The organism is Pseudomonas sp. GW821-FHT07G10, assembly GCF_059418545.1.
This window is the reverse complement of record NZ_JBWKQB010000041.1, coordinates 1-47,960: the sequence shown is the minus strand read 5'-3', so window position 1 is coordinate 47,960 and position 47,960 is coordinate 1. Positions and strand designations below refer to the sequence as shown.

At 59.5% G+C, this 47,960-nt stretch carries 40 protein-coding genes, 6 pseudogenes and 2 riboswitches; of the genes and pseudogenes, 22 read left to right on the top strand and 24 right to left on the bottom strand.

Going from position 1 to position 47,960, the window contains the following annotated elements; genetic code table 11:
- Nucleotides 1-71 precede the first annotated feature (71 nt).
- A pseudogene (locus tag AC07O1_RS28410) lies at nucleotides 72-272 on the top strand (LexA family protein); the annotation flags it as partial.
- A gap of 34 nt (nucleotides 273-306) precedes the next feature.
- Nucleotides 307-534 (top strand): hypothetical protein, encoded by a 228-nt coding sequence (locus tag AC07O1_RS28405; RefSeq protein ID WP_494993270.1) that lies wholly within the window; start codon nucleotides 307-309, stop codon nucleotides 532-534.
- 816 nt (nucleotides 535-1,350) lie between these two features.
- On the opposite strand, the gene AC07O1_RS28400 is transcribed toward AC07O1_RS28405, so the two are convergent.
- The gene (locus tag AC07O1_RS28400; protein WP_494993271.1) at nucleotides 1,351-1,785 is read right to left on the bottom strand and encodes an anti-virulence regulator CigR family protein; all 435 of its coding nucleotides are present in this window, start codon (nucleotides 1,783-1,785) and stop codon (nucleotides 1,351-1,353) included.
- A 117-nt stretch (nucleotides 1,786-1,902) separates the two neighbouring features.
- On the opposite strand from AC07O1_RS28400, the gene AC07O1_RS28395 reads away from it, so the two are divergent.
- The 3 genes and pseudogenes from AC07O1_RS28395 to AC07O1_RS28385 form a co-directional block, all read left to right on the top strand.
- Entirely contained in the window at nucleotides 1,903-2,310 is a 408-nt protein-coding gene (locus AC07O1_RS28395; RefSeq protein ID WP_495090933.1) for a hypothetical protein, read from the top strand.
- 447 nt (nucleotides 2,311-2,757) lie between these two features.
- Complete coding sequence (locus tag AC07O1_RS28390; protein ID WP_495090932.1) at nucleotides 2,758-3,087, top strand: hypothetical protein; 330 nt, start codon at nucleotides 2,758-2,760, stop codon at nucleotides 3,085-3,087.
- A 29-nt stretch (nucleotides 3,088-3,116) separates the two neighbouring features.
- A pseudogene (locus AC07O1_RS28385) lies at nucleotides 3,117-3,290 on the top strand (type II toxin-antitoxin system RelE/ParE family toxin); the annotation flags it as partial.
- 211 nt (nucleotides 3,291-3,501) lie between these two features.
- On the opposite strand, the gene AC07O1_RS28380 reads toward AC07O1_RS28385, so the two are convergent.
- The 5 genes and pseudogenes from AC07O1_RS28380 to AC07O1_RS28360 form a co-directional block, all read right to left on the bottom strand.
- Nucleotides 3,502-4,266 (bottom strand): C40 family peptidase, encoded by a 765-nt coding sequence (locus tag AC07O1_RS28380; RefSeq protein WP_495090931.1) that lies wholly within the window; start codon nucleotides 4,264-4,266, stop codon nucleotides 3,502-3,504.
- A 3-nt stretch (nucleotides 4,267-4,269) separates the two neighbouring features.
- Nucleotides 4,270-4,428, bottom strand: a pseudogene (locus AC07O1_RS28375) (phage minor tail protein L); the annotation flags it as partial.
- A gap of 62 nt (nucleotides 4,429-4,490) precedes the next feature.
- Complete coding sequence (locus tag AC07O1_RS28370; protein ID WP_494993374.1) at nucleotides 4,491-4,619, bottom strand: hypothetical protein; 129 nt, start codon at nucleotides 4,617-4,619, stop codon at nucleotides 4,491-4,493.
- Nucleotides 4,620-4,664: 45 nt separating this feature from the next.
- Nucleotides 4,665-4,859: a hypothetical protein gene (locus tag AC07O1_RS28365; RefSeq protein ID WP_494993275.1), complete on the bottom strand. Its 195-nt coding sequence runs from the start codon at nucleotides 4,857-4,859 to the stop codon at nucleotides 4,665-4,667.
- A 34-nt stretch (nucleotides 4,860-4,893) separates the two neighbouring features.
- Nucleotides 4,894-4,977 (bottom strand): annotated as a pseudogene (locus AC07O1_RS28360) (DnaT-like ssDNA-binding protein); the annotation flags it as partial.
- On the opposite strand from AC07O1_RS28360, the gene AC07O1_RS28355 reads away from it, so the two are divergent.
- Nucleotides 4,962-5,360: a phiTE_072 family protein gene (locus AC07O1_RS28355; RefSeq protein ID WP_495090935.1), complete on the top strand. Its 399-nt coding sequence runs from the start codon at nucleotides 4,962-4,964 to the stop codon at nucleotides 5,358-5,360. The pseudogene AC07O1_RS28360 and the gene AC07O1_RS28355 overlap by 16 nt on opposite strands.
- A gap of 998 nt (nucleotides 5,361-6,358) precedes the next feature.
- Here AC07O1_RS28355 and AC07O1_RS28350 read toward each other — a convergent pair.
- The gene (locus tag AC07O1_RS28350; RefSeq protein ID WP_494993276.1) at nucleotides 6,359-6,574 is read right to left on the bottom strand and encodes a hypothetical protein; all 216 of its coding nucleotides are present in this window, start codon (nucleotides 6,572-6,574) and stop codon (nucleotides 6,359-6,361) included.
- Nucleotides 6,575-7,190: 616 nt separating this feature from the next.
- On the opposite strand from AC07O1_RS28350, the gene AC07O1_RS28345 reads away from it, so the two are divergent.
- Nucleotides 7,191-8,780 (top strand): ABC-F family ATPase, encoded by a 1,590-nt coding sequence (locus AC07O1_RS28345; protein ID WP_494993278.1) that lies wholly within the window; start codon nucleotides 7,191-7,193, stop codon nucleotides 8,778-8,780.
- Between the two features lie 70 nt (nucleotides 8,781-8,850).
- Here the strand turns inward: AC07O1_RS28345 and AC07O1_RS28340 are convergent, their stop codons facing one another.
- The 4 genes from AC07O1_RS28340 to cobW all read right to left on the bottom strand — a co-directional run bounded on the left by AC07O1_RS28340 (nucleotide 8,851) and on the right by cobW (nucleotide 15,541).
- Nucleotides 8,851-9,591 carry a vWA domain-containing protein gene (locus tag AC07O1_RS28340; protein ID WP_495090930.1) on the bottom strand — a complete coding sequence of 247 codons (741 nt, stop codon included), beginning with the start codon at nucleotides 9,589-9,591 and terminating at the stop codon, nucleotides 8,851-8,853.
- On the bottom strand, nucleotides 9,516-10,523 hold the full coding sequence (locus AC07O1_RS28335; protein WP_495090929.1) for a magnesium chelatase ATPase subunit I: 1,008 nt from the start codon (nucleotides 10,521-10,523) through the stop codon (nucleotides 9,516-9,518). Before AC07O1_RS28335 ends, AC07O1_RS28340 begins: the two co-directional genes overlap by 76 nt.
- 161 nt (nucleotides 10,524-10,684) lie before the next feature.
- Nucleotides 10,685-14,458, bottom strand: coding sequence for a cobaltochelatase subunit CobN (cobN, locus tag AC07O1_RS28330; protein ID WP_495090928.1), 3,774 nt, complete (start codon nucleotides 14,456-14,458; stop codon nucleotides 10,685-10,687).
- Between the two features lie 3 nt (nucleotides 14,459-14,461).
- A complete protein-coding gene (gene cobW, locus AC07O1_RS28325) occupies nucleotides 14,462-15,541 on the bottom strand; it encodes a cobalamin biosynthesis protein CobW (protein ID WP_495011533.1) in 1,080 nt (359 codons plus the stop codon).
- 94 nt (nucleotides 15,542-15,635) lie between these two features.
- Nucleotides 15,636-15,849: riboswitch (cobalamin riboswitch) on the bottom strand.
- A gap of 189 nt (nucleotides 15,850-16,038) precedes the next feature.
- A riboswitch (cobalamin riboswitch) is annotated at nucleotides 16,039-16,267 on the top strand.
- 100 nt (nucleotides 16,268-16,367) lie between these two features.
- On the opposite strand from cobW, the gene AC07O1_RS28320 reads away from it, so the two are divergent.
- The 4 genes from AC07O1_RS28320 to cobM all read left to right on the top strand — a co-directional run bounded on the left by AC07O1_RS28320 (nucleotide 16,368) and on the right by cobM (nucleotide 18,513).
- Nucleotides 16,368-16,562: a CbtB domain-containing protein gene (locus AC07O1_RS28320; RefSeq protein ID WP_494993282.1), complete on the top strand. Its 195-nt coding sequence runs from the start codon at nucleotides 16,368-16,370 to the stop codon at nucleotides 16,560-16,562.
- An 11-nt stretch (nucleotides 16,563-16,573) separates the two neighbouring features.
- Nucleotides 16,574-17,275: a CbtA family protein gene (locus AC07O1_RS28315; protein WP_494993283.1), complete on the top strand. Its 702-nt coding sequence runs from the start codon at nucleotides 16,574-16,576 to the stop codon at nucleotides 17,273-17,275.
- The gene (locus AC07O1_RS28310) at nucleotides 17,272-17,685 is read left to right on the top strand and encodes a cobalamin biosynthesis protein (RefSeq protein ID WP_494993284.1); all 414 of its coding nucleotides are present in this window, start codon (nucleotides 17,272-17,274) and stop codon (nucleotides 17,683-17,685) included. Before AC07O1_RS28315 ends, AC07O1_RS28310 begins: the two co-directional genes overlap by 4 nt.
- Before the next feature lie 81 nt (nucleotides 17,686-17,766).
- Nucleotides 17,767-18,513, top strand: coding sequence for a precorrin-4 C(11)-methyltransferase (gene cobM / locus AC07O1_RS28305; RefSeq protein WP_495090927.1), 747 nt, complete (start codon nucleotides 17,767-17,769; stop codon nucleotides 18,511-18,513).
- Between the two features lie 203 nt (nucleotides 18,514-18,716).
- Here cobM and nfuA read toward each other — a convergent pair whose 3' ends face one another.
- Nucleotides 18,717-19,301, bottom strand: coding sequence for a Fe-S biogenesis protein NfuA (gene nfuA / locus AC07O1_RS28300; RefSeq protein ID WP_007946504.1), 585 nt, complete (start codon nucleotides 19,299-19,301; stop codon nucleotides 18,717-18,719).
- A 100-nt stretch (nucleotides 19,302-19,401) separates the two neighbouring features.
- Nucleotides 19,402-21,693: a fatty acid cis/trans isomerase gene (locus tag AC07O1_RS28295; RefSeq protein WP_495090926.1), complete on the bottom strand. Its 2,292-nt coding sequence runs from the start codon at nucleotides 21,691-21,693 to the stop codon at nucleotides 19,402-19,404.
- Nucleotides 21,694-21,847: 154 nt separating this feature from the next.
- On the opposite strand from AC07O1_RS28295, the gene metH reads away from it, so the two are divergent.
- Both metH and AC07O1_RS28285 read left to right on the top strand, forming a co-directional pair.
- A complete protein-coding gene (metH, locus tag AC07O1_RS28290; RefSeq protein ID WP_495090925.1) occupies nucleotides 21,848-25,558 on the top strand; it encodes a methionine synthase in 3,711 nt (1,236 codons plus the stop codon).
- Between the two features lie 85 nt (nucleotides 25,559-25,643).
- Nucleotides 25,644-25,862, top strand: a complete 219-nt coding sequence (locus tag AC07O1_RS28285; protein WP_494993288.1) for a DUF2970 domain-containing protein — start codon at nucleotides 25,644-25,646, stop codon at nucleotides 25,860-25,862.
- Between the two features lie 8 nt (nucleotides 25,863-25,870).
- Here AC07O1_RS28285 and AC07O1_RS28280 read toward each other — a convergent pair whose 3' ends face one another.
- Nucleotides 25,871-26,956, bottom strand: a complete 1,086-nt coding sequence (locus AC07O1_RS28280; protein WP_495090934.1) for an ABC transporter substrate-binding protein — start codon at nucleotides 26,954-26,956, stop codon at nucleotides 25,871-25,873.
- A 465-nt stretch (nucleotides 26,957-27,421) separates the two neighbouring features.
- On the opposite strand from AC07O1_RS28280, the gene AC07O1_RS28275 reads away from it, so the two are divergent.
- Both AC07O1_RS28275 and AC07O1_RS28270 read left to right on the top strand, forming a co-directional pair.
- Complete coding sequence (locus AC07O1_RS28275; RefSeq protein ID WP_495011472.1) at nucleotides 27,422-29,080, top strand: nitrite/sulfite reductase; 1,659 nt, start codon at nucleotides 27,422-27,424, stop codon at nucleotides 29,078-29,080.
- Nucleotides 29,064-29,558 carry a DUF934 domain-containing protein gene (locus tag AC07O1_RS28270; RefSeq protein WP_495090924.1) on the top strand — a complete coding sequence of 165 codons (495 nt, stop codon included), beginning with the start codon at nucleotides 29,064-29,066 and terminating at the stop codon, nucleotides 29,556-29,558. The genes AC07O1_RS28275 and AC07O1_RS28270 overlap by 17 nt, the downstream gene beginning before the upstream one ends.
- Before the next feature lie 100 nt (nucleotides 29,559-29,658).
- Here the strand turns inward: AC07O1_RS28270 and sohB are convergent, their stop codons facing one another.
- A complete protein-coding gene (gene sohB, locus AC07O1_RS28265) occupies nucleotides 29,659-30,681 on the bottom strand; it encodes a protease SohB (RefSeq protein WP_495090923.1) in 1,023 nt (340 codons plus the stop codon).
- 205 nt (nucleotides 30,682-30,886) lie between these two features.
- Here sohB and AC07O1_RS28260 point away from each other — a divergent pair, with 205 nt between their 5' ends.
- Together AC07O1_RS28260 and AC07O1_RS28255 are read left to right on the top strand one after the other, a co-directional pair.
- On the top strand, nucleotides 30,887-31,597 hold the full coding sequence (locus tag AC07O1_RS28260; RefSeq protein ID WP_495090922.1) for a histidine phosphatase family protein: 711 nt from the start codon (nucleotides 30,887-30,889) through the stop codon (nucleotides 31,595-31,597).
- 51 nt (nucleotides 31,598-31,648) lie between these two features.
- A complete protein-coding gene (locus AC07O1_RS28255) occupies nucleotides 31,649-31,963 on the top strand; it encodes an SCP2 sterol-binding domain-containing protein (protein ID WP_494993293.1) in 315 nt (104 codons plus the stop codon).
- A gap of 93 nt (nucleotides 31,964-32,056) precedes the next feature.
- Here the strand turns inward: AC07O1_RS28255 and AC07O1_RS28250 are convergent, their stop codons facing one another.
- Nucleotides 32,057-32,944 (bottom strand): LysR family transcriptional regulator, encoded by an 888-nt coding sequence (locus AC07O1_RS28250; RefSeq protein ID WP_495090921.1) that lies wholly within the window; start codon nucleotides 32,942-32,944, stop codon nucleotides 32,057-32,059.
- A gap of 132 nt (nucleotides 32,945-33,076) precedes the next feature.
- On the opposite strand from AC07O1_RS28250, the gene AC07O1_RS28245 reads away from it, so the two are divergent.
- Both AC07O1_RS28245 and AC07O1_RS28240 read left to right on the top strand, forming a co-directional pair.
- Complete coding sequence (locus tag AC07O1_RS28245) at nucleotides 33,077-33,721, top strand: hydrolase (protein ID WP_495090920.1); 645 nt, start codon at nucleotides 33,077-33,079, stop codon at nucleotides 33,719-33,721.
- A 177-nt stretch (nucleotides 33,722-33,898) separates the two neighbouring features.
- Nucleotides 33,899-35,746 (top strand): amidohydrolase, encoded by a 1,848-nt coding sequence (locus AC07O1_RS28240; protein WP_495090919.1) that lies wholly within the window; start codon nucleotides 33,899-33,901, stop codon nucleotides 35,744-35,746.
- Between the two features lie 50 nt (nucleotides 35,747-35,796).
- On the opposite strand, the gene AC07O1_RS28235 is transcribed toward AC07O1_RS28240, so the two are convergent.
- Complete coding sequence (locus tag AC07O1_RS28235; protein WP_495090918.1) at nucleotides 35,797-38,424, bottom strand: MGH1-like glycoside hydrolase domain-containing protein; 2,628 nt, start codon at nucleotides 38,422-38,424, stop codon at nucleotides 35,797-35,799.
- Between the two features lie 229 nt (nucleotides 38,425-38,653).
- Here AC07O1_RS28235 and AC07O1_RS28230 point away from each other — a divergent pair, with 229 nt between their 5' ends.
- The 3 genes and pseudogenes from AC07O1_RS28230 to AC07O1_RS28220 all read left to right on the top strand — a co-directional run bounded on the left by AC07O1_RS28230 (nucleotide 38,654) and on the right by AC07O1_RS28220 (nucleotide 40,765).
- Nucleotides 38,654-39,517, top strand: a complete 864-nt coding sequence (locus tag AC07O1_RS28230) for a LysR family transcriptional regulator (protein ID WP_495090917.1) — start codon at nucleotides 38,654-38,656, stop codon at nucleotides 39,515-39,517.
- Between the two features lie 335 nt (nucleotides 39,518-39,852).
- Nucleotides 39,853-40,515 (top strand): annotated as a pseudogene (locus AC07O1_RS28225) (sterol desaturase family protein); the annotation flags it as partial.
- Nucleotides 40,516-40,615: 100 nt separating this feature from the next.
- Nucleotides 40,616-40,765 carry a hypothetical protein gene (locus tag AC07O1_RS28220; protein WP_495090916.1) on the top strand — a complete coding sequence of 50 codons (150 nt, stop codon included), beginning with the start codon at nucleotides 40,616-40,618 and terminating at the stop codon, nucleotides 40,763-40,765.
- 105 nt (nucleotides 40,766-40,870) lie between these two features.
- Here the strand turns inward: AC07O1_RS28220 and AC07O1_RS28215 are convergent, their stop codons facing one another.
- The 7 genes and pseudogenes from AC07O1_RS28215 to lexA form a co-directional block, all read right to left on the bottom strand.
- Nucleotides 40,871-41,173 carry a hypothetical protein gene (locus tag AC07O1_RS28215; protein WP_495090915.1) on the bottom strand — a complete coding sequence of 101 codons (303 nt, stop codon included), beginning with the start codon at nucleotides 41,171-41,173 and terminating at the stop codon, nucleotides 40,871-40,873.
- Nucleotides 41,174-41,232: 59 nt separating this feature from the next.
- Nucleotides 41,233-41,466 carry a hypothetical protein gene (locus AC07O1_RS28210; protein ID WP_494993299.1) on the bottom strand — a complete coding sequence of 78 codons (234 nt, stop codon included), beginning with the start codon at nucleotides 41,464-41,466 and terminating at the stop codon, nucleotides 41,233-41,235.
- Between the two features lie 168 nt (nucleotides 41,467-41,634).
- Nucleotides 41,635-41,715: pseudogene (locus AC07O1_RS28205) on the bottom strand (GntR family transcriptional regulator); the annotation flags it as partial.
- Between the two features lie 213 nt (nucleotides 41,716-41,928).
- Nucleotides 41,929-45,027, bottom strand: coding sequence for an error-prone DNA polymerase (locus AC07O1_RS28200; RefSeq protein WP_495090914.1), 3,099 nt, complete (start codon nucleotides 45,025-45,027; stop codon nucleotides 41,929-41,931).
- A complete protein-coding gene (locus AC07O1_RS28195; RefSeq protein ID WP_494993301.1) occupies nucleotides 45,003-46,418 on the bottom strand; it encodes a Y-family DNA polymerase in 1,416 nt (471 codons plus the stop codon). Before AC07O1_RS28195 ends, AC07O1_RS28200 begins: the two co-directional genes overlap by 25 nt.
- Nucleotides 46,419-46,425: 7 nt before the next feature.
- The gene (gene imuA, locus AC07O1_RS28190; RefSeq protein ID WP_495090913.1) at nucleotides 46,426-47,043 is read right to left on the bottom strand and encodes a translesion DNA synthesis-associated protein ImuA; all 618 of its coding nucleotides are present in this window, start codon (nucleotides 47,041-47,043) and stop codon (nucleotides 46,426-46,428) included.
- Nucleotides 47,043-47,660, bottom strand: a complete 618-nt coding sequence (gene lexA / locus AC07O1_RS28185; RefSeq protein ID WP_494993303.1) for a transcriptional repressor LexA — start codon at nucleotides 47,658-47,660, stop codon at nucleotides 47,043-47,045. Before lexA ends, imuA begins: the two co-directional genes overlap by 1 nt.
- Between the last annotated feature and the right edge of the window lie 300 nt (nucleotides 47,661-47,960).

Genomic DNA, 47,960 nt, shown 5'->3' with positions numbered 1-47,960 from the left:
ACTCGTCACAGCGCCTTGGCTCTGGGCCGCCGGCATCCGAATTTGAGCTAACGAACTAGCCACACAGGCCACTAGACACCGAAGCTGACGCACAATCCGGGAAGCCCGTGGTCGCGAAACTGGCTGACAGCGACCAGGCCACGTTCAAGAAACTGGTTGATGACGGCGGTCGGCGCTGCTTGAAGCCGCTCAATCACGTCTACCCTATTGAGATGTGTGCGGAAAATTGCCGGATCGTCGGCGTTGTCGTCAGGGCGCTGCAGAAACTCTAGCCATCTGGCGCGACGGGATTTGCAGGAGGTCACCATGTCACTCAACAAACCCAACCAAGAGTTGCACCGCGACTTGAAAGCCGCCGCGTTCGCCCTCGAAGAAGCCGCCCTGGAAATGTTCAGGTTGGCAAAACAACGGGGGGATACAGAGCTTCTGGAGGCAATGGAGACGATCGAAAAGCTGCATGAGCGAGCTAATCGGCTGACTGCTTACGCTGATGAGGTGAAGGCGGGAGCTATCAGCCGCGCCAAGCCTGAGTAGGTGGCGCAGCGGGGATTTGTAGGTATATAAGGGCTTCCATTCCGACTTACACAATCAAAGATCAAGGATCGGCAGATGTTTACAGTGCTTGGTAGCGACTGATGAGTGGACGGAGAACAGTGATTGTCACTTGGGCAACCTGCCTGGAAGCGCCGAAGGCTCTTTAGTGCTGATTGATCACGGCAGGCTATTCAGGCATCCTTCATGGGATCCAAGCAAGCTGACCACAAGCCCGCTGGAGTTGCGTAACTGTAGGCGGCTCGATATTCCGATGCATGGCACACATATTTCATGTGTTTCACACCGTGTGACGGCGTAGGATTGTTTGAAGGGGCACACGCGCCAAAGCGCTGGTCAGGAGATGCTGAAAATGAAGTTAAGCTGCGTCAAAGTTTTCTTGATGGCCGCAACATTGCTTTTGAGTGCATGCTCAGGAACGACACCACGCTCTTGCTTTTCAGATGCTTGCAAGCTCGGAGGCAGTAACACCCAGCTAAATATCGGTGGTGGCGCCTCGCTGGGTAATAGCTACAACGAATACGGATCTACGCTCTTGCACGATTAAAGGGACGCTACAAAACCTGAGCATCTTGAAGGTTGAGCCCTATCAAGCGACCTCCTGAGGCAATTACGGAGCGCATTGCGCAACTGTCTCTCACCGCATCCCGGCCCAGCGCCGGGCTTTTCGGATCTGACCTGTCATGCCTTCGTCACATCCACCAAGCACAATGCGGTCAGCCAAAAGGATTTGGCCCATCTACAAAGAGCCCGGCCCGATGCCGGGCTTTTTCGTTCTGGCGCCTCGCCGCCGGAAATTCAGTCCAATACGTTATGCAGGACCTCGTAAATTAGTCCGGTCGCGATGGTCACCAAAATCAGGTCCGTACCGACTTGCTGCCATTCGTAACCATCGTAATGCGGCAGCCTGCCCTGTATCCGGCCGTCCAGTTTCCTGGCGATTCCCGGTGGTAGCGGCTTTCCTCGAGCAAGCTTCTTTTGAATGCCTGGCGGTAGCGCTGGACCAGGCGACCAATAGTCACGACTGTCACCGATAATCACTCGAACGCCGCCCACGTCGACCTGTGGGCCGCTGTATCCGCCCCCTTGTTCGTAGTTCTGGAATTTGTTGCCTTTGTTCCCGTGATCGCCGTGCGGGTTCCCCTTCCCATTGCCAGGATCTGCGTACAGAGCAGTTGAGCCACACAAAAGCGCGATACTTGTTAAAAAAGCCACAACTGAACGGGTAGTCATATCCATGATCCTCTGCGTGAATCCATGCCGTAGCGCCTTTCATCGGAGGCCTGATAACTATAAACAATGAAGTACGTCCTAGTTCATGTAAACCTACCCTGAACGATGGAAGCAATCATGCTTTTAAAGAAGACTAAACTCGTAGCTGTTATGACATGCGTGATGATGCTGGCTGCAGCGCCTTTACTCCCGATGTCCTCTGCTTATGCAAAAAGCGGTGGTGGCGGTAACGGCGGTGGACAGGGAGTAGGTCATTCTGCCGACGCTGACAGCAATGGCCGTAGCGAAGGCAAAGAAAGCGATCATGACGGGCGAGCGGTCAGGGACCACGGAGTCAATGGCCATCACTACGGGAGTGCTCGCCATGACAGCAAAGGCCATGGTTTGGCTACCTCCGGGATTGCACACTCCAAAACTACACATGGACTGACAAAGGCCACTGCGATCTCAACTACCATGCCAGAAGATCACAGTTCAAAAGGCCTGAGTAAAGCTGCTACTTCGACCACCAAACAAGATCAGTAAACCCAGCCCTTACCGTCGTGCGAGCTTTGCCATATTCTCGTGCAACGCACAAAGCCCGCCATCTGCGCAATGCCGTTCACTTAAGATAAAAAAGCGTCGAAGACGCGGCGGCCACTCCCTCGCCACACATGTCACCGGACTGAAGAATCGGCTTAAGTGAAAAGCATTGCAGCACTAGACTGAGCTTTCGGCTCTGAGCAAGGCGACAGACTGGTTAACGACCAGTGACAACCGTTCGTCCAGGCCCAGGAGCTGTAGCCCATTCCTCGTCTACACCTTTAAACATGGGATCTCTGGTCGCATTTCAATGCACCCCAAATATATACGGAGTGCCATGTATCCATTTCTTTCTATTGGGCGTTACGCCTCGAGTTCGATGGCATACGAAGCGCCATACGGAGCGGCAGTATTTCAAGCTTCGAGCCTCATTTCTCGAGGAATAGAAAAATGACTTTTAACTCAAAAAACTGGCATGCATGGCTGAACACGATGCCGCCGAAACCGGACGACTTTCATGTTGTGGGAGATGTTGAGGTTGCCAATCCGGGGGTCGAGGCCTACCTCACCATGCGATCCCCTCAAGGTACCGTCCCGCAAGCACTCATGCTGGATCTGCACCTGGTCCAGCGGCCAGGGAACTGGATTCAACAAACTAGCTGCGCACAAGGCAGATTCTCCAGAGTAATGGCTCCAAACTCGACTCCCTACACAACGGTTGAAATTTTCTACAATAGTGAGCGAATAGCCTTTATCGACAAGATTCCAACCATCTCCTGACTGATTCGCACGGGATCAGTTAGGACGTAATGCCCGTGGTACACAAGCTGAACACGGGACTCTGGGAGATCAGAATCGATCTCGGAGATACCATCGCACGCGCTCTGTTCACCGTAGTGGGCTCAGACATGGTTCTGCTCCACGGTTTCATCAAGAAAAGCCAAAAAACACCAGCGTCTGACATGGCTACTGCCAAGCTGCGGATTCCACGCGCACTTGGACAGCGATTCCACGCTGACTTGGACACTCATTCCACGGCCACTAGGACAGTGATTCCACGAGCACTTGGCCAGCGTAGAGGTTCGCCTCGTCCCTGGGCACGAAGTGGCTCGCGCATAACCCCAGTCCTTTGCCTGCAAGCCCAAGGACTGGGATTGCGCCAATTTCGGCGCGGACAGGACTCAGGATGCCGCATCATGTGGTTGGTTGCGCATCTTTGTGCCTGAGAATCAGGCGCGTCCGATCATGCCAAGGCCCGCCGAAGACGATCACTTCAGATGGCCGCCCGTACAGGTGATGCAGCAGGAAAGGACCTGGGCCGAACACCTCCGACTCTTCGCCGGGCAGCGCTGGATCGGTGCCAAGGTAGATCCCTGCATGGTTGGGGTGAGCCGTTCGGCCGACCGCCATAACGATCATGTCGCCGCGCTGTGGCTGGTCGACGCGGTAGAAGCCGGCGGCTTCATAACCGGCCTCGTGTAAGCGGGTGTTTTCGGCACTCTCCCACCAGCCATCAGTGTGCTGAAAGGCTTCAAATTCAAGGCCCCATTCACGCTTGTACCAGTCTGCGCAAACCTGCCAGCAGTCCCACGTACCGTGCACAAACGGACGCTTCAACAGCGGCATGTTGCCGGTCGGGGTGATGCTGCGCAGATCCGCCTCGGGCCAGCTCAAGATATGCCAGGGCAAGGCTGTGGCCTCGCACATGGCCAGGTCGTGCGATGACGGTCGGCTGGTGGCGTCCGGATGCGAATGAACGATGCCGATCACCTCGCCTAGATCCTCCGCCGCGGCATAGTCCTCAGGCTCAAGCTGGAACTCTTTGCTCGGCTTGGTTGCGATGTTCCGACAAGGAAAGTACTGCTGCTTTCGGCCGATCGCCAGCAAAAGGCCGCAGCACTCCTTCGGGTACTCGGTGGCCGCATGCGTCTTTATTGCGCTCAGGATGTGCTTGCGCATGAGTCAGCTCCGGGCAATCAGGGAAACGGTCGGGAAACCGCCGTGGTTGAGTTCGTTGTTCTGACCAAAACGCAACTTGCAGGACTTCAGGCCGCCCTTGCACTGATCCTTGCTCGGATCGTGCGTAGGATTATCGTCGTCATCGAACATCGCCGCGCGGGTGTCCCTCGGCGCTTCAGTTCGGGCGGGCGGCGCAGGCAGAGCAGTGATTGTCGGAACGCTCATCAGCGCCTCCCTTGAATTTCGAATATCAGCGGCGCACCGGCGGGGTTCGTGTTTCGCAGCAGAAGGGGCTGGCCGAACTCTGCGATCATCTCCAGAGCCATCACGGCCATTTCGTCGTAGAAGGCCATGGTGGCTCCAGATGTGAAAAGCCCAGCGCGATGGCTGGGCTCCGGTTATTTTCTGCTTTCCATCATCTTGTCGGCGAGAGCGTTGGCCCTTTCAACTAACAGGTTCTGCCTGTCATCGTGATTAGACCCTCCTACAACCGGTGCCGTCAGATTGCTTTCCGCAATCAACGCAGCACAAAAATACTGATCCCAAACGACTCTTTCCCCAGCCGTCCGTTTGTTCATTTGGTCGGCGTTCATTTGCGGCTCCTTTTAGTGAGGTAGCCCTGCTATTTTACGCCCGAACCGCAAACAACCCGCGTCGTAACAGATAATCAGCAAACTGCGTTGCGTTCGGCCGATATGGCGCTGCGGGTAACGAAGCTGGTCATCTCCGGCGCAAAGCGGCTCGACCCAGTGACGGTGTCCGCCGAGGACCTGGGCTCTCGATCAATCCCGCAGCCGGACAATTCGGAGTACGTGACTCGCCAAGGCAAGATCCCCCTCGAACGTTACGGCGAGTCATGGTTGGCCTACTGGGGAGGCATGGGGTCTCGCACTGTCGCCGAGTTTTTCTGCGGCTGCGATGAGCAGTATCTGGCTGGTTGCCTGGTGCGAGGCACCGAGCTGCACGCAACGCAGTTCAGCGGTCAGGCACTGCAAAAGATGGTTCGCAAGATCGTCATTGAACGCCGGCGTGGCCGGAGCCTCGATTACGACAACCTGGACAAGGACGAAGCCCGGGAACTGCAGATGTTTTGAGCAATGTCGGGAGTCTCGCAGGCTGCCCAGACAGCTTGATGTCCTCGATCTTCGGTGAAGAGTGGTGGTACGCCGCTGACCGGGCCCTAACCCACGTTATCAGTATCTGTACCGGATCATCGCCGCGGTGCAGCAGGCACTGCGCCAAATCGAAGTGAAAAACGCCTCAATAAGCGGAAATGGTTAGGGCTCTGACGCCCAGATAACGTTCGAGCTATTTATAACAGGACACCGGTCAGGGTTGATCTCACGCTCGCGATGAAGCCAGAGCTTAGTTTGCTCAACATCAAATTTTCGCTCGCTTCTCTCCTTCATTACGATGCCAGATACGCCAAAATGCCCGCACTCTGGGCAGATCAGTTCAACGCCATCCATTCCGGATTCAATCCTTCGCGCATCTTCCGAGCAGTTCAAGCACAACATGAGCCACTCCTAAGGGCCTGTCAGTTCTCACGGCCAAGTAATCTGGATGCCAACTCAATACCGCACTGTCGAGCATCACCAAATGTACTCCAGGCGCCTGACTCTAAGCCAACCCTCACGTAGCTTGCGCATTCATTGAGCCAGATGATAATGACCCTCGGCGTCGAACTGTTTGCCCCCCCCAAATGAAGTCGATCGTTGCTTTCCCCCCATTCGGATGAACGTAATTCACGGGATACGGCCTTTCGGATGCTAAGCCCATTTCGGTCTCCGGTCGGGTGCAAGTGATCAACTAATAGCCCACTTCCAACAGTCACGCCAATCAGCGAAGTATCCCCATACCCACAGCCCCCCCGAAGCAGCAGCGCGCGGCATCGAGATAGATCATGTTCAGAGTTAAACAAGAAACCGAGGTGGATTATGGCGAGTGAGCAGAAACAGGCCGTTGCCCTCGAAGCGGACAAGGTGTCGGAGGCGAGAATGGCTGAGCTTTCAGGGACGACAAGCCAGAACACTACAGTCACCGTAGAGCTGAAGGTGGCGCCGGAAGCCGCCTAACCCACCCTCACCTATTTTTAAACAGCCTTAAATGGCATCTTGTAAGTAAAGAATCCTTTCAGGTCATCGCGCAGGCGTTCTGAAATGAGAGGGTCATCAAATATACCGGGGTCAAAGTAGATGAGCCACGTACCATCAGGCCTTAGCTCCGAGTCGGCAAAGTAGGCTCCTACTTCATTCTCTGTAAGCCCAGTGGCTTCAGCAATTTCCTTGATCGTAGGCTTGCTTTTCATCCGCGGCCTCCTTGGTTCGGCGGCATGCCGAATCTTCAACAAATAGCCCAAAAACTCGAATCTTGCCAGCGTATAGCTGCCGAGCGACCTATAACAGGAACGCGACCACCGTCGTAGGCTCTGCCAATGAGGTATCCCCATGCCCACAGAAAACCAAATCACCTAGCCGCTGAGCGTCGAACGCTCGATGGCAACGAAATCACTTATCGAGGTGTCTGGTATTAGTTGACCACTGCACAGTACGCCGGGCGTCGGAAAAAGGGGTTGGAAAGATCCAGGAATTTGCTTACGTGTTCCCTCCGTCCAGGAATAGCGAGCACGTGAAATAGACCTCAGACCTGCATAAACGACAGGAGCCGGCGCTGGAGGTGTTGAAAATCCGTCAACGGCCGCCGTACAACTGCCCTCACACATATGCGACAATGCGCCCCAAATTCCAACATGAACCCCGCATTTATTGCTCAGCAACCTGGCCACCGCGTCCAAATGTTGCTGTTGACGTATGCCTGCTGGCTCAAATCAAGCTATGACTGAACCGGACTGGGAAGACTCCAGATGGGTACAAATCGGTTTCAGCAGACATAAGCCAGCTCTAAACCACTGATAGGTAAGGTAATTGATCTCCACAGCTAACATCACGATGCAGTTCGGCGCCAAGCCGTTATTCGAGAACGTTTCGGTCAAATTTGGCGCCGGTAACCGTTACGGCCTGATCGGCGCCAACGGTTGCGGCAAATCGACCTTCATGAAAATCCTCGGTGGCGACCTGGAGTCTTCCGGTGGCCAGGTGATGCTGGAGCCGAACGTACGTCTGGGTAAGCTGCGCCAGGACCAGTTCGCCTACGAAGAATTTACCGTGATCGACACCGTGATCATGGGTCACGAAGAGTTGTGGAAGGTCAAGGCCGAGCGCGATCGCATCTACTCGCTGCCGGAAATGACCGAAGAAGACGGCATGGCCGTGGCCGAGCTGGAAACCGAGTTCGCCGAGATGGACGGCTACACCGCTGAATCCCGTGCCGGTGAGCTGCTGTTGGGCCTGGGCATTGGCATCGAGCAGCACAATGGCCCGATGAGCGAAGTATCGCCGGGCTGGAAACTGCGGGTGTTGCTGGCTCAGGCGTTGTTCTCCGACCCTGAAGTGCTGTTGCTCGACGAACCGACCAACCACCTGGACATCAACACCATCCGCTGGCTGGAAAACGTTCTGACCCAGCGTAACAGCCTCATGATCATCATTTCCCACGATAGACACTTCCTTAACAGTGTCTGCACCCACATGGCCGACCTGGATTACGGCGAGCTGCGCCTGTTCCCGGGCAACTATGACGAGTACATGACCGTGGCCACCCAGTCCCGCGAGCAACTGCTCTCGGACAACGCCAAGAAGAAGGCGCAGATCTCGGAACTGCAATCGTTCGTCAGCCGCTTCTCGGCCAACGCCTCGAAAGCCAAGCAGGCCACTTCCCGCGCCAAGCAGATCGACAAGATCCAGCTGGCCGAAGTCAAGCCGTCGAGCCGGGTCAGCCCGTTCATTCGTTTCGAGCAGACCAAGAAGCTCCATCGCCAGGCGGTCATCGTCGAGCGTATGGCCAAAGGCTTTGATGGCAAGACACTGTTCAAGGACTTCAGCTTCACCGTTGAGGCCGGCGAGCGCGTGGCGATCATCGGCCCGAACGGGATCGGTAAAACCACCCTGCTGCGTACCCTGGTCAACGACCTGAGCCCGGATGCCGGTAGCGTGAAATGGACCGACGCCGCGGAAATCGGCTACTACGCACAGGACCACGCTTCGGACTTCGAAGACGAATCCAGCCTGTTCGACTGGATGGGTCGCTGGACTCAAGGTGGCGAGCAGCTGGTACGTGGCACCCTGGGCCGCATGCTGTTTTCCAACGACGAGATCCTCAAGTCGGTCAAGGTGATTTCCGGTGGTGAGCAAGGCCGCATGCTGTTCGGCAAGCTGATCCTGCAAAAGCCGAACGTACTGGTGATGGACGAACCGACCAACCACCTGGACATGGAATCCATCGAAGCGCTGAACCTGGCGCTGGAAAACTACCCGGGCACGCTGATCTTCGTCAGCCACGACCGTGAGTTCGTATCGTCCCTGGCGACCCGCATCATCGAGCTGAGCCCGAGCGGTGTGATCGACTTCAGCGGCACCTACGACGACTACCTGCGCAGCCAGGGCGTGGTGTTCTGATTTAGTTTGCCGCTTTAAGCAAAAGCCCCGTCCTTGTGACGGGGCTTTTGTGTTTCAGGGCATGGAGATTTCAACCCGGCAGCAAATCATCAATATGCCGATAATCCGCCTGCAACTGCGTCGCCAGCTCCCTGGCCCGCCCAAGCCGAATCGGACCTCTCTCGATGTCCACCAACAATCCTGAACAATTGAGCATCGGCAGCGCCGGCCAGTTCTTCAAGCGGCCGTCAGTCAACAGCAACAGCCGCTGCTGCTCCGCCGCAAAGCGCTTTTGCCGGAGTGCCAGCCACTCGCTCGCTTGCTCCAGAGCCGCCAGCAACGGCGTGCCACCACCCGCCCCCAACGCATCAAGCCAGCCTCGCAGACCGCTCGAAGCTTTCAGGCCTTGCACCTGCCATTTCGGCGAGTGGCCACTGGCAGTCAGCAACGCCAGGCGCGCCCGGTGCCGGTAGGCGTCATCGAACAGCTGCGCCAACAATCCTTTGGCGTCGCTCAGGGCCTGATGACGGCGAGTCGAGGCCGAGGCGTCGACGATCACCAGCCACAGCTCATGGGGCGAACGGCTGCGCAGACGGTAAAGCAAATCCTCACGCTGGTTCGGACGGCCATTGAGCAAGGTGCCGGGCCAATTGATTGAACCGTTGCGCGCCGCACGACTCTTGCCCTGCCTGCCATTGTCCAGCCGTCCCGCACGGGGCCTGGCATCCGCCCCCGCATCAGATCGAGGGCGAATGCCTAGGGCTTTTTTGGCCAGCTCGGGACTTCTCGTCGAGCGCCGACCGGCAACGCAGGTGCAGGCATTTCGCCCCATTGGCCCTGGCCTTCGGTCGGGTTGGGATTCTGTGCAGATTGAGACTGTGGCGCGTTGGCCTGGCTTGGCGCAGGCGGCGAATGCTCGCGGCGACGATGGCGCAAGGCAAACTCGGCCACCGCGTCGATATCTTCTTCGGTAATCGCCTGCACGCCTCGCCAAGCGGCATGGGCGCGAGCCGCGCGCAGCCAGACCAGATCGGCACGCAGCCCATCGACACCAGCGGCAAAGCAGCGCTCGGTAATGTGTGCCAAGGCCTGATCATCGAGGGGAATGCTGGCCAAGGCCGAGCGCGCCTGCTGGCAGCGTTCGCGCAGCGCATGTTGCTGGCTTTCCCACTGCGCACAAAACGCCTGCGGATCGCTGTCGAAGTCCAGCCGACGACGGATGATCTGGCCACGTTCAGTCGGCGCCGTCTGCCCGCTCAAGGCGACGTTCAAGCCAAAACGGTCGAGCAACTGCGGGCGCAATTCGCCTTCTTCCGGGTTCATGGTGCCGATCAGCACGAACCGCGCCGAATGCCGATGGGAAATCCCGTCACGCTCAATCAGGTTGATGCCGCTGGCGGCCACGTCCAGCAGCAAGTCCACCAGATGGTCGGGCAACAGATTCACTTCATCGACATACAACACCCCGCCGTCGGCCTTGGCCAGCACGCCGGGAGAAAACTGCGCCCGGCCTTCGCCAAGGGCCGCGTCCAGATCCAGCGTACCCACCAGGCGTTCTTCAGTGGCACCCAACGGCAAGGTGACAAATTGCCCGCTGGCCAACAGGTCCGCCAGACCACGGGCCAGGGTCGACTTGGCCATGCCACGCGGGCCTTCGATCAGCACGCCGCCAATCTTCGGATCGATAGCCGTCAAGCACAGTGCCAGCTTCAAGGCATCAGCACCGACCACGGCGCAGAGTGGAAAATGTGGGGTGTCACTCATGTTGGGGTCTCAATTGGGTCGGGTTCTTTTGTTGTGATCGTTCCCACGCTCTGCGTGGGAATGCCTCAACGGACGCTCCGCGTTCGGCGCTTGATGTGACGCAGAGCGTCACGGGCTGCATTCCCACGCAGAGCGTGGGAACAATCGGTGCTCACTCCAGGTCAGGTGTCTTCTTCTATATCCAGCAGCAAGTTCTCCAGCGCCTCACGATACTCACCCGGGTCGCTCCACATTCCGCGCTGCTGGGCTTCGAGCATGCGTTCGGTCATGTCGCGCAGGGCATGCGGGTTGTGCTGCCGGACAAAATCACGGGTCGCGGGATCGAGCAAATAGGCATCGGCCAGCAAGGCGTACTGATGATCGTCGATCAACTGCGTGGTGGCGTCGAACGCGAACAGATTATCCACGGTCGCCGCCAGTTCGAAAGCCCCTTTATAGCCGTGACGCTTGACCCCTTCGATCCACTTCGGGTTCGCCGCCCGGGAACGGATCACCCGGTTCAGCTCTTCCTTCAAGGTGCGGATCTTCGGCAGATCGGGCTGGCTGTGGTCGCCATGGTAGCTTGCGACCGGCTCACCGCCGAGGCTTTCCACGGCGGCGAGCATGCCGCCCTGAAATTGGTAATAGTCATTGGAATCGAGCAAGTCATGCTCGCGGTTGTCCTGGTTTTGCAGCACTGCCTGAACCTGACTCAAACGCTGAGCGAATTGCTCGCGCGCCGCGGTGCCTTCATCGGAACCGCCATAGGCGTAGCCGCCCCAATTCAGATAGACCTCAGCCAGGTCTTCGCGGCTTTGCCACAAGCGACCGTCGATGGCGCCCTGTACGCCCGCGCCATAGGCGCCGGGTTTGGCGCCGAATATTCGCCAGCCGGCCTGACGCGTTGCGGCGTCCTCATCCAGCCCGGACTGCAACAGTGCTTCACGATCACTGCGGACCTTGGCCGCCAGCGGATTCATGTCATCCGGCTCCTCCAGCGCGGCAACGGCCTGCACCGCCGCATCGAACAAACGGATCAGGTTGGCGAAGGCGTCGCGGAAGAACCCGGAAACCCGCAAGGTGACATCAACCCGCGGCCGGTCCAGCAGGCTCAGAGGCAGGATTTCGAAATCGTCGACCCGCTGACTGCCCGTGGCCCACACCGGACGCACACCCATCAACGCCATGGCCTGGGCGATATCGTCACCGCCGGTACGCATGGTCGCCGTGCCCCAGACCGAAAGCCCAAGCTGACGCAGGTGGTCGCCGTGATCCTGCAAATGCCGCTCAAGAATCAGGTTCGCCGACTGAAAGCCGATACGCCAGGCAGTGGTGGTCGGCAGGTTACGCACGTCCACCGAGAAAAAGTTACGCCCGGTGGGCAATACATCCAGCCGCCCGCGGCTCGGCGCACCGCTGGGGCCCGCCGGAACGAAACGTCCGCTCAGGGCATCCAGCAGACCGCGCATTTCTGCCGGGCCACAGGCGTCCAGACGCGGCGCAACGACTTCGCGCAGGCTATCGATGATTGCCTTCACCTCGGCCCAGCCCGGTTCGTTCAACGTGTCGACATCAGCGCTTAACACCCGCTCGATCAACTGCGCGGCAAACAGCTCGAGGCGCTCACGGCTATCGCCGGTGGTGCGCCAAAGCTCATTGCTCAGCGTTTGCAGTTCAACCGGTCGCGGTCCGGTCCAGGGATCAGCCAACACACAGTCCAGCGGATCGAAACCCAGTTCGAAGGCCTTGGCCAAGGCTCGCAACAAACTCGACTGCGCACCGCGTCCATCGCCACGGGGAATACGCAGTAACGCCAACAGGGTATCGATGCGCAAGCGGCCGGTTGGCGACTCGCCGAACACATGCAAGCCATCGCGGATCTGCGACTCCTTCAAGTCGCACAAATAGGTGTCCAGACGCGGCAGCCAGATCGCCGCGTCAGCGTCGCTGTCGAGCTTTTCGTCCAGTTGCAGTTCGCGGTCGATCCGGGTTTCGCGCACCAGTTTCAGAATGTCGCGCTGCAACTCCCGGGCTCGGCGTGGATCAAGCAACTGCGCTTCGTAATACTCGTCGGCCAGCAACTCGAGATCGCGCAGCGGGCCGTAGGTTTCAGCGCGGGTCAACGGCGGCATCAGGTGATCGATGATTACCGCCTGGGTGCGACGCTTGGCCTGGGCGCCCTCACCCGGGTCATTGACGATAAACGGATAGATGTTCGGCAATGGCCCCAGCAGCGCATCCGGCCAGCAGTTTTCCGAAAGACCAACGCCCTTGCCCGGCAACCACTCGAGGTTGCCGTGCTTGCCGACGTGAATTACCCCGTGGACGCCGTAGGTTTGTCGCAACCAGAAATAGAACGCCAGATAGCCATGAGGCGGCACCAGGTCGGGGTCGTGATAGACCGCGCTCGGGTCGACCTGATAGCCCCGCGCCGGTTGAATGCCAACGAAAGTCAGGCCAAAACGCAGACCTGCGATCATCATCCGCCCGCCGCGGAACATCGGATCGCTTTCAGGCGCGCCCCAGCGCTCAAGCACCGCGTTGCGATTGGCTTCGGGCAAGGCGTTGAACATCGAAAAATAGTCGTCCAGTGCCAGGCTTTGCTGGCATGGCCGCTGGTCGATGCTCTCCAGATCATTGCTGACCCCGCCGAGCAATTGCTGAATCAGCGCTGTGCCACTTTCAGGCAGTTGCGCCGGCAGCGGATAGCCCTCAGCGTGCAGCGCCCGCAGAATATTCAGCGCAGCGGCCGGGGTGTCGAGGCCCACGCCGTTGCCGATCCGACCATCGCGGGTCGGGTAGTTGGCAAGAATCAGCGCGATACGCTTTTCGCCGTTCGGTACCCGCGCCAGATCAATCCAGCGCCGCGCCAGTTCGGCGACAAAATCCATACGCGCAGGCGCAGGTCGGTAGCAGACCACATCGGACTGACTGCGCTCGCTGCGCCAGGCCAGGTCCTTGAAGCTGATGGGCCGACTGATGATGCGCCCGTCCAGCTCCGGCAAAGCGATATGCATGGCCAGGTCTCGCGGCCCGAGGCCCTGCTCGCTGGCGCGCCAACTCGGCTCGTTGTCCTGGGCGCAGATCGCCTGTATCACCGGGATATTACGCCGGAAAGGCCGCAGATGCGGCGCTTCAGGGCTGGACTGGGCAAAACCGGTGGTGTTCAGAATCACCCCAGCCTCGACCTCGTCCAGCCAGTCCTCGACCACCGCCAGGCAGCCAGGCTCTTTCAAACTGGCCAGCGCAATCGGCAACGGGTTAAGCCCCGCCGCCTGCAAGCGCTGGCAGAAAACATCGATGAAACCGGTGTTCGCCGCCTGCAGGTGCGAGCGATAGAACAACACCGCCGCCACGGGCTGATCGGCGTGCCAGTCGGCTCGCCAATCGCTGAGCGTGGCGCTGCTTTTGCGCGGATGGTAAATCGCCGTACGCGGCAGGATTTGTGGTTCGGCCCATGGGTAATCGCGATCCAGCCAGCGACTGGCCAGGCAGCGATACAGCTCCAGCGCGTTGCCCAAACCACCTTGACGCAGGAAGTGCCAAAGCCGATCGCGGTCTTCGGCGACCACCGTGCTCAGGTCGCTCAGTTCCGGGTCGGGACGATCGTCGCCGGGCACCAGAATCAGTTGCACGCCCTTCTCGGCCAGCTGCACCAGACGCTCGATGCCGTAACGCCAATAACCGATCCCGCCGTGCAGCGAGATCAGAATGACTTTGGCGTGACGCAAGACTTCGTCGACGTACAGGTCGACCGAGGCGTGGTTCTGTACCTGCATCGGGTTGGCCAGACGCAGGCTCGGGTAGTCGTCCGGCAATTGCTGCGCGGCTTCGGCGAGCAGCGCCAGGCTGGAATCGCCGCTGCACAGGATCACCAGCTCGGCGGGGGTTTGTCCAAGGTCGGCAATGTTGTCATCCGACACGAAACCGCCGGGCTGGGTCCTGAGCAGGTGCATGGCTCAGGCGCCGAGTGCGGCGCGCAATTGCGCTTCGATCAGAGCGGCATCCAGTTCCTGGCCAATCAGCACCAGGCGCGTTGCACGCGGCTCATCGGCGCGCCAGGCACGGTCGAAATGTCTGTCGAAGCGCGTGCCCACGCCCTGGATCAGCAAGCGCATCGGCTTGTTCGCAACCGCCGCGAAGCCTTTGACCCGCAGAATGCCGTGCTGAACCACCAGCTGGGTCAGGGCATCCAGCAGCAGGCTTTCGTCGGCCTGGGGCAGCTCGATGGAAATGGAATCGAAGGCGTCGTGGTCATGGTCATCATGCCCTTCACTATCGGCATCACCGTCGTGGTGATGGTCGTGGTGGCTGTGACGGCTGTCGATATGCTCTTCGGAACCGGCGCCCAGACCAATCAAAACCTCCAGAGGCAAGCGACCGCTGCTGGCTTCGATGATTTTTACTGCTGGCGGCAGTTCTTCGGCGACTTCCAGGCGCACTTTGGCCAGGTCTTCAGGGCTGATCAGGTCGGCTTTGTTGAGGATCACCAGGTCGGCACTGGCCAGCTGGTCGGCGAACAGTTCGTGCAGCGGTGATTCGTGGTCCAGGTTCGGGTCGAGCTTGCGCTGGGCGTCGACTTGATCCGGGAACGCAGCGAAGGTGCCGGCGGCCACGGCCGGGCTGTCGACCACCGTGATCACTGCATCGACAGTGCAGGCACTGCGGATTTCCGGCCACTGGAAGGCTTGCACCAGCGGTTTGGGCAGCGCCAGGCCAGAGGTTTCGATGAGGATGTGATCCAGGTCGGCACGACGGGCAACCAGCTCGCGCATCACCGGGAAGAACTCTTCCTGAACGGTGCAGCACAGGCAACCGTTGGCCAGTTCATAGACCCGGCCGCTGGCCTCTTCTTCAGTGCAACCGATGGAACATTGCTTGAGAATTTCGCCGTCGATGCCCAGCTCGCCAAATTCGTTGACGATCACCGCGATGCGGCGGCCCTGGGCGTTATCAAGCATATGCCGCAGTAAGGTGGTTTTGCCCGAGCCGAGGAAGCCGGTGACGATGGTGACGGGAAGTTTGGCCAGTGTTTTCATCGGATGCCCTTTGGCAAGGTGGCGGGCATACGGGACGACAACCACACCGATGGGCGCGGAAGATTTCGCCACCGGATCACCCCGCCCGGTTGTAGTGAGAATCTGGTACGAGGCAGGTCTCCTGGCTGACGGCCTGCCGGTCTTTCGACTGGCGATTTCTACGCCTTCCCGCTCGCTCTATGGATAGAGGGTGCAGTGGCATGGCAGAAACGGAACCGTTCACAGTTGCGGGGGCAGCCGCGGCATTGACCGCGTTCCCTTCTTAGCTTCGGCGAGAGTGCCGAAGAACCTCGAAAGCGCAAGGCTACGCATCGCTTGGGGGCGGGTCAATGTCCGGACAGAGATCTATGGTGACTGTGACGACGCCATCGCGAGCAAGCTCGCTCCTACATTCAATCGCGGTCCCCTTGTAGGAGCGAGCTTGCTCGCGATGGAAGCGCCTCGGTCCAACAAGTGAGAAACCTTGCCAATTGACTCTCATCCCCCGCCCATGCTCTCCTACGCAACTTGTTACGGGTGCCCTTCACAGGGTGAAACGGGAAACCGGTGAGTCATGTGCTTTACTCAAAGCCTTGATCAGTCCGGTGCTGCCCCCGCAACGGTAAGCGAGCGAAGAGTCAGATCCACTGTGCCAGCAGTTCGGCATGGGAAGGCGACTCTTGCAGGTGAAGGCGCTGGCCCAAACCCCTCGTGAGCCCGGAGACCGGCCCGCAATACTGAAATAACAAACCCGCGGTGGGCGGGCGCTGTTTGAACCGCTGCGAGCCTGTCTCGCAGGGGTTTTCATGCGCTCGATTCACCCGCTGACACATCAGAGGGAAGCGCCATGTCGATCATCAGCAGCACCCGCCACGCAGGCACCGCCAGCACCACGTCCACCCTGAGCCAACGTCTGATTGCCGCCATCGGCGCATCGATTCTGGGCGCGTGCCTGGTGTATTTCGCCGGTTTCTCGCATATCGAAGCGGTGCACAACGCCGCCCACGACACCCGTCACAGCTCCGCTTTTCCGTGCCATTGAGACCTGCTGACATGATCAAGCGTATTGCGCAAACCGCGGGTTTCACAGGGCTGCTCGCGGCCTTGTTGCTGACCTTGCTGCAAAGCTTCTGGGTCGCGCCGCTGATTCTCCAGGCGGAAACCTATGAAAAGGCCCCGGCCGCCGAAGTTCACGAACACGCTGAAGGCGCCATGGCCGGTCATACCCACGATGCCGAAGCCTGGGAGCCGGAGGACGGCTGGCAGCGCGTGCTCTCGACCACCGGTGGCAATCTGGTGGTGGCCGTCGGTTTCGCCCTGATGCTTGCGGGTCTCTATACCCTGCGCGCTCCGGGTCGCACGTCCGAAGGTTTGCTCTGGGGCCTGGCCGGTTACGCGACCTTCTGCCTGGCACCGACCATGGGCCTGCCGCCGGAGCTGCCCGGCACTGCCGCCGCTGACCTGCTGCAACGGCAGACCTGGTGGGCCGGGACCGCGGCGTCCACCGCTGTCGGCATTGCGCTGATCGTGTTTGGCAAACACTGGCTATTGAAGATTCTCGGCGTGGCAATTCTGGCGGTACCGCACATCATTGGCGCGCCGCAACCGCAGGTGCATTCCAGCCTGGCGCCGGAAGCGCTCGAAGCACAATTCAAAATCGCTTCGCAACTGACCAACGCGGCGTTCTGGCTGGCCCTGGGCCTGATCAGCGCCTGGTTGTTCCGTCGCAAAAGCGAAGGCCAATACCGCGCATGACTGACATCAGCACAGCGCCGACCCTGGTGGTCGGCCTGGGCTGCCAGCGTGGCTGCCCCGCCGCCACGCTACAGGCGTTGCTCGATCAGGCGTTGCAGGCTCACCACATCGATCTGCAAGCGATCCAGGCCCTGGCCAGTATCGACCTGAAACGAGAGGAGCCTGGCCTGCTTGAGCTGGCTGCACAATTGGCATTGCCGCTGACATTCTTCAGCAGTGCGCAACTTGCCGCCTATGAGCCACAACTGAGTCATCGCTCAGAGATCGCCTTTGAACGCACCGGTTGCTATGGCGTGGCCGAAAGCGCTGCGCTGGCACTGGCCGAGCATCTGACGCAAAGCCCGGCCAAACTGCTGATCTCGCGACAGAAATACGCCCAGGCCACCTTTGCATTGGCATCTGCGCCGTAAAATCCCCGATAATCCCCGCCCTTGATCATGAGCAATCTTCATCTGAAGCATTGCCGACACGACTTTGCACAGGAAACAGCCATGACCGTCTACTTTATCGGCGCAGGTCCCGGCGACCCGGAACTGATCACCGTCAAAGGCCAGCGGCTGATCCGCAGTTGCCCGGTCATCATCTATGCCGGCTCGCTGGTGCCCGCTGCCGTGCTGGAAGGCCACCAGGCCGACCAGGTGATCAACAGCGCAGAATTGCACCTGGAGCAGATCATTGAATTGATCAAGACCGCCCATGGCAAAGGTCAGGACGTGGCCCGGGTGCATTCCGGCGATCCGAGCCTGTACGGCGCAATTGGCGAGCAGATTCGCTATTTGCGCGAGTTGAATATTCCCTTTGAAATCATCCCTGGCGTGACGGCAACCGCAGCCTGCGCGGCCCTGCTGGGGGCGGAGCTGACGCTACCGGACGTGTCCCAGAGCGTGATTCTGACCCGCTATGCCGACAAAACGGCGATGCCGGCCGGGGAAGAACTCGGCAGCCTGGCACAGCATGGAGCAACCATGGCGATTCATCTGGGGGTCAATCATCTGGAGAAAATCATCGCCGAACTGGTCCCGCACTATGGCCTGGACTGCCCGATTGCAGTGATTCATCGCGCCACCTGGCCGGATCAGGATTGGGTGGTGGGCACATTGGCTGATATTACTGAAAAGGTTCAGGCAAAGGGATTTCGTCGTACCGCGCTCATCCTGGTGGGTCGGGTGCTGGCCAGCGACAATTTCAGTGAATCGTCGCTGTATCGTGCCGGGCATGCGCATTTGTACAGACCCTGAACATGATCGTTCCCACGCTCGTGCGTGGGAACACCTCAACGGACGCTCTGCGTCAGCTTCTGGGACGCGGAGCGTCCCGGGCTGCATTCCCACGCGGAGCATGGGAACGATCAATACGAGGGCCATGTAATGGCCACCTCAAATCCCAGGCATAAAAAAACGGCGCTCACGGGGCGCCGTTTTTTCTGTTTGCAGCGAACACCTTAGTAGTAGGCGTTTTCTTTCTGCGTATGGTCGGTGACGTCGCGTACACCTTTAAGTTCCGGAATACGCTCAAGCAGTGTGCGCTCGATGCCTTCCTTCAAGGTGACATCAGCCTGGCCGCAGCCCTGGCAACCACCGCCGAATTTCAGCACGGCGATACCGTCTTCAACCACATCGATCAGGCTGACCTGACCGCCGTGGCTGGCCAGCCCCGGGTTGATTTCGGTTTGCAGGTAATAGTTGATGCGCTCGTTCACCGGGCTGTCAGCGTTGACCATCGGAACTTTGGCGTTTGGCGCCTTGATGGTCAGTTGGCCGCCCATACGATCGGTGGCGTAATCAACCACGGCATCGTCCAGAAAGGCTTCGCTGAAGGAATCGATATAAGCGGTGAAGCTTTTGAGCCCCAGCGCGGTATCTTCCGGTTTTTCTTCGCCCGGCTTGCAATAGGCAATACAGGTTTCGGCGTATTGGGTGCCAGGCTGGGTAATAAAGACTCGGATGCCGATTCCCGGGGTGTTCTGCTTGGAAAGCAGATCAGCCAGATAATCGTGGGCAGCATCGGTAATGGTAATAGCGGTCATGGAAACTCCTCGCAGGCTTGGACGCAGTTTACGCCAATCATCGCGCCGGACAAAGTCCTAGTATTTTTGTCGGGAAAGAACCGGCCATCCTCACCATCGATTACAGGTTCTCGTAGCGGTTCATGTCCAGCACGCCCGCTTCCACCGGCTCGGTTGCGCGAATGTACTCGGTCAGGTCATGGAAGTACTGCCAGAACTGTGGATGGCTGCGACGAATCCCCCAGCGATCAACGATTTTCTCGAAGTGATCAGCATCCTTGGCGCTCTCCATTCGCGCAACAAACTCGGGAACCTGCTCGGCCGGGATGTTGAAGATGAAGTTCGGATAGCTGCTGAGTACGCCTGGATAAATCGTCAACGTATCCAACCCGGGTTGATAACGCAGCGCCTCGCCGAGCAGGAACGCCACGTTACTGTGGGCGCGGTTGCGCAGAAGGCTGTAGACCTCACGCTTGCCGCTTTTGGTCTCGATGCGCAGCATCGTGGCCTCTGGCAACTGATCGATGACCCGAAGCCCCGCGGCCGGGCGCGAGACCAGGCGACTCAAGGCCTGTTCGGCGTCTTGCAGGGCCGGATCGATATTCGGCCGTGAGCAATACGCGCCGTCACAGCGATTGATCGGGTCAGGCCTGGCGTTCAAGTCACCGTAGCGCGCCAGCAGTTGGTTGGCGAAATCGCGCTTCGGGTCCTTTTCATCCAGCTTCAGTGCGGTGCGTTTGTCGTTGTCGATGCTTTCATAGTCCAGCCACATCTTGATCTTGCCGCTGCTCTGGTACCAATCGTCGAGATAATCGTCCCGGGAATCGGCCGGCATCAGGCGCAGGAAGTTCTGCTCGGCGCCGTTGCGGATCAGGTCGAAATACAGACGGGTCTGGGCCTGGTGGGAAACGTTTCCGAATACATCGAAATTGACCGCCAACTGATAATACGTGCGTTCCAGCAACGGATAGTCGAACAGCCACATCGTTTGCGGTACGTCACCGATCAAGCCTTTGTTCACCGAGGCGCTGTCGAAGTGGCGGAAAATGCTCAGCAAGGCGTTGTCGTTGCCGGCCCACAGGGTCGACCAGCTCGGTGCTGGCGCATCGGCGTAGGTGTCCCGGCGCAAGGCTTCGTATTCGTTGCGCTTGTCGCGATAATTGTGCCACAGGGTCAAGACACTGCCGACATCATCATTTTGTCCCGGCATCGCCAGCAACGGCGTTGCCTTAGTGCGGTAGTTGCGGTTGGTGATGTACAGGTCATGTTCCGGCGCCTGGAACAACGCCCAGAAGTTGTCGCGGATCACGTCAGTAGCAATCTGCCCTCGGCAGACCGGACCACGGATAAAGGTCCGCACAAGGTATTCGGCATTATCGAGCATGAACTGATAACGCGCTTGCGCCGGAATCGCCTCGAACGTTTCGAACGGATTGGCCCGCCGCTCCGGCCCGTAACCGGGCAACGCATTGACGTGCCAGTTACCGCTGTAGAACAGGGTTTTGACCCGCGCCATTTTCGCCGGGCCCAGGCCAAAGGTGATGTGGGTCTTGTGCACGATCACACCCTGCACCGGCCACAAGCGGTAATAGATCTGAGTACCGGGGTCGTCATTTGGACGACGGGTGGCGATCAGGTCGATCGGCTTCCCCGGCGGCGTACGCGAACGCACCCATTGGAAGAAATGCCCCGGCTCACCGCCCTTGAAATAGATGTGTGCCAGGAACAAATGCTCAAACAGCCATCGAGCGACCAGGCTTTCCCGAGCGCCCGGGGCATTGAGCAGGCTTTCCCACTGAACAATCTGCAACGCCTCCTGGGCACTGGGCGCCAGGCCTTGATCATCGATGGGCGCCCCTGACGCCAACCAGCGTTGCAGGGTCTGGTACTGCTGATCGGTCAGGCCCGTCACCGCCAGCGGCATGCCCTCTTTGGGATGTGCACCGGCATAGCTGTCAAACTCGCCCGGCATTGGGCACATGTTCTCGCGCTCGAGGCCCAAAACGATCTCCTCGGGCAACTTCGCGTTGGGCCGAAGTGGCGTTTTGTGGCCCAGTTCAAGCATTCGCGCCATCAGCGCCGCCTGGCTGCCCTGAGCATCGAGCACTGAATAGAAATCCTTACGCTGCCAGGCCGCCTTGCCAAAGGCGTCGTAGAACAGCCGCGTCGGCCTTGAGGCTTGACTGCGCTGGCCGTTATAGACCGGCATTTTCGTAGCGCCCCGTGCCGCACCCTCCCCACTGCCCAGATTGAGCTGACAGGCGGAGTCATAGCAGGCATGGCAGGCCACGCACTTATCGGTAAAGATCGGTTGAATATCACGGGTATAGGAAATCGCTGGCGCCGGACCTTGCGCTGTGGCGGCGAAACTGAACAGCAGCAAAATACTGCCGATGACAACGCGATAAGACATGTCCCTGGTTCCGGCGATAGAAAAACGTCGCGATTCTACCGGTCTAACCCGGCCACCAACATGAGCGATATTCATGCAAAAGCCTGCCATGCTCTAAAAGCACACAGGTTTGCTATCATCGCCCTTCTTTGTATTGGCCTTTCCAGGTAGTCCTATGTCCGATCGCAGCGCTCGCCTTCAAGCTCTCCATCAAGCCCTCAAAGAGCGCATCCTGATTCTCGATGGCGGCATGGGCACGATGATCCAGAGCTACAAGCTCGAGGAACAGGACTACCGTGGCAAACGCTTCGCTGACTGGCCGAGCGACGTCAAAGGCAACAACGACCTGTTGATTCTTAGCCGCCCGGACGTGATCGGGGCGATCGAGAAGGCGTATCTGGATGCTGGTGCCGACATTCTCGAAACCAACACCTTTAACGCCACCCAAGTGTCCCAGGCCGATTACGGCATGGAAGCGCTGGTCTATGAACTCAACGTAGAGGGCGCGCGTCTGGCGCGCAAGGTGGCCGACGCCAAGACCCTGGAAACCCCGGACAAGCCACGCTTCGTCGCCGGGGTGCTCGGCCCTACCAGCCGTACCTGCTCGTTGTCACCGGACGTGAACAACCCCGGCTACCGCAACGTGACCTTCGACGAACTGGTGGAAAACTACACCGAGGCCACCAAAGGCCTGATCGAAGGCGGCGCCGACCTGATCCTGATCGAAACCATCTTCGACACCTTGAACGCCAAGGCCGCGATCTTCGCCGTGCAGGGCGTGTTCGAAGAGCTGGGTTTCGAACTGCCGATCATGATTTCCGGCACCATCACCGACGCCTCCGGTCGTACCCTGTCCGGTCAGACCACCGAAGCCTTCTGGAACTCCATCAGCCACGCCAAACCGATTTCCGTCGGTCTGAACTGCGCCCTTGGCGCCCGTGAACTGCGGCCGTACCTGGAAGAGCTGTCGGACAAGGCCAACACTTATATTTCCGCCCACCCGAACGCCGGCCTGCCCAACGAGTTCGGTGAATACGATGAACTGCCGGCCGATACCGCGAAAATCATCGAAGAGTTCGCCCAAAGTGGCTTCCTGAATATCGTCGGCGGCTGCTGCGGCACTACCCCCGCGCACATCGAGGCGATCGCCAAAGCGGTGGCCAGCTACGCACCGCGGCCGATTCCGGACATTCCAAAGGCCTGCCGGCTGTCGGGCCTGGAGCCGTTCACCATCAATCGCGAGTCGTTGTTCGTCAACGTCGGCGAGCGGACCAACATCACCGGTTCCGCGCGTTTCGCCCGGCTGATCCGCGAAGACAACTACACCGAAGCGCTGGAAGTCGCCCTGCAGCAGGTCGAGGCCGGCGCGCAGGTGATCGATATCAACATGGACGAGGGCATGCTCGATTCGAAGAAGGCCATGGTGACCTTCCTCAATCTGATCGCCGGTGAGCCGGACATCTCCCGCGTGCCGATCATGATCGACTCCTCCAAGTGGGAAGTCATCGAAGCTGGCCTCAAGTGCATCCAGGGCAAAGGCATCGTCAACTCCATCAGCATGAAGGAAGGTGTCGAACAGTTCATTCATCACGCCAAACTGTGCAAGCGCTACGGCGCTGCAGTGGTGGTGATGGCTTTCGACGAAGCCGGTCAGGCCGACACCGAAGCGCGCAAAAAGGAAATCTGCAAACGCTCCTATGACATCCTGGTCAACGAGGTGGGCTTCCCGCCGGAAGACATCATCTTCGACCCGAACATCTTCGCCATCGCCACCGGCATCGAAGAGCACAACAACTACGCCGTCGACTTCATCAACGCCTGCGCCTATATCCGTGACCACCTGCCCTACGCGCTGACGAGCGGTGGCGTGTCCAACGTGTCGTTCTCGTTCCGTGGCAACAACCCGGTGCGTGAAGCGATCCACTCGGTGTTCCTGCTGCATGCGATCCGCAACGGCCTGAGCATGGGCATCGTCAATGCCGGCCAATTGGAGATCTACGACCAGATCCCGGCCGAGTTGCGCGATGCCGTCGAGGACGTGGTGCTCAACCGCACGCCGGAAGGCACCGACGCCTTGCTGGCCATCGCCGACAAGTACAAGGGCGACGGCAGCGTCAAGGAAGCCGAAACGGGCGAGTGGCGCAGCTGGGACGTCAACAAGCGTCTGGAGCATGCGCTGGTCAAAGGCATTACTACGCACATTGTCGAAGACACCGAAGAATCCCGGCTGTCGTTCGCGCGCCCGATCGAAGTGATCGAGGGCCCGCTGATGTCCGGCATGAACATCGTCGGTGATCTGTTCGGCTCCGGCAAAATGTTCCTGCCACAGGTGGTGAAATCTGCCCGTGTCATGAAGCAGGCCGTTGCCCACCTGATCCCGTTCATCGAGCTGGAAAAAGGCGACAAGCCGCAAGCCAAGGGCAAGATTCTCATGGCCACGGTCAAGGGCGACGTACACGACATCGGCAAAAACATCGTCGGCGTGGTGCTGGGCTGTAATGGCTACGACATCGTCGACCTCGGCGTGATGGTGCCGGCGGAGAAAATCCTCCAGGTGGCCAAAGAACAGAAGTGCGACATCATCGGTCTCTCCGGCCTGATCACCCCGTCGCTGGACGAAATGGTCCACGTCGCCCGCGAAATGCAGCGCCAGGATTTCTATCTGCCGCTGATGATCGGCGGTGCGACCACCTCCAAAGCCCACACCGCGGTGAAGATCGAGCCCAAGTACAGCAACGACGCGGTGGTCTACGTCACCGACGCCTCACGCGCCGTGGGCGTGGCGACCCAGTTGCTGTCCAAAGAATTGAAACCCGGCTTCGTCGAAAAGACCCGCCTGGAATACATCGAAGTCCGCGAGCGCACTGCCAACCGCAGCGCCCGTACCGAACGCTTGAGCTACCCGGTGGCGATCGCCAAGAAGCCGCAGTTCGACTGGAGCAGCTACCAGCCGGTCAAGCCGACCTTCACCGGCGCCAAGGTACTGGACAACATCGACCTCAAGGTTCTGGCCGAATACATCGACTGGACGCCGTTCTTCATCTCCTGGGATCTGGCTGGCAAGTACCCGCGCATCCTCACCGATGAAGTCGTGGGCGAAGCAGCCACCTCGTTATTTGCCGATGCTCAGGAAATGCTCGCCAAGCTGATCGACGAAAAACTCATTAGCGCCCGTGCAGTGTTCGGCTTCTGGCCGGCCAATCAAGTGCAGGACGATGACCTGGAAGTCTACGGCGACGACGGCCAACCATTGGCCAAGCTGCATCATCTGCGCCAGCAGACCATCAAGACCGACGGTAAGCCGAACTTCTCGCTGGCCGACTTCGTCGCACCGAAAGACAGCGGCATCACCGACTATGTCGGCGGTTTTATCACCACCGCCGGGATCGGTGCCGAAGAAGTGGCAAAGGCCTATCAGGACAAGGGCGACGACTACAACTCGATCATGGTCAAGGCACTGGCTGACCGTCTGGCAGAGGCCTGCGCCGAGTGGTTGCACCAGCAGGTGCGCAAAGACTACTGGGGTTATGCCAAGGACGAACAGCTCGATAACGAAGCGCTGATCAAAGAGCAATACAGCGGTATCCGCCCTGCCCCCGGCTACCCGGCCTGCCCGGACCACACCGAAAAAGGCACGTTGTTCAAGCTGCTGGACCCTGCTGCGACAGAACTCAAAGCCGGCCGCAGCGGCGTGTTCCTCACCGAGCACTACGCAATGTTCCCGGCTGCGGCCGTCAGTGGCTGGTACTTCGCCCACCCGCAAGCGCAGTACTTTGCCGTGGGCAAGATCGACAAGGACCAGGTGCAAAGCTACAGCGCGCGCAAGGGTCAGGACTTGAGTGTGAGTGAGCGCTGGTTGGCGCCTAACCTGGGATACGACAACTGACCACACCCTGTGGCGAGGGAAGCTCCCTCGCCACACCATCCCTGGACGTCTATGCTCTCTTCACGCAACCCGTGTCGAGGGATTTATGGACGATCCAGCCAAGAACAAGCCACCGACCTTCTGGCAGATGCTGCAAAGTGTGATGGCCGCTGCATTCGGCGTGCAAAGCGGGAAGAATCGCGCCCGGGATTTCACTCACGGCAAACCCAGTCACTTCGTGATACTGGGTATTCTGTTCACGGCGGTCTTCGCGCTGACGCTGTTCGGTATCGTGAAACTGGTCTTGCATTTGGCGGGTGTTTGAAGCGCTGGTCAGCGCATCAATAGTTGCAGGCTGAACGGATAGCGGTATGAGGACGGCTTGCCTTGTGCCGAGAGTGCGCGAAAGTCGACTTTGTAATCCGCGGTTTGCTTGAGTCCCAATAAACGCTGCGCCTGCTGCCGGTCGATCAGCTGCAGCAAAGGCACTTGTCGGGTCCGACCACCGTGGCGGGCGATATCGATCCCCCGGGCGTGGTCATGCAACAGCACCATGGCCCAGCCGCCGAGGGTGAAATGCCCGGCGACCAGTGCACTCAGACGACCATCGACACGCGCCTGCAACACCTCTGGCGAACTGTTGACCGCGCTGAACAACACATCTTTCCCAGGCAGGCCTCCCACCTCCTCCAACGCCTTCATCGCCCCCATGGCCATTTGGTCGTTCGCCGACCATATCAATGCAGTCTGCGGATAGCGCTTGAGCAGTTGCCTGGCCTGTTCATAGGCTCGCTCACGACTCCACTCGCCATACACCAACTGACGCAATCGCACTTCAGGATGCTCAGCCAGGGCCCGCCGCAGGCCCTGCTCACGCAACTGTGCAGCCGGGGTGATTTTTATCCCGGAGAACGCCAACAGATCGATGGTCTGGCCTGACGCCACAGGACCGTGCTGACGGATCAACTCCTTGAGCATCAGGTAACCGGCGTCATCATCATTGCTCAGCATGCCGCCAATCCAGTCGGGATACTTGCTGCCGTGCTCACCTAACAGCTTGAGCTGGTCGGGCGTCAGGCCACTATTGACGATAAACAGCTTCACGCCGCTACCCTGGGACAGGCGCAGGATTTCCGGAGCGACATATTGCTCGTTGACGAACACCAGATAATCCGGACGATTAGGCCCTTGAAGGGCTTCACGAGCCTGCTTGAGATTGGTCTCGGGCACTCGCTCGGCATAGAGAATTTGCAGGTCCATGCCAAGATCCTTGGCCGCAGCCTGCATGAATTGCGAATAGCTGACCCAGAACGTTTCCGTGCTGATTCCCGGATTCAGGAACAACACTGACTCCGCCTGCGCAGCAGGCCCGAAAACCGTGCCAAGCGCCAGCAACACACCACAGAGGAACTTCAACATGGTCATCCGAGCCCCGGAAATTAGCCGCGCATTATAGCTGGCAAAATGCTGGCAAACTGCGCTTCATTGCCGTTTTTGTCCGACAATCGTCGGTTCAGGGCCCGGACAGGTCGCTTATTGATGGCTGACCCAGAACACTGCGGTCGATACCACCAGGATGATCAGAAAAAAAATCGCCCACGCGTCGACACTGCTGTCGCTTTTCCTTGCTTTGGTTGGGTTGCTCATTGCATCGCCTCTTGTCGGTTTTATCGGTGATTGCATAAAGACTCGAGCACAGTTAAGTCCAGTATTCCCCGCACCACAAATGGGGGTAAGACAATAGTTAATCTCATTAGTCGTTTTGGTTCTTTGCATATACTCAAACATCACTTTTGCGCATAACTGCAAACTGGTATCGTGCCTCGGCTCCGTTGGGAGTGCGCGGCCGTGCGCGCAGATTTGCAGCCTGAGAACAGGACACCTATGTACGTATATGACGAGTACGATCAGCGGATCATCGAGGACCGCGTCAAGCAGTTCCGTGATCAGACCCGACGCTATCTGGCAGGCGAGCTGAGCGAAGAAGAATTCCGCCCCCTGCGCCTGCAAAATGGTCTTTATATCCAACGCTTCGCCCCGATGCTGCGGGTCGCCGTGCCCTATGGCCAACTGACTTCGCGCCAGGCGCGAATGATGGCCAGAATCGCTCGCGACTATGACAAGGGCTATGCCCACATCAGCACCCGGCAGAACGTGCAGTTCAACTGGCCGGCGCTGGAAGACATCCCGGATATCCTGGCTGAATTGGCAACCGTGCAGATGCACGCCATTCAAACCAGCGGTAACTGCCTGCGCAACGTCACCACCGACCAGTTCGCCGGTGTCGCTGCCGATGAATTGATCGATCCGCGCCCATGGTGCGAGATCGTTCGTCAGTGGACGACGTTCCACCCTGAATTCGCCTACCTGCCGCGCAAGTTCAAGATTGCCATCAACGGTTCGACCTCGGACCGCGCGGCCATTGAAGTCCACGATATCGGCCTTGAGCCGGTGCACAACGCCGCTGGCGAGCTGGGCTTCCGGGTGCTGGTGGGTGGCGGTCTGGGCCGGACGCCGGTGGTCGGCGCCTTCATCAATGAGTTCCTGCCGTGGCAAGACCTGTTGAGCTACCTCGACGCCATTTTGCGTGTTTACAACCGCTACGGCCGTCGTGACAACAAGTACAAGGCCCGGATCAAGATTCTGGTCAAGGCACTGACACCTGAAGTGTTCGCCGAAAAAGTCGATGCGGAAATGGCCCACCTTCGCGGCGGCCAAACCACGTTGACCGACGCCGAAGTGCATCGTGTCGCCAAGCACTTCGTCGACCCGGACTACAAAGCCCTGGTCGACCAGACCGAAGAGCTGGCCGAACTCGACAAACAGCATCCAGGTTTCGCCCGCTGGCGTACCCGCAACACCCTGGCGCACAAAAAGCCGGGTTATGTTGCCGTGACCCTGTCGCTGAAACCGACCGGCGTTGCCCCTGGCGATGTGACAGACAAGCAGCTGGACGCGATTGCAGATCTGGCCGACCGCTACAGCTTCGGTCAACTGCGCACCTCCCACGAGCAGAACATCATTCTCGCCGACGTCGAACAGAGCCAGTTGTTCGCCATGTGGGGCGAGTTGCGCGAGCACGGTTTCGCCACGCCGAACATCGGCCTGTTGACCGACATCATCTGCTGCCCGGGCGGTGACTTCTGCTCCCTGGCCAACGCCAAGTCGATCCCTATCGCCGAATCGATCCAGCGTCGTTTCGACGATCTGGACTACCTGTTCGATATCGGTGAGCTGGACCTGAACATTTCCGGCTGCATGAACGCCTGCGGTCACCACCACGTCGGCCATATTGGCATTCTCGGGGTGGACAAGAAAGGCGAAGAGTTCTACCAGGTCTCCCTCGGTGGCAGCGCCAGCCGCGATGCCAGCCTGGGCAAGATCCTCGGCCCATCCTTCGCCCAGGATGCAATGCCTGACGTGATCGAGAAGTTGATCGACGTGTACGTCGAACAACGTACTCCAGACGAGCGCTTCATCGACACTTACCAACGTATCGGCATTGACCTCTTCAAGGAGCGCGTCTATGCAACGAATAATTAAGAACAACGAGGTCGTCGACGAAACCTGGCACTTGCTGCCCAAGGACGCGACCCTCGACGGCATTTCCAACTGCGACGACCTGATCGTCCCGCTGGCCCTGTGGCGTGACCACGCTCACGCCCTCAAGGCCCGTGACGGCGGCCTGGGTGTCTGGCTGGACGCGGATGAAGAAGCCGAGGAAATCGGCGACGACATCACAGACTTCCAGGTGATTGCCCTGAACTTTCCGGCCTTCACCGACGGCCGCAACTACTCCAACGCTCGCCTGCTGCGTGATCGTTATGGCTACAAGGGTGAACTGCGGGCTATCGGCGACGTGCTGCGTGACCAGCTGTTCTACCTGCACCGTTGCGGCTTCGATGCCTACGCCTTGCGCGCAGACAAAGACCCGTACGAAGCCCTGGAAAGCCTCAAGGACTTCTCGGTGACCTATCAGGCCGCCACCGACGAACCGCTGCCGCTGTTCCGTCGACGCTAAACGACAGGCAAAAACAAAAAGCCCTGAAACCGGACATCCAGGTTTCAGGGCTTTTTTGTGTCTGATTAGTCCGCTCCTACAGGGGAAGCAGCAAGGCGACTTACCAGAACCGCTGCTGCGTCAAACGACTCCACCAGCTCAACAACACACGATCGATCGAACCGCTCGCCGCCAGCCCCACGCGCTCTTGCAGGCTTTTGCGTTCGGCGTAGTGCAGGTGGTACAGCTCGGCGCCCTTGGCGCGTTCGGAGAGGTATTCGTCGCTGGTCTTCAGTTCGTCAACCAGTTGTTTGTCCAGTGCTGCAACACCCAGCCAGACTTCGCCAGTCGCCACTTCGTCGATGGCCAGTTGCGGGCGGTAGCGCGAGACGAAGTTCTTGAACAGTTGATGGGTGATGTCCAGTTCTTCCTGGAATTTCTCCCGGCCCTTCTCGGTGTTTTCGCCAAACACAGTCAGGGTGCGCTTGTACTCACCGGCGGTCAGTACCTCAAAGTCGATATCGTGCTTTTTCAGCAGGCGATTGACGTTGGGCAGCTGGGCCACCACACCGATCGAACCGAGGATGGCGAACGGCGCGCTGATGATCTTCTCGCCGATGCAGGCCATCATGTAGCCGCCGCTGGCTGCGACCTTGTCGATGCAGATGGTCAGCGGCACGCCAGCCTGACGGATTCGCGCCAGTTGCGAAGAAGCCAGACCGTAGCTGTGGACCATGCCGCCACCACTCTCAAGGCGCAGCACCACTTCATCCTTGGGCGTGGCGAGGGCCAACAGCGCGGTGATTTCGTGGCGCAGGCTTTCAGTGGCGGAGGCTCTGATGTCGCCGTCGAAATCCAGCACGAATACCCGTGGCTTGGCCTCCGGTTGTTTCTTCTGCTTTTTCTCGAGCTTGCCTTGGGATTTGCGCAAGGCCTTGAGTTGATCCTTGCTCAGCAAGGCCTGCTCGAGGCGCTCACGCAGCTCTTTATAAAAATCATTGAGTTTGTTGACATGCAACTGGCCCGCAGCCTTGCGCCGGCCTTTGCTGCGCAGGGCCGCGAAACTGGCCAGGACCACCAGAATAGCGATGACCAAGGTGACGGTTTTAGCCAAAAAACTTGCGTACTCGGCAAGAAACTCCACAGGGACTCCTTAATACTGTGCGCCGCTGAACAATCGGGCGCGGGATACCTCAAGCATACCCATGCGCCCGCCTTACGGCCAGCCGTGAAACCTGCTGTAACGGGCCTCCAACGGACATTTCAAACAAGCGTATGTTTTTTCATTGACAGCCCACCGGCATCCTCATAACCTCGCAAAACTTACAACGCACCGGGACGACGCGGACGTGGGCAGCATCTACTTGATTCGACATGGCCAGGCCTCATTCGGTGCAGACGACTATGACGTGCTGTCACCGACCGGTATACGCCAGGCGCAAGTGCTCGGCAGCCACCTGGCTGAACTTGGCCTGAACTTCGATCGCTGTCTGTCGGGTGACTTGCGCCGGCAACAGCACACCGCCAGCTCGGCGCTTGAACAGTTCAACGCCGTCGGCATGCCGGTTCCGCCCCTGGAAATCGATTCGGCCTTCAACGAGTTCGATGCCGACGCCATCATCCGCGCCCTGCTTCCAGGCCTGCTGCCGGACGAACCCGAAGCGCTGGATATCCTGCGCAATGCCACGCAAAACCGTGCAGAGTTCCAGCGGATCTTCGCCTTGATCATCGAACGCTGGCTCAGCGGCGCCTATGACACACCGGGGCTGGAAAGCTGGCTGGGTTTTGTCGGGCGCGTCCAGGCAGGTTTGCAGCGCATCCTCGAACAAGCGGACAACACCCAGAAGATCGCCGTGTTTACTTCCGGCGGCACTATCACCGCCCTGCTCCACCTGATTACCCGAATGCCTGCCGCGCAGGCCTTTGAACTGAATTGGCAAATCGTCAACACCTCGCTCAACCTGATCAAGTTTCGTGATCGCGAGGTGACCCTGGCTTCCTTCAACAGTCATGCGCATTTGCAACTGCTGAAGGCCCCGGAACTCATCACCTTTCGCTGAGTGCCGGCTAACTGTGACCCTTGTTGTAATCACCCATAAAAGGATCGAACCATGACCTCCGTAGCTGACGCCGTACAAGCAATGAAAGCCAAGTTCAACCCAGCCGCCGCTGCGGGCCTGGACCTGGTATTCGGTTTTCGCATCGATGACACCAAAAACTTCTCGCTGGTCGTAAAAGACAGCACCTGCGAGCTGAAAGAAGGCGAAAACCCTGACGCCCAGGTTACTCTGGTGATGGACGGCGAAACCCTGGAAGGCATCGTCGACGGTTCGACCGACGGCATGCAGGCCTTCATGGGCGGCAAACTGCGCGCCGAAGGCGACATGATGCTGGCGATGAAGCTGAGCGAACTGTTCCCGTCCTGAGCACGCGGCCCCCGGCCATCGGGAGCACGTCCGGCTGCAAACGAATCCCGCCTTTATGGCGGGATTCGTGTATCCAGGGCCCGGACTTTTGCCTCATGAGTCGCTCAACTGCTCCACCAGAAAATCGATAAAAGTCCGAATCTTTTTCGGCACATGTCGGGCACTCAGGTACACCGCATTGATCGTGATCGGCGGCGCACTCCAGTCCTCCAGCACCGTCACCAGCCTGCCTGCGGCCAACGCCTCGTCAACGATGAAGTTCGGCAACAAGGCAATCCCCATCCCCGCCTCTGCTGCCTGGGCCAACAGATCACCGTTGTTGGCGCTCATCGGTCCGTTCATTTGCACACGCTGAGTCTCTTGACCTTTGCTTAACGCCAGGCTCACGCCGCTTTGCAGGTAGCAGTAACCCAGACATTGGTGTGCACTCAATTGCTGCGGCGTTTGCGGCGTACCCGATCGCGCCAGATAAGCTGGTGAGGCCACCAGCACCCGCGGGGCCGGAGCCAAAGGTCGAGTCAATAAAGACGAGTCCGGCAGGCTGGCAATCCGGATCGTGACATCAAAACCACCGCGCACCGGATCGACCTGCTGATCGCTGAGCACCAGTTGCAGTTCGACTTTCGGGTGCAACTCATGAAACACCGGGATCAGCGGCCCCAACCGCCGCAGACCGAACGACATCGGCGCATTGATCCGCAACACCCCACGCAACTCACCGATGCCGTCACGGGCGCGCTGCTCAGCCTCGTCCAGTGAGGCCAGCACTTCGCGCGCCGCATCGAAATACTCAGCTCCGGCCTCGGTCAAGTGCAGGCTGCGGGTGGTGCGCAACAGCAGCTGTACACCGATGCCGTCTTCCAGCGCCTGAATCTGTTTGCTGACCCTGGAGCGTGGCATGTCCAGCGCTCGGGCAGCTGCGGCGAAGCCGTTATGGCGCACGGTGGCAACGAAAGTACGCATGCAATCGATTCGATCCATCACTGTCCCCAATACGGAATCAATAAGTCCCCATTCCAGGTAATTGTTTAGCTGGATAAGCAGCAACAGACTAGCTCTCAGCCAGGTTGCTGTCTGCGCCGGCTTTCTCATTCCAGACTCAAGGAACTTGTCATGTCTATTCGCGAACTGCTCAATCCGAACAATTGCGCTCTGATCCTGATTGACCACCAGCCGCAAATGGCCTTTGGCGTGCAGTCGATCGACCGCCAGCAATTGAAGAACAACACCGTCGCGCTGGCCAAGACCGCTAAATTGTTCAACGTGCCAACGATTCTCACCTCCGTCGAAACCACCAGTTTCAGTGGCTATATCTGGCCCGAGATCCTGGGCGTATTCCCGGGTCAGCAACCGATCGAGCGCACTTCGATGAACTCCTGGGGCGACAGGAACCTGGTAGCAGCGGTCAAGGCCACCGGGCGCAAGAAGCTGGTAATGGCGGCGCTCTGGACCGAGGTTTGTCTGACCTTTCCCGCACTGGAAGCGATGGAGGAAGGATTCGAGGTCTATATTGTCACCGACGCTTCTGGTGGCACCTCGCAAGAGGCCCATGACATGTCCGTGCAACGGATGATCCAGGCCGGGGCCATTCCGGTGACCTGGCAACAGGTATTGCTGGAATACCAGCGCGACTGGGCCCACAAGGAGACTTACGAGGCCGTCATGCAATTGGTGCTGGAGCATAGCGGCGCCTACGGCATGGGCGTGGATTACGCCTACACCATGGTGCACAAGGCACCGCAGCGTCAGATCAAGTAAGACGGTGGTCGGATGCGCCCTGCGCGTCCGACCGTTAGCCAGGGGGAGCATGGCGAGAAGAACGCCATGAGCCCACCTGATGACGGCGACGGTTTCAACCGCCGTCGTGTACTGCAAGGCCTTTCGTCAGGTGCCCTCGACGCCTGGATCAGTCCTTTACCAGCAGGGAGCAGTACCATGCCCAACGCCCCAGCCGATCTGATTCTTTATAACGGTCGCTTGCACACCGTAGACCGTGAAAAACCCCAGGCCACCGCCGTCGCCATCAAGGAGGGGCGATTCATCGCCGTCGGCAGTGATGCCGAGGCCATGGCCCTGCGCGGCGATGCCACGCAGGTCATCGACCTGCAACGACGCACGGTGATCCCCGGCCTCAATGATTCGCACCTGCACTTGATTCGCGGAGGTCTGAACTACAACCTGGAACTGCGCTGGGAAGGCGTGCCATCACTGGTCGACGCCTTGCGCATGCTCAAGGATCAGGCCGATCGCACACCGGCGCCGCAATGGGTCCGGGTGGTCGGTGGCTGGAACGAGTTCCAGTTCGCCGAACGGCGCATGCCGACGATTGAAGAACTGAACAAAGCCGCGCCGGACACCCCGGTCTTCGTCCTGCACCTCTATGATTGCGCCCTGCTCAATCGCGCCGCATTAAAGGTAGTCGGCTACAACCGTGACACCCCGAACCCGCCGGGTGGCGAGATCCAGCGCGATGCCAATGGCGATCCCACCGGCATGCTGATTGCGCGCCCCAACGCGATGATCCTGTATTCGACCCTCGCCAAAGGGCCGAAGCTACCGCTGGAATATCAGGTCAACTCGACCCGCCAGTTCATGCGCGAACTCAACCGCCTCGGCTTGACCAGCGCCATCGATGCCGGGGGCGGTTATCAAAACTACCCGGACGACTATCAAGTCATCCAGCAACTGGCCAGGGACAAGCAACTCACCGTCCGTATCGCCTACAACCTGTTCACCCAAAAACCCAAGGAAGAACTGAGCGACTTCAAGAACTGGACCGGTACTTCGACGTACGGCCAGGGCGATGACTTCCTGCGGCACAACGGCGCCGGGGAAATGCTGGTGTTCTCGGCCGCCGACTTCGAAGACTTCCTCGAACCGCGCCCGGACCTGCCACAAACCATGGAACAGGAACTGGAGCCGGTGGTGCGCCATCTGGTCGAACAGCGTTGGCCGTTCCGGCTGCACGCCACCTATAACGAGTCGATCACGCGGATGCTCGACGTGTTCGAGAAGGTCAACCGCGATATTCCGTTCAACGGTCTGCCGTGGTTCTTCGACCATGCCGAAACCATCACGCCTGAAAACATCGAACGAGTCCGCGCGCTGGGTGGCGGCATCGCCATTCAGGACCGCATGGCGTTCCAGGGCGAATACTTCGTCGACCGCTACGGCGCAAAAGCTGCGCAGCACACACCACCGATCACACGCATGCTCGCCGAAGGTATCCCGGTCGGCGCCGGCACCGATGCCACGCGGGTGTCCAGCTATAACCCATGGACTTCGCTCTATTGGCTGGTCAGCGGGCGCACCGTCGGCGGTCTTGAGCTGTACCCACAGGGCCTGAGCCGTGACACCGCACTGGAACTGTTCACCCATGGCAGTGCCTGGTTCTCCTCCGAACAAGGTAAAAAAGGCCAGCTCAAGGTCGGACAATTGGCAGACTTGGTAGCGCTCTCAGCCGATTACTTCAGCGTCGACGACGAAGCCATCAAATGGATCGAATCAGTGCTGACCGTGGTCGACGGCAAGGTAGTACACGGCGCCCTCGAGTTTGACAAACTGGCGCCACCCACCCTGCCGGTGATGCCCGACTGGTCACCCGTGGTGAAAGCACCGGGGCACTGGAAACCGGGTGCACCACTGACGGCTCAGGTCCATCAATGCGTCGGCCCTTGCGGCGTGCACGCCCACAGTCATGAGCGGGCGCGCTTGTCTTCGGTGCCGGTGAGTGACTTCCAGGGGTTCTGGGGAGCGTTTGGCTGTTCGTGTTTTGCGTTTTGAATCCTCACCCATGAATCCCGCTGACCGGCGGGATTCATGGGCGCCCTGGCTCAGGTTTGCTTTTGCAACAGTAATGCCACCAACGCGCTCCACCCGGTCTGATGACAAGCCCCCAAGCCGCGCCCGGTCTCGCCATGAAAGTACTCATGGAACAACAGCAGATCGCGACTGGCCGGATCGGCCTGCAATTGCGGATACCCGGACATCGACGGCCGGCAGCCGTTTTCGTCCTGTAGAAACAGCTTCGTCAGACGCTGACTCAAGCGGTCGGCGACCTCAGCCAGTGACGCAAAATAGCCCGACCCACTGGGGTATTCGACCGAAAAACTGTTGTCGTAGTAACGATGAAACTCACGCAATGAATCGATCAGCATGTAATTGATCGGCATCCACAGCGGCCCGCGCCAATTGGAGTTCCCGCCGTACAGCCGCGAGCCGGATTCCGCCGGTTCATAGCGGGCGCACAGCGTATTACTGTTCATTTGCATGGCAAAAGGTTGATCGGCGAAGGCTTTGGAGAGCGAGCGAATACCGAATTCGGAGAGAAATTCGGTTTCTTCGAGCATGCGTTTGAGCAAGTCTTTGGTGCGCTCGCCACGCAGCAGCGCCAGCAGGAAGCGATTACCTTCACCCGGCTCGGTCCAGCGTGAAACCAGATTGGCAAGGTCCGGGCGATGCCGTATGAATGCGAACAGACGCTCGCGCAAACCCGGCAATCCCTCGTGCTCATGCTGTTCCAGTACCTGCACCGCAAACAGCGGCATCAACCCGACAATGGAGCGCAACCGCAGCGGTTCGCTCTGCCCGTCTGGACGGTGCAGAACGTCGTAGAAAAACCGGTCCTGTTCATCCCACAGCCCTTCAGAGGTGCTATCAACGCGGTTGATCGCCCCGGCGATGTACAGGAAATGCTCGAAGAACTTCACTGCGATGTCGACATACACCGCGTTGCGCTTGGCCAGTTCAAGGGCGATGCGCATCAAGTCCAGTGAGTAGGCGGCAACCCACCCCGTACCGTCAGCCTGATCGAGCTGGTAGCCCGGTGGCAGCGCGGCTGAGCGGTCGAACAGCGCAATGTTGTCGAGCCCCAGAAAACCGCCCTGAAACAAGTTACGGCCCTCGGCATCCTTGCGGTTTACCCACCAGGAAAAATTCAACAGCAGTTTGTGGAAAATCCGCTCGAGGAAGTCCATGTCAGCGGTGTCGGTCAGGGCCTTATCGCGCTGATAAACCCGCCAGCAAGCCCAGGCATGGACCGGTGGATTGGCGTCGTCGAAGCGCCATTCGTAAGCCGGCAATTGGCCGTTGGGGTGCATGAAGCGGTCTTTGACCAATAGCAGCAACTGCTGCTTGGCGAAACCCGGATCAATCAACGCAAAGGCCACCGCCTGAAAGCCCAGGTCCCATGAGGCATACCACGGGTATTCCCAGGTATCCGGCATGGAGACGATGTCGAAATTGGAGAGATGCCGCCAATGGGTGTTGCGGATGTGGACACGCTGCGGGGGTGGCGACGGTTGGGTGGGATCACCGTCCAGCCATTGATTGACGTCGAAATAATACAGTTGCTTGGACCACAACAACCCGGCCAGTGCCTGGCGCTGAACATTGCGCGCGTCTGCATCGTCGAGGTCAGCTTGCAGCGCAGCGTAATACTCGTCGACCTCGGCACGCCGCTGCTCGAACAAGGTTCTGGCATTGACCCGCTCGGCGCCCGCCGGAGCCAGGCGCAGGAAGACGTTTTTGCTTTCCCGTCCCGCGAGTTCCAGCGTGAAATGCGCCGCCACCCGTGTACCTGCATCGCGTCGTATGGCGCTGCCGGCGCCGTTGGCTATGTAGTCGTTGATTCCGTCCTTGAACGGTCCGGTTGCCATCAGGCCATTGAGTTTCGGAAAGTTGGTTTCGTTGTCGCAGAACAACCACTCGCAGCCTGGCTGCCCCCAGGCAGTGGCCTGCATGTCGGCTCGATGTGCGAGCCGCGCGATGACGTGCTCGCCGCTCAGGGCAAGACGTGGCTTGTGCCCATCAGCATCCCAGCTCCAGGTATTGCGCGCCCAGAGCTGCGGCAACACGCGCAAGCGCGCCGGTTGATCGGAACGGTTCTCTACCGTGACCCGCATGAAAATGTCATCCGGCGTGTGCTTGGCGTATTCCACCGTCACATCGAAATAACGATCGTCCTCGAAGACCCCGGTGTCGAGGACTTCGTACTCGGTATCCGCAAGGCCGCGACGGGCGTTTTCGGTGACCAGATCATCATAGGGAAACGCCGCCTGAGGGTATTTGTAGAGCATGCGCATATAGGCATGACTCGGCACCCCGTCGAGGTAAAAATAGAGTTCTTTGACATCTTCGCCATGGTTGCCCTCGGCGTTGTTCAGACCGAACAACCGCTCCTTGATAATCGGGTCGCGTTCGTTCCATAACGCCAACCCCAGGCACCAGTGCTGCGCCTTGTCCGAGAACCCCGCCAACCCGTCCTCGCCCCAGCGATAGGCACGACTGCGGGCATGATCATGGGGAAAGTAGCGCCAGGCATCGCCATCGGCACTGTAGTCCTCGCGTACCGTGCCCCACTGCCGCTCACTCAAGTACGGCCCCCACTCACGCCAGCGATCGGCATCAACACCCGCCAGGCGTTGACCTTCAACCGTCTCGAGAATATTCGCTGCCGTCATGGGGACTTCCATGGGTTCGGGGTGATTTGCAGTGTAGTGCGTGGGAATCCTGTAGGAGCCGAGCTTGCTCGCGATGCAGGCAGCGCGGTCTGTCTGTTTCACCGCGGTGATGCTATCGCGAGCAATCGAGCGTCAACCGGCTGCTCCTACAGCGCATAGCGCACTGTTGGTGTGCGGCAACGGCGCCTGTTGCTCTACACTGCAAAGCCTTTTGAATACCGGGATGCCCATGGACATCGATCTAGCCCGCACCTTCCTGGAGATCGTGCGCCACGGAAGTCTTGCCTCGGCAGCCGAGAAGTTGCATGTCACCCAGACCGCCATTACCGCACGCGTGCAAAAGCTCGAGAGTCAGCTCTCCTGCACCTTGTTCGTACGCAATCGCGCCGGTGCCCGGTTGACCCCGGATGGCGAAGCCTTTGTGGTCTATGCCAATCAATTGGTGCAGACCTGGGAAGCGGCCCGTCGCGATCTGCCGTTGCCTGACGGTTACCGTAACGTGCTGCATATCGGGGGTGAGGTCAGCCTGTGCAACCCGTTGATGCTCAGTTGGGCTCGCGAGTTGCGCGAAAAGATTCCAAGCCATGCGTTGCGCACGGAAATTCGCGACGGCGAAAACCTGTTGCGCCAGCTTGAGCTGGGGGTGCTGGACGCAGCCCTGGTTTATCAACCCGAATATTGGCCACGCCTGCAAGTCGAGCAGTTACTGGAAGAAAAGCTCATTCAGGTTCGGTTGGCGGCCAATCCGCAGCCGTATGTCTATATCGATTGGGGCAAAGACTTTCGGCGGCAACACGACGCTGCACTGCCGGACAAGGCAAAAGCCGCCATCAGCTTCAACCTCGGGCCATTGGCGTTGCAGTACATCCTCGAAAATGGCGGTTGCGGCTATTTCCGGACCCGAGTGGTGCAAAGCTATCTCGACAGCGGCGTACTGGAGCGGGTGCCCAAGGCACCGGAATTCAGTTACCCGACTTACCTGGTCTACTCACGGGATCGTGACTCGGCCACCTTGCAGCTGGCGTTCGACTTGCTCAGAGAAGTGGTCAAGGCCGACAGTGACTGGTCTCAACGCTGGGATCCGCTGATTTGATGAGAGTTAAGGCGAAATCTACGCCGATATCCAGGTTAACACCGGCCTTGCAGGAGCCGAGCTTGCTCGCAATGACATCACCACGGTGAAACAGACAGACCGCGCTGCCTGCATCGCGAGCAAGCTCGGCTCCTACAGCTCCCGCCTCGATCAAGTTCGTCTTCCAGCCACTCGGCCAGCACCCGGTAACCATCGTGGGTGTCTGCGGGGCTGTAGGCGCGTTTGCATTGAATCATTGCGTTGCCTCGCTTGAACACCCATTCCGAATATCCATTCGCTGGATAATTCGGCTGGGGCTAATCTTCTTTCAATAACACTTAAAACAGGAGACTGCGGTGGGCCAGACCACTCAAGCATTGCGCATGCGTTATCGCGCCAGCATTCATCCACTCTACAACCCGTGGCTGCACGGTGGTTTTGTGCTGGTTTTTGGTCTGCTGTGCATCGGTTTTTTCTGGCACACCCTGGACCGGGTGCAGCCGCTGGAATGGTTGGCGGTACCCCTGACCTTGCTGTTTTTCAACGTTTGCATCTACACCGTTCATCGGCATCTGGGGCATCACAAAAAGTCATTTGCGCGAATGTTTTATGCGCGGCATACCGGTGACCACCACAGTTTTTTCGTGCCCGGCTACATGACCTATGACAGCGCCCGCGACTGGCGGGTGATTCTGTTCCCGGCCTGGCTGATCGTGTTGCACAGCCTGGTGATTACCCTGCCCGCCTGGTGGTTGCTCAAGCAGCTCAATGCCAACGTCGCCGGGCTGTTTGCCGGCTGCATGATTCTTGGTTATCTGGCCTATGAAGTGTTCCACGCCTGCGAGCATCTGCCGCACAGCAACCCACTCGCGCGCCTGCCGTGGATTCGCCAGATGCGCCGTCTGCATGAGCTGCATCACCGTCCCGAGCTGATGCAGGAATGCAATTTCAATATCGTTTTCCCACTGACGGACTATCTTTTCGGCACCCTGTATTGGGAGCCCGAACGCTCCCAATCAATCCCCCCGCCTCTGGCCCACTGACAACGGGATCGCCCATGCTGGCATTGTGTGAGATGACACAGCGGACTATCCCGGCCCAGACAGGAGTTATCATTTGATGAATCATTCCCCCCGCCGAGTCAAAATTCGCCACATTGTTCTGTTACTGGTGATTGCCATCGCAGCATTCCTGCTGCTGGTACCGACCAAGGTGCAGCCGGTCAGTTGGACACCGTCAACCGCGTTATCACCGAGTAGCGGTGGGTAGAGAAACGGGCAAACGCAAAATAAGCCAGATATGAAAAGCCCGACTCAGGGGCCGGGCTTGTGCTAATGCCAGTCAGTCAGGTAACGCGCTCAAGCGTCGGACACCTCAGTTGTCAGTTTTTTCACGCACCTGATCCGCATCATTCGCCGCTTCATCGTCCTCATCCAGCGAACGCAGTGCTTCATTGTCCGGCAGTTCATCAGTACCCGGCGCGTTCTCTGGATGAACCGTCATACGTCCTGGACTCAAGGGTTGAGGGGACCTCTGCATCGGGTCATAACCGCCCTGCTCTTCACTGGGAAATCTTGGATGACTCATGGTCACCTCCCATGGAGCCTGAAAAATCAGTCCCTGATAGTTCGAGGCGTTAGCATTTATGGCCGTTCCATTTACTTGTTCATCGGTCATCGAGCCAATCTGGCGGGGTGCACAGAAGTCTGCGCAGCCTCGCTCAGGATTTCACAGATTCAGGATTGATTCTTCAACTGGTTGGATATCTGTTTTTTGATGTCCACACGCTTCTCTTTGAGCTTCTTCAGTTGATCATCAGCGAGCGCCGCAGCCTCAGCCTTCTGCACGTCGGCATCGATGCGTGTGTATTTCTCAAGCAACGAGTGGAGATGGGGATCGTTGGCGCTCTTTTCTTTAATGACGTCCTTCGTGCAGCCCAAATCCTGATAAAGGTCATGGTTCACCGGCATGGAACACCTCCGTTTGTTGATCGGTGGCAACCGCGTTTTATCGCAATTACCAGATATCAGCATGGCCTCGCCTATGCCCTTCTGTCGACCGTCAATCAGACCAGTGGTGCCCGTTCGTCAGTCCGCCGCACGTTGATGATCGGCTTGACCGAGAGATACCCAGCGGCTTCAAACCTCGATCAGATGCTTGAGCGGGTGATACTCAGACTTCAGCGTCGCAGCGACATCCAGAATCGCCTTCTCGATGCCCGCGAGATCAGCTTGCGAAACCAGTCGAGCAATACCGGATTGTTCAGGGTCTGCGCGAAGTAGATCAAGTTGATCTGGATGGTCATCCCCTGATGATCGTTCCCACGCTCCGCGTGGGAATGCCGCCATGGACGCTCCGCGTCCGCCTTCGGCTGTGACGCAGAGCGTCACGGGATGCGTTACCACGCGGAGCGTGGGAACGATCATCCGTGCTCAACGGAAATCCCGGCTACGCACGCTGATCCCCGTCAGTAGCGAGCTCAAATCGCTCAACCGCCCGGCAATCAGATGCCGCACTTCACCCTCGGTCTCCAGCGTGCCGTCAACCTTCAGCAATTGCGAACCCACCAACACCTGCCGCTGACGTTCAGCCAGGTCGCGCCAGACCACCACGTTGACGTTGCCGAACTCGTCTTCCAGGGTGACGAACGTTACGCCGCTGGCGGTCCCGGGTCTTTGCCGGCCAGTGACCAGCCCGGCGACGCTGACATTGCGCCCATGCTCGACCTCGAGTAATTCCCGCGAGCTGCGGCAGCGCCGGGCTTTGAGTTCGCCACGTAGCAAGGCCAGCGGATGCGGGCCCAGGGTCGTGCCGACGCTGGCGTAGTCGGCTTGCAGGTCCTCACCCACCGTCGGTTTGGGTAAGGACACCCCGGGTTCCTCCTGACTCGGCAAACCGGCGAACAATCCAAGCTGTTTCTGCACGCCGGCAACGATCCAGCGCGCCCGATGCCGATCCCCGGCCAGCCCGCGCAAGGCACCCGCGTCGGCCAGTTGTTCCCGGGCCCGGGAGTCGAGCCGCGCCCGTTCACCCAGATCGGCGATATCGACAAATTCACCGGCCAAGCGTGCCGCTTCAATGCGCCGGGCATCGTCCTCGCGAAAACCACGGATCATCCGCAACCCCATGCGAATCGCCGGCTGTTCACCGTGGACAGGTTCCAGACTGCAGTCCCAATCGCTGGCGCGCACGTCCACCGCACGGATCTGCAAATGATGCCTGCGGGCGTCCTGAAGAATCTGGTCCGGGCTGTAGAAACCCATCGGCCAGCTGTTGATCAGCGCACAGGCAAAGGCCGCCGGTTCGTGGCATTTCAACCAGCAACTGGCGTAGGTCAGCAAGGCAAAACTGGCGGCATGGGACTCGGGAAAACCATAGCTGCCGAAGCCCTTTATCTGCTCGAAGATCTGCGCGGCGAACTCGGCGGTGTAGCCATTTTCCAGCATGCCTTCCTTGAGCCGTACCTGATGCGGTTCCAGACCGCCGTGACGTTTCCAGGCAGCCATGGAGCGACGTAGCTGGTCGGCTTCACCGGGGCTGTAATCGGCGGCAACAATCGCAATCTGCATGACCTGTTCTTGAAACAGCGGTACCCCCAGAGTGCGCTCCAGGACTGTCTTCAATTTTTCGGACGGATAGGTTTCAGGCTCCTCTTTGTTACGCCGCCGCAAGTACGGATGCACCATCCCGCCCTGAATCGGGCCGGGCCGCACGATAGCCACCTCGATCACCAGGTCGTAAAACTCCTTCGGCTTGAGCCTTGGCAGCATCGACATCTGCGCCCGGGACTCGATCTGGAATACCCCGATGGTGTCGGCACGACCGATCATTTCGTAGGTTTTCGGGTCCTCTTTCGGCACCTGCGCCAGACTCAAATCCAGACCGCGATGACGGCGCAGCAGGTCGAAACAGCGGCGGATGGCACTGAGCATGCCGAGGGCGAGAATATCGACCTTGAGCAGGCCGACCATGTCCAGATCATCCTTGTCCCACTGGATGATCGTACGCTCGGCCATGGCCGCGTTTTCTACCGGCACCAGCGTGTCCAGCGGTTGTTCGGAAATCACGAAACCACCCGGATGCTGGGACAGATGCCGGGGAAAGCCGATCAGTTGCCCTGTCAGGCTCAGCACCCGGCGCAGCACCGGGCTGTCCGGGTCGAAACCGCCTTCACGCAGGCGCTCCACGGAAGGCGGTTCATCACTCCAATGGCCGCAGCAATCGGCCAGCGCATTGACCTGATCCGGTGGCAAACCGAGGGCCTTGGCCACATCCCGCACCGCGCCGGCACCATGGTAGGTGCTGACCACGGCCGTGAGCGCCGCGCGGGTCCGGCCATAGCGCTGAAACACATACTGCAAAACCTCTTCACGCCGTTCATGCTCGAAATCCACATCGATGTCCGGCGGCTCGTTGCGCTCTTTGGAGAGGAAACGCTCGAACAGCATGTTCATCAGGCTGGGATTGATTTCAGTGATGCCCAAGGCATAACACACCGCCGAGTTGGCCGCCGAACCGCGTCCCTGGCAGAGAATGTTGCGATCACGAGCAAAGCGAACGATGTCGTGGACGGTGAGGAAGTAACTCTCGTAACCCATCTCGCTGATCAGCTTCAGTTCTTTTTCGATCAGCGCCAGCACCTTGTCTTCCACGCCTTCAGGCCAGCGCCAGCGCATACCCCGTTCGGTCAGTTCGCGCAGCCAGGATTTCGGCGTCTGCCCTTCAGGCACCAGTTCACGCGGGTACTGATAGCGCAATTGGCCGAGCTCGAAGGTGCAGCGCCGGGCAATGCGCGTTGACTCTTCAAGCAGTTGCGGCGGATAGAGTGCCTGCAATGCATCAAGGCTGCGCAAGTGCCGTTCGCCGTTGGGGTGCAAGCGTTGTCCGGCCTCGGCGACGCGCACGTGATGACGGATCGCGGTCATGGTGTCCTGCAAGGCGCGGCGCCCGCGCGCGTGCATATGCACATCGCCGCTGGCCACCGCCGGAATTTCCAGGGCAGCGGCCAGATCCAGCAAACCCGCAAGCCGTCGGGCATCGTTCTGACCGCAGTGCAACTCGACGGCCAGCCACAATCGGTCGCCGAAGACCTTGCGCAGCCAGCGCCCTTCCCCGCCAACCTCGAGGGTATCGGGCATCCACAACGCCAGCAGTCCCGGCAACGGTTCGTTGAAGTCCTCGCGCAGCACTTGGTACTGCCCCTTTGCCACACGACGCCGGGCTCGGGTGATGAGTCGGCAAAGCGTTTGGTAGCCCTCCAGGCTCTCCACCAGGAGCACCAGTTTCGGGCCATTTTCGATGCGCATTTCGCTGCCGATGATCAGCGGCAACTCCACCTCTTTAGCGGCCTGCCAAGCGCGGACGATGCCGGCCAGGGTGCACTCGTCGGTGATCGCCAAAGCCTGATAACCCTGACGCCTGGCCCGTTCGAACAGCTCGCGGGCACTGGAGGCTCCGCGCTGGAAACTGAAGTTCGACAGGCAGTGCAGTTCGGCATACTCGACACTCATGCGAACCAGCCTTGCAGCCACAAAGGCCCGCTCTCACCCACCGTGCGCCAGGCCCAGGCCTGCTGGCCGGAGCGGGTTTCGATCAGGTAGTAGTCGCGACGCACATCGCCGCCGTCCCACCAGCCGGACTCGATACGCTCCGGCCCCATGAGAATCCGCGCCGCGCCTTCGTGCACCTGCAGCGGTTCTGTGAGCAGCCAGCCCGGACGTTGCACGCCAAGGCTCGGCGGGCACGTCTGGCTATCGGCATTCGGCTGCCAACTGTGCTCCGGCCGGTGATCGGCCTGCCAGCGCAGACCCTGTACCGCGTCATCGCCCAGCCGCGCACGCAGACGTTCGCGCAATTGCTCCCAAGGCAAGGATTGCTGTGGGCGCTCCTCGAACAGTTCCCGATGTTGCGGGACGAACCTGGGCAAGTCATGGGCCACCAGGCGAAAGCCCCGAACCGCAGACTCCACTTGCACCTGTTCCAGTCGACCGCGAGCCAGTTCGAAGAGCATCGCCGGGTCGCGCTCGGCGCTGAGCAAGCCGACCTTGACCTGCGTGTCCGGCAACCCGGCATGTTCCAGATGCAGATCAAAACGCTGCACGCCACTGTCCCGCCCACAGAGAAAAGCCGACAGATCGCCGGTAAGCCGACGCAACGGGAACAGCAGCGCCTGATGGGACAGGACATCGAAATTCAGCTCGATGCGCACGTCAAAGCGGTCCGGCGGCTGGTAAAACGCCAGGACCAGCGGCCGATCTCCCATTAACGTGTCGAGGTGCTTGAGCACCTGGGCTTCAAAGCGTCGCGCCAGGGTATGGCGTGGCAGCGCCTGAACCTGACTCAAGGTCCGCAAGCCCATGCGCGACAAGGCAGTGGCGACGTCCTGCTCCAGCCCGACGCGATCAATGGGCATCTGCCCCAGGATCCGGCGCAAGGTTTCATTGTCCGGCACTGCCAGGCCGTCGTAAGCGTTAGCCAATACCCGCGCGGCCGCCGGATTGGGGGCTGCGACGATACGATGGCGAAAGCCCAGTTCCGTGAGTTCCGCCCGCAGCCGCGCCTCGAACTGTGGCCAGGGTCCGAACAGGCCCAGACTCGATTCGATTTCAAACAACAAGGACCGGGGATAAAACACGCTGACCTGGGAGCTGAAGCGGTAGGCCCAGGCCGCGAGAAATTGCTGCCACTGCTCGATATCGGCAACGTCGTATTCGGCGCTGGCAAAGGCTTTGGTCAAGGCATGAGCGGCGGTCAGCGATTGCCCGGGGCGCAGGCCGAGCGCCCGAGCGGAGGCGTTCACCGCTTGCACCACCCGGCGCTGCGCAGTGCCCGTCAGCAGCGCCAGCGGTTCATCGGGATCGGGCCGCTGACGCAGCACAGCATCCAGAGCAAGCTGCGGGAAAAGAATACAGACCCAGCGCATACCAACCTCAATGCCCTGTCGCAAAGGCGATCGGCGCCGAGCGGGCCAGACCGCCACGGCACTTGAGTACCCGCAGTTGCGCGGGCCGGGCATCGATGGCGATACGCAAGGCGGCTGGCGAAGGATTGATGGCCTCATTGATCGAGCGATAGGCGAACGCCAGGGTCTGACCGGTTTCGGCCGCCACCTGCAAGCGGCGCAAGGCACGGTCATCAGCCTTCTGCGGCCAACACAGGACCGCGCCGCAACTGCCCGAGCGCAGGCATTGTTCCGCCGCCCACAGGGCATCGCGCTCACTGGCCTGAATCACCGACAGCTGACGCAGGTCCACGCCAGCGTTCTGCCAGGCCTGCGGATATGGCACATGGGGCGGCGCCACCAGGACAATTCGTTCGCCCACGGCGGATAACCGCGCCAGGGTCGGCCACACCAGTTGCAACTCACCGACACCCTGCCCGGCAATCAGGATTTCCGTCAGGGCCGCTTCTGGCCAGCCACCCGTGGGCAACGCCGCATCCAGCGCCCAATGGCCTGTCGGTTGAGGGCTGGCCGGTGGCGCGGCGGGCCGGCCTTTCCAGACCTGGCCAGCATTGAACAGAGTATCCAGAGCAACGACGGCACCCATCATCCTCGCCTCACCAACCCACAGAACACCCCTTCGATGGCCAGGTCCTGATCGGCGTGCACAACGATGGGCGCATAGGCCGGGTTGCGTGGCAGCAAACGCACGCCCCCTGCGACCCGTTCAAAGCGTTTGATCGTGACTTCACCATCGAGCCGCGCCACCACGATCTGACCGTTTTCAGCCTCGGCACTGCGCCGTACGCCCACCAGATCACCGTCGAGAATACCGTCTTCGATCATCGAATCACCCTGCACCCGCAGCAGGTAATCCGGAATCCGCGAAAACATCGCCGGATCCAGCATCAGCCGACTGTGCACCTGGGCATCGACACCGATCGGTGCACCGGCGGCCACCCGCCCCAGCACCGGAATATCCAGCAGTTCGGGCCTGGGCGGCTGATTCAACAAGCGAATACCTCGCGCCTGATTGGCGTTGACCTCAATGAAACCGGCTTCGGTGAGGGCCACCACATGCTTGCGCGCCACACTGCGCGAAGCAAAACCAAAAGCCTCGGCGATCTCGGCGAGGCTCGGTGGCTGACCTTGTTGCGCGATGCGGTCGCGGATAAAGGTCAGGATGGCAGTACGGCGGGGGGTTAAAGTCGTCATGGAGTACATTTGTACTCCTGTCGGATTTTTCTGACAAGAGCCACCAGTCGTCAACACCGTCGGCGCAAGTGAGATCGCAGCCTATCAGCAGCTCCAGGAACGCGTACCCCACACAAACAGGCCGGCCGGCAGGCCGCCTCGCTTTGGCTTTTGCTTTGGCTTTTGCTTTGGCTTTTGCTTTTGCTTTGGCTTTGGCTTTGGCTTTTGATCTTGATCTACCCGCCCCTTCGGAAGGCCGAGCGGAGGCGTTCATCAGGGGGTGGGCGCGAAGCGCCGTTCGACGAAGTCGAACACATCGAGAGGAGGTCG

What these genes read in the sequence shown, in the direction of transcription:
- AC07O1_RS28405 (WP_494993270.1), top strand. Translation starts at nt 307, where the DNA reads ATGTCACTCAACAAACCCAACCAAGAGTTGCACCGCGACTTGAAAGCC.
- AC07O1_RS28400 (WP_494993271.1), bottom strand. Translation starts at nt 1,785, where the DNA reads ATGACTACCCGTTCAGTTGTGGCTTTTTTAACAAGTATCGCGCTTTTG.
- AC07O1_RS28395 (WP_495090933.1), top strand. Translation starts at nt 1,903, where the DNA reads ATGCTTTTAAAGAAGACTAAACTCGTAGCTGTTATGACATGCGTGATG.
- AC07O1_RS28390 (WP_495090932.1), top strand. Translation starts at nt 2,758, where the DNA reads ATGACTTTTAACTCAAAAAACTGGCATGCATGGCTGAACACGATGCCG.
- AC07O1_RS28380 (WP_495090931.1), bottom strand. Translation starts at nt 4,266, where the DNA reads ATGCGCAAGCACATCCTGAGCGCAATAAAGACGCATGCGGCCACCGAG.
- AC07O1_RS28370 (WP_494993374.1), bottom strand. Translation starts at nt 4,619, where the DNA reads ATGGCCTTCTACGACGAAATGGCCGTGATGGCTCTGGAGATGATCGCA.
- AC07O1_RS28365 (WP_494993275.1), bottom strand. Translation starts at nt 4,859, where the DNA reads ATGAACGCCGACCAAATGAACAAACGGACGGCTGGGGAAAGAGTCGTT.
- AC07O1_RS28355 (WP_495090935.1), top strand. Translation starts at nt 4,962, where the DNA reads ATGGCGCTGCGGGTAACGAAGCTGGTCATCTCCGGCGCAAAGCGGCTC.
- AC07O1_RS28350 (WP_494993276.1), bottom strand. Translation starts at nt 6,574, where the DNA reads ATGAAAAGCAAGCCTACGATCAAGGAAATTGCTGAAGCCACTGGGCTT.
- AC07O1_RS28340 (WP_495090930.1), bottom strand. Translation starts at nt 9,591, where the DNA reads ATGGGGCGAAATGCCTGCACCTGCGTTGCCGGTCGGCGCTCGACGAGA.
- AC07O1_RS28335 (WP_495090929.1), bottom strand. Translation starts at nt 10,523, where the DNA reads ATGAGTGACACCCCACATTTTCCACTCTGCGCCGTGGTCGGTGCTGAT.
- cobN (WP_495090928.1), bottom strand. Translation starts at nt 14,458, where the DNA reads ATGCACCTGCTCAGGACCCAGCCCGGCGGTTTCGTGTCGGATGACAAC.
- cobW (WP_495011533.1), bottom strand. Translation starts at nt 15,541, where the DNA reads ATGAAAACACTGGCCAAACTTCCCGTCACCATCGTCACCGGCTTCCTC.
- AC07O1_RS28320 (WP_494993282.1), top strand. Translation starts at nt 16,368, where the DNA reads ATGTCGATCATCAGCAGCACCCGCCACGCAGGCACCGCCAGCACCACG.
- AC07O1_RS28315 (WP_494993283.1), top strand. Translation starts at nt 16,574, where the DNA reads ATGATCAAGCGTATTGCGCAAACCGCGGGTTTCACAGGGCTGCTCGCG.
- AC07O1_RS28310 (WP_494993284.1), top strand. Translation starts at nt 17,272, where the DNA reads ATGACTGACATCAGCACAGCGCCGACCCTGGTGGTCGGCCTGGGCTGC.
- cobM (WP_495090927.1), top strand. Translation starts at nt 17,767, where the DNA reads ATGACCGTCTACTTTATCGGCGCAGGTCCCGGCGACCCGGAACTGATC.
- nfuA (WP_007946504.1), bottom strand. Translation starts at nt 19,301, where the DNA reads ATGACCGCTATTACCATTACCGATGCTGCCCACGATTATCTGGCTGAT.
- AC07O1_RS28295 (WP_495090926.1), bottom strand. Translation starts at nt 21,693, where the DNA reads ATGTCTTATCGCGTTGTCATCGGCAGTATTTTGCTGCTGTTCAGTTTC.
- metH (WP_495090925.1), top strand. Translation starts at nt 21,848, where the DNA reads ATGTCCGATCGCAGCGCTCGCCTTCAAGCTCTCCATCAAGCCCTCAAA.
- AC07O1_RS28285 (WP_494993288.1), top strand. Translation starts at nt 25,644, where the DNA reads ATGGACGATCCAGCCAAGAACAAGCCACCGACCTTCTGGCAGATGCTG.
- AC07O1_RS28280 (WP_495090934.1), bottom strand. Translation starts at nt 26,956, where the DNA reads ATGTTGAAGTTCCTCTGTGGTGTGTTGCTGGCGCTTGGCACGGTTTTC.
- AC07O1_RS28275 (WP_495011472.1), top strand. Translation starts at nt 27,422, where the DNA reads ATGTACGTATATGACGAGTACGATCAGCGGATCATCGAGGACCGCGTC.
- AC07O1_RS28270 (WP_495090924.1), top strand. Translation starts at nt 29,064, where the DNA reads ATGCAACGAATAATTAAGAACAACGAGGTCGTCGACGAAACCTGGCAC.
- AC07O1_RS28255 (WP_494993293.1), top strand. Translation starts at nt 31,649, where the DNA reads ATGACCTCCGTAGCTGACGCCGTACAAGCAATGAAAGCCAAGTTCAAC.
- AC07O1_RS28250 (WP_495090921.1), bottom strand. Translation starts at nt 32,944, where the DNA reads ATGGATCGAATCGATTGCATGCGTACTTTCGTTGCCACCGTGCGCCAT.
- AC07O1_RS28245 (WP_495090920.1), top strand. Translation starts at nt 33,077, where the DNA reads ATGTCTATTCGCGAACTGCTCAATCCGAACAATTGCGCTCTGATCCTG.
- AC07O1_RS28240 (WP_495090919.1), top strand. Translation starts at nt 33,899, where the DNA reads ATGCCCAACGCCCCAGCCGATCTGATTCTTTATAACGGTCGCTTGCAC.
- AC07O1_RS28235 (WP_495090918.1), bottom strand. Translation starts at nt 38,424, where the DNA reads ATGACGGCAGCGAATATTCTCGAGACGGTTGAAGGTCAACGCCTGGCG.
- AC07O1_RS28230 (WP_495090917.1), top strand. Translation starts at nt 38,654, where the DNA reads ATGGACATCGATCTAGCCCGCACCTTCCTGGAGATCGTGCGCCACGGA.
- AC07O1_RS28220 (WP_495090916.1), top strand. Translation starts at nt 40,616, where the DNA reads ATGAATCATTCCCCCCGCCGAGTCAAAATTCGCCACATTGTTCTGTTA.
- AC07O1_RS28215 (WP_495090915.1), bottom strand. Translation starts at nt 41,173, where the DNA reads ATGACCGATGAACAAGTAAATGGAACGGCCATAAATGCTAACGCCTCG.
- AC07O1_RS28210 (WP_494993299.1), bottom strand. Translation starts at nt 41,466, where the DNA reads ATGCCGGTGAACCATGACCTTTATCAGGATTTGGGCTGCACGAAGGAC.
- AC07O1_RS28195 (WP_494993301.1), bottom strand. Translation starts at nt 46,418, where the DNA reads ATGCGCTGGGTCTGTATTCTTTTCCCGCAGCTTGCTCTGGATGCTGTG.
- imuA (WP_495090913.1), bottom strand. Translation starts at nt 47,043, where the DNA reads ATGGGTGCCGTCGTTGCTCTGGATACTCTGTTCAATGCTGGCCAGGTC.
- lexA (WP_494993303.1), bottom strand. Translation starts at nt 47,660, where the DNA reads ATGTACTCCATGACGACTTTAACCCCCCGCCGTACTGCCATCCTGACC.